The organism is Paenibacillus tyrphae, from assembly GCF_024158745.1.
Lineage (GTDB): Bacteria > Bacillota > Bacilli > Paenibacillales > NBRC-103111 > Paenibacillus_G > Paenibacillus_G tyrfis_A.
Genome location: NZ_JAMZAW010000015.1, coordinates 115,343 through 172,741 on the forward strand (window position 1 = coordinate 115,343; position 57,399 = coordinate 172,741).

Genomic DNA, 57,399 nt, shown 5'->3' on the forward strand with positions numbered 1-57,399 from the left:
CTTGGCAAGCCGCTTCGTACAGATCGCCGCTGTTCAAGAAGGTAAACCGTAAATTCCCCGCCTCCGCCCGAAACCGGGACGTATTCAGCATGGTCATCGTCTCCACTCCGTTTTCTGTTTATATATGGGTGAAAAAAACCGCCGGACACCATCGCTCCAGCGGTCCTTTTTCGAAATAAGTTTTTCTCGTCTAAAAGGAAAGATGCTTTCGGATAAATTCCACCGTGCGGCGGTTCTGGTAGCCGCTCGTCGCATGTCCCGTAAACGGATGCACTCCGATCTCCTTCGTCGACCGGATCCGGTTGTATGCCGCAAACACGGTTTCTGGCAAGCATACGGTGTCCTTCAAGCCGACCGAGACGAGCACCGGAATCCGGATGCGCTCCGCCAAATTCATGATGTCGAAATAGCTTAGCGTCTCCATGACCTTGTCCAGATGCTCCGGGAACCGGCTCACGAATTCCGCCGCTTCGGAGAGCGAGCTGACCGAATTCAGAATGCCGAAGTCCATATGACACATATTCGGAATATTCGCGATGGACAGCGCCGGCTTGTCGCTTAAGGCCGAAACCAGCAGCGACAGTCCGCCTCCCTGGCTGTCGCCGGCGACGACGATGCGGCTGCGGTCGACCTCCGGCTGCGCCGCCGCCCATTCGACGGCTTGCAGCGCGTCGACGGCGATGGCTTTGTAGTAGCAGGTCTCTTTATCCAGAATACCCTGCGTGATCCAGCCTTTCGTCATCCCATACGTATTGTCCAGCCGGTTGCCCGTCTCGCCGCCTTGTCCGCGAATATCGACGGCGAACACCGCCATCCCCATCAGCAGCCAGAAGGCATACTGCTCGGGATATCCCCGGCCTCCCGTGTACCCGTGATACAAGACGACGCACGGCAGTTTTTCCCGTACCGGAAACTTCGGAAGCAGATACCACCCTTTGATCGGCGTATCGGCGAAGCCTTGGTACGTCACATCGTAAGTGTCCATATACGGGAACGGCGTTTCCCGCCGTGTCCGCTGCGCTTGTACCGGCTTGTCGATCACATCGGCCAACGTACCGCTCCAGAATGCCTCCAGGTCGGCCGGAGCGGTTGGCTCCGGCGCATACCGGCGAAGCTCTTCGATCCGTTTTTGAACTGCATTCATGGGCTACCGCCTCGCCTTATATCCAAAATTATTTTTGCTGCTGCTTATACCATTCGTTGACTTCCTTCGTCCAAGCTTCGCCGCCCCGTTTGTTCCACTCTGCCGCGAATTTGTCAAAGTCTTGATCGGTCGCTTCGCCAATGACCATCTTCACGGAAAGCCCGCGCATCAATTGATCCAGGTCGGCGAAGTTTTTCGAAACGTTGGTCGACGGCATATATGCGACGGCCGGGCTGACGACGCCAAGCTTGGACACGACGGTCAGATTGTTCTTCACCGCTTCCTGAATGTTCTTCGGAGCGCTCAGCGGAACGGAGACGAGCGGATCGTTCGGCACGTTCCAGATCAGATAGGCGATACCGTCTTGGGCATATTTATCGCCAATCATCTCTACAGTGCCATCCGGGTTTTTCTTATGATGAACGCCTTCGACGCCCAGCTTACGAAGCATGTGGGCTTCCTGACCGGCCTGCCAATCGAGCAGCTCGATCGCTTTCTTCGCCTTTTCCTTGGAGATGTTGGCCGGCAGCACGAACTGTCCGAACATGCCTACGCCGTCCGGGAAACCGGTTTTGCCGTCCTTGCCTACCGGAGGAGCGATCATGATCAGCTCGGCCTTCGGATCGACCTTCTTCAGATTCGTCACAAAACGGCTGTAATCGCTCGTCTGGGCGCCGAAGAAGATCCCGGCTTTGCCGCTTTCCAGCGTTTCCCACATTTGGTTGTCTTTCATGACGGTGAAGTTTTTATCGATTCCGCCGTCTTTATACAGTTTCCCCAGCCACATCAGCGCTTCCTTCCGCTGCGGCGTAATGGCGGCGTTCATCAATGTGCCGTCTTCCATTTTACGCCAGCCGTTGCCGGTATCGAACGCCATGAAGACCGGGTCCAAGTGATAGCCGAGCGTTTGGTTCAGCACGATGCCGACCGTATCTTCCTTGCCGTTCTTGTCCGGATCGCCTTTGGCGAATTTAACTGCCGTCTGGTAAAACTCGTCCAGCGTCTTCGGCACCGGCAGTCCGAGACTGTCCAGCCAGTCTTTGCGGATGAGGACGGCACGCTCCATCTGCGCCGGACGCGGAATCCCGTACGTTTTACCGTCGATTTTGATGAAGTTCAATAACGACTGCGGCAAGTTTTTCAGATTTTTCGTATCTTTAATATAGTCGTCGAGCTGCAGGAAAGCCCCTTGCTTCGCATACTGCGTAAAGTTCGGGTCCGGGAAGGACATGTAATGCGTAATGTCCGGCAGGCTGTTGGCGGCAATGGAAGCTTTCAGCTTTTCCGGATATTGAGCCGAAGGAATCGCCATGGATTCGTATTCGATCCCGACCGCTTCCTCCATCTTTTTCCACACTTCCGTCTTTTGCGGAGGATTGCCGTAAAGCGGGTACATCATGCTGATCTTCTGCTTTTTCCCGGAATCCCCGGACGATGCGCCCTCTTTCCCCGTACCGCTCGATTTATCGCCGCAGCCGGTCACCGCGACCAAAGCTGTGACAAGGGCCAAAGAAGAGATTTGTTTCCAGCGTTTTCCCGATACTTTCATGTGTGAACCCCTCCGTTTTATGTGTTCATAACCGCCATAACTATATGGTCAGAACAGCGCCGCAGCGCCGCTCGTAAACCCAACCGCCGAAGCCGCTCAGCCCTTCACGGAGCCGAGAAGCACGCCTTTGGCAAAATGCTTTTGCAGAAACGGATACACCACCAGAATCGGAAGCGTCGAGACGACGATCGCCGCCATCTGAATCGTGACGGGAAGGATGTCCTGCTCCCCGGCAAAGCCCGATTGCCCCATGACATCCTGCGTCGAACCCTGGAAAATCATTTGCCTCAAGAACACCTGCACGGTCCACAGCTCCGGCTTCGTGATGTAGAGGACCGCGTTGAAAAACTGGTTCCAGTTACCGACCGCATAGAAGAGCGTAAACGTCGCCAGCGCCGGCATGGACAGCGGAAGCACGATTCGGAACAGCAGGCCGAAGGTGCGGCACCCGTCGATTTTCCCCGCTTCCTCCAGCTCGGAAGGAATGCCCTGGAAGAAGTTCTTCAGAATAATGAGATTGAATGCGCTGATCGCGCCGGGCAAAATGAGCGACCATACGCTATCGAGCAGGCCCAGCTTGTTGACGACGATATACGTCGGAATCATGCCGCCGCTGAACAGGATCGTAATCGTCACGAGCAGCAGCACTGTTTCTCTACCGGGCAGCGTCTTCTTGGAAAGCGGGTACGCCATGAAGGTCGTCAGGGCCAGATTGACAAACGTTCCACCAATCGTCGTGACCGCCGTGATGTACAGCGACCGGACAAAATTGGTATTGCCCAGAATCGTGCTGTACGCATCGAACGAAAAGCGCTCCGGCCATAAAATGATCCCGCCGCGCAGTACCTGGTCCATCGGCGATAACGACGTCGCCAAGATGTAAATGAAAGGAAATAACGAGCTGAGCGCGAGTACGATGAGCACAAGCGCGATCGCCGCGTCGACGACCCGGTCCGTCCAGGTTGCTCTACTGTTCATTGTGCAAGTCCCTCCCCTTAGAACACGCCTTCTTCGCCGAATTTTTTGGCCAATTTGTTCGCCCCAAGCACCAAAATGAGACCGACGACCGATTTAAACAGACCGACCGCGACACCGAAGCTGAACCGGCCGCCACCGAGACCTACACCGCCAATGCCTTCGCGGTAGACGAACGTCTCGAACACGTCGCCGACCGGGTACACCAGATCGTTAAGCATCAGGAAGATTTGCTCGAAGCCGACATCCAGCACGTTGCCGAGCCGCAAAATGAGCAGAATCAGAATCGTGCTGCGCAGCGCGGGCAGCGTCACATGCCACAGCTTGTGCCAGCGATTCGCGCCGTCGACAGTCGCCGCTTCGTACAGCTGCGTATCCACGCCGGAAAGCGCTGCCAAAAAGATAATGGTCCCCCATCCGACTTCCTTCCAAATGTTCTGGAGCACAATCATCGTCCGGAATGAATCGGGGTCAGCCAGAAAGTTATGCGCTTCGCCGCCGAACGAGACGATGAGCTGGTTCACCAAGCCCGTTTCGGTATTGAGCAAAATATAAGTGATCGAACCGACCACGACCCACGAAATAAAATGCGGCAGGTAGACGATCGTCTGGATCGCGCGCTTGAACCATTCCCGCATCAGCTCGTTGAGCAGCAGCGCCACAAGGATCGGAGCCGGGAAGTAAAACACGATATTATAAAAGCTGATCAGCAGCGTGTTGCGCAGCAGCCGCCAGAACTGATCGTATTGAAACAAATCGACGAAGTGCCGGAAGCCGACCCACTCGCTGCCCGTCACCCCGAGGAACGGGCTGTATTCCTGAAAGGCCATGACGATCCCGAACATCGGCACATACTTGAAAATCAGGAAATACAGCGCACCCGGGAGCAATAGCAGGTAAAGCTCCCAGTGGGACAGCATTCTTTTCGTTAGCGAAATGTTTCCGACTGACGATTTCACGTCTCCATCCCCTTCCCGCGATTCGGAGCAAGCCGAGGAGGCTGGCAGGACAAGCGCTCGATCAGCTCGATTTTTAATTTATACGACTTGTTCACGTATTCGCCGCCCATCGCTTGGAACACAAGATGCGCAGCCATGGTGCCCATTTCGTATTTGGGCTGCCGGACCGTCGTCAAAGGAGGAGATAAGTACTCCGCCACCTGAATATCGTCAAAGCCGACGATCGATACGTCCTCCGGCACGCTCAGGCCGAATTCACGAAGCGCCTTGTAGCCGCCGATCGCCATTTCGTCGTTGCCGTAGAAGATGGCGGTAGGATGCTCTTCCTGCATGAGCAGCACCTTGGTCGAATGATAGCCGCCCTCTTCCGTGAAATTGCCGACCAGCATCCATTTCGTATTGACGATTCCCTCTTCTTGCAGCGCTTTCAGATAGCCTTCTTTACGGTGCTGGCTGCCCAGCGAATTGCTCGGTCCCCCGATCCAGGCGATATCGCGGTGTCCCTTCTCCATGAGATAACGGGTCGCTTCGTATCCGCCCTGAACGTTATCCGCCGCGACATTCATAATGAAATCGCCTTCGACATAACGGTCCATCACGACGATCGGGCAGCCTTCCCGGGCCGATTCGCGCAGCAGATGCTCGCTGATGTTCGGGTCGAGCACAATCGCGCCGTCCACTCTTCGCTCCTGCAAAAATTTATAAGCCGTCGAATCGGCCCCGCCGACCGAGCTGCATGCAATCAGATCGAAGCCGTTGGATAGTGTAACTTCCTGCGTCCCGCGGATCAGTTCGGAGTAATAAGGACCCGACAGGTCGCTTAAAATGAGCAAAATCGTCTTCGTCGACTTGCGCTTGAGATCCATCGCGAAGCCGTTCTTTTGGTAATTCAGCTCCTTGGCTGCCTGCAGTACCAATTCGCGAGTTTTCGGACTTACTTTATCGCTTCCGCTGAGTGCGTAGGATGCGGTCGAAAGCGCCACTCCTGCATGCTTTGCAACGTCTTTAATCGTAACCATAATTCCCCCCGATAAAGCCATCCGAAATTTATCGAAACGTTTCGATTTGTTTTTATTATAGCTCCGAAGAAAGGTTTGGTCAATGAGGGGTGCGTTTTTTATACAGCGCTTTCTTCAAGTGCTGTCATAAAAGCGTCACAGAAGCATCTGGCGATTGGAGGCGGTCCCGGTCAAGAAAAAAAAGCACCGGCCTTCAGGCCAGTGCTCCAGTGCTCGTTGTTTCGCTTGTAAGGCTTGCTCTATCCGTGCTGCGGGTAGGCCAGAGGGGAATCGCAATAAGGGCACGCTTTATTCTCGCCGGGCTGCAGCAAAGCGGACGAACCGCAGCCGGGGCATTCCACCGTCTTGGGCGTTGGGGGCGGCGGCTGCGGCCTGTTCTGCTGCGGTACGAAGCCATCTCCGATCACGGACACGTTGACATTCACCATCGAGGCTGCCGGAGCCCATTGGTTAAACACAATGGACATCGAGTACATATCGATGAACGCATCCTGGAACACGCCAAGATAAATCATGCGCTGCAAATCGTTGACCACCACGGCCGGCCGCTGGTTCGTCGTCTCCGCCAAGGTTTGAACGGAAGTCACTCCCTGCACCAAGACGAGGTGACGGTAATGGTCATATCTGGCGAAGAGCTGCTTGCGCCGCTGCCCGCTCTTCCACAGCATGTATATGCCGGGAATCAAGTCAAGGAGGACAACCCACACCATTACCCAATACTGAATATCGCTCCCTGCGGCCAAGTGGATTAAGAACGAAATCATAAACGGGATAAAAATAATCAGAAACGTTGTGCCGGCGTTTTTCCAGTCAATGACCTTCTGGTAGCTCAAATCGCGGTGCTTCCATAGTCGGACGGCCAGCAAAATGAAGCCGATCGGAAAAAATAAAATAAGTCCCAGCGCTATCGCAACGCCGCTTATGGCTGGACGATCATAGTTCAAGAAGGCTCCCTCATCTCTTTATGGTATAACTTGAATTCATATCTTTACTTTCCTATTCGCTCTTCGAATACGTCAACGGAGAATCACAATAAGCACACGCCTTGCTTTCTCCAGGCTGCAGCAAGGTCGATGAACCGCAGCCGGGGCATTCCACCGTCTTCGGTAACGGCTTCTTGTCCGTTTTGGACGAAGAGGTCATTTTGGTGTATTCGTGCAGAATCTCTTCGTAAGCGCGTTTGAAGTCTATGTCTTTAGGCAGATCCTCCGGAAAATCCTCCTCAGTCGTGCTCTCCTGAGGCGAGTCAGAATGTACCGTCGGTTGGACTTGCCGCTGAAAAACGATCGCCATTGAATTCATATCCAAATAAGCATTGGGGAACTCACCAAGACCAATCAGGCGCTTTAAATCGTTGGCAACCACCGCCGGGCGCTGCCAGATCATCTCCGCGATGGTATGGACAGAAGTAATTCCTTCCGACATGACGATATGGCGATAATGGTCATACCTGATAAAAAGCTGTTTACGACTCTGCTTGCTCACCCATAGCATGGATACTCCGGGAGTGAATAAAAAAATGATAAGAATAAACCATATTGAAAACAACGCAAACGTATCTGCTGGAGATATGCTGTTTAGGAACAAAAATATAAATACCAGGAGTACAAACAGAACAAGAAAGGTTGCGCCGGCATTTCTCCAGTCATCTATTTTTTGATAGCTCAGATCGCGATGCTTCCACAGTCGGATAGCCGCCAAAAGGAGCCCCGCCGGAAAAAACAAGAGGAACGCCAACACGATCACGACGCCTTCGATCGCCGGTCTGTCCATGTCCAATCTAACTTCCGTCTTCTCTTCTATATTGCTCTGATGCACTGCGCCGACCTCATTTCAACGTGATCAACTGGCTGTTTCTGCGGCCCAGGTCGGCCGAGATATCGCGCAGAAGCTTGCGGGACATTTCCACTTTACCCGTCTCTCCCGCCCGATCACTGAGCCCGCGAACGCAGCGCTCCAACTCCTTGATCTGCCACAGCAAATTTTCCTCCATATGGATCATCGAAGGATGTGAAACCGGGTCGCTGTACTTCACTTTTTCGATCAACTCCCGTACCCCTGCTTTCAACGCTTCCCGTTCCTCGATTTCCTCTTCTTCCAGCGCATAGCTCACCGAGTCGAGAGCCAGCTTCATCTGCTTCATCAGCTGCATCTGTGCCCTTTGATCATCCTCTTGATTCCGCACAACATTCGTAAAATGATGGGCAACCCCCATCCCAATCGCCCAAACTGCGGCTGTGATGACTTCAATCACCACGTAAGAGGTCAAGGAAATCCGCAAGGTGAGCCAGAAGAAAGCCGTATGAAAAATAGCGGAAGCTCCATACAACACCGATATCGTAACGAAGGTCAAGGAGGCGGGAAGCCCGTCTCCGCGCCGGTTTTGCTTCACTTCACCTACTGCGCAGTAATAGCAAGCCGCTTCCGCAAGAACGATGGAGATCAAGGAAGTCCACCAGTGCCCGGTTCCCCAATCCTCCACACGGCATAAGAAAAAGGCAGCTACGGTTACCAAGACAATGAGGCCGAACATCAATTTGGCGGCCACGGCAGGCAAACGGTTCATATTCATCTCAAGCTCCTTTTCACCCTAACTTATTCCCGCATTCAAAACAAAACTTTTGCCCCGGCTGCACGACCTGCTGACACTGACTGCAAGTGAGCACCATGCTCTTGCCGCACTCCGGACAAAACTTCGCTCCCGCCTCCACCATCGTCGCGCACTGAGGACAAGGAGCGCCCAGCGACTCGCCGCATTTCGCACAATGAAGCGCTTGTTCCGGATTATCCGCTTGGCAGCGGGGACAAGGACGGTACTTATCGCCGCAGTTCGGACAAAATTTCGATCCCGCCGGAAGGGAATGCCCGCACGCTTGGCAAGCCACGGACGAGGAAGCAGCTCCCTGCTTGAGCGAATGTCCGCACCCTCTGCAGAAGCTCGAATCATGAACATTGCTCATGCCGCAATTCGAGCAAGTCTGAACGGGAGTAGACACATCCATATGTCCCGACAACCGCGAAAACGAATCGCCAATCGTCATACCAACGCCTTGACCGAGCCCCAGACCGATGCCCGCGCCCAAGAAGGCCGACGGATTCCCTTCGTTCTTCGCCGCGCTTTCCAGCGTATTGAAGGTTCTTTCCTGCTGGTAGGAGAAGCCGAGAATGTCCATTTCCGCTTTTTTCGCCAGTGCTTCCTTTAACCGCTTCGTGGCCGGATCTTCCTCGGGAAGATTGATGGAATCGATCTGGAAGCCGACCAGACGAATCCCGTACTCTTGAAAAATCGAAACGATTCGACTTTCCATATGTTTGGATATTTCGGAGATATAGGCGTTGATTTCCAGAATGCTAATTTTTTTATGTACCAGATAGGAGGAGATAAGCTCCTTGATGTTCATCATCAAGATGCTGCGAAAATATTTGCCGAGCGCCGCCTGATCGACCGCCGGAAGCGTTCCGACCAGCTTAAGCAGAAACTTGCGTGTATCTTCGATCTGGATGCCTAATTGGCCGAACGCGCGGACCGATACCATCATGTGATATTTGGGCTCCTGCAGTTGAATCGGAGTCGGCGTCCCCCATTTCAAGTCCAGCTTATGCAGCTTGTTCACAAACCAAATTTCCGCAGTAAACGGCGACTTGCCGCCAAAAGGCAAATTGACGACGGAGGAAAGGACCGGAATATTTTGCGTCGATAACGTATGCCGGCCGGGACCGAGCAGGTCAAGCGCCTCCCCGCCTTTGAACAGCAGCGCTTCCTGGGTTTCGTTGACGATCAGCTGAGTCCATGTGCCTAGTTCTTGATTCGGATATTTCCATACCAATAAATCGGGCGGCCCGTCGAATTTGACTACTTCTATAATTGCCATCTAGGTACCCCTTTCCATATGCTGGTCTCACGTGTAATCCTTTTACATTAATATACTACGAAACCAACCCTTTTTGGACTCAAAATTTTCCATTTGATGCGTTATAACAGACATTTTTGCTAGATTTCGACAAGATGCGACAGGACTTGGAGGGAGCTTGTCGAAGGGAATGTCCCTTAAGTCTTAGTGATTATTCTCCTAAAATTACATTGAGGTATAATGGTGTCAGTCATTGAGATTTTTAAAAAGGGGATGACAACAATATGGCTAAGAGGGATGGAGTGAACCCGATAGATTGGGCGCGCATCGATGACCGGGAGCAAGGCGGAAAAATCGTTATTCGAGAGGTAAACAAAATATCCGAGCTTGAAGGAATTAGTGCGGATTTTATAGATACCCTTTCACAAGCTATGAAGGAGTATGAAGAAACTCTGAAAGGGGTAAAGGATAGATAAAGACTCACGAATACAGCAAAAAATGGGCCGAGGACCACGGTCCCCAACCCATTTGTCACAGCCTCGCAAGGCAGGCTTCTTTGCAAACTTGTCTTATTTGTCTTCGTAGATTACAACGGATTTCGATTCTTCTTCCCATTTCACAACGGCTTTCAAAGCCTCGCTAACGAAACGGGCAGGCACGACGGTATTGCCTTCCACAATAGCCGCCGGCACTTCCAGCGTCACTTCTTTGCCGTTCACATAAGCCTTCGTGCTATCAACGAAAAGTTTAACGGTGATGCCGTCGCGAGTAACCGTCACGGAGCGTTCTTCCGGATTCCAGCTCACTTCCGCTTTCAGAGCTTCGGAGATGGCCCGGAAAGGTACCAGAGTGCTGCCCTCACGGATGAAGGGACGGACTTCCATCGAAGGCTCTTCACCATTGACAAACAATTGCACGCCGGATTTTCCAAGCTTCTCGTAAAGCTTACCAAGCTTCTTGTAAGCATTGAGGTTCTTCACGTTTGCTTTTACAGCTTCTTTCTGAACATAAACCGCATCGGTTACGTTACCTTGATTGTCGAGCAGATCGGCTGCCGCGGAAAGTGCAGCGTCTTTTTCGACGATAGCTTCCAATTCAGCCTTCTTCTCGGCCGTAAGCTGTGTTTCGTATTTGGTCAACAGAAGATCGGCAAGAACGGCACCGGCCGGTTTGTCTTTCACATTTTCAATGGCGTTGAGCAAGCCTTTATAGCCGTTTTTGCCGTTGTTTTCATAAGTCGTACCCGTAACGGATGCCTTCGGTTCTACCTCTACTTTAACCTTGACGTCTTTTTCTTTGCCGACAGTGATTGCTTGAGCTGCAGCTTCCGCTCTGTCGGAGCGGTTGTCATTATCGGACTTTGCCAATGCGGAACCGGCCATCAGGCTGGTTGCGACGACGCAAGATGCGGCGATCATCATAGGTTTTTTCATGTTCATCAATAACTCTCCTTTGTTGGTTAAAAATTCTTGTTTGCATGAGCTCACTAAGTTGTTCGTTCCCGTTAATTTTTTTGTGGGGAGTTCGAAAAAAAATTAAAACTTTTTTCACTGTTCTTGGTTATAGGACTCCGCTTAATTTGTTGGAAACGATGCTCCGCTCCAGCTTTACATGCAGCAGCTCTGTTCGTAAATCTTTGCCCATGTTATGTAAGGCAGACACAATCTCTTCCGCCGTAAGCACATGGATCGTGTTCGCTTTTTTCGCAATATAATCTAGTATCGTTTCGACACATTCCTCGCAGCTTCCGATTTTATCCGCGAGCAGACGTTCTTCCTCAAGTAGATTTTCATATTTGCTTTGTAAGTTGTTCATTTTATCCGGGCTCCTCTCGATTAGCTATTTTGCCAACCAACTTAGAGACCATATTAACATTTGTTAAACTTTATTTAAACAGATTCAACAATTAGTTGAATTAAACATTGAATGATTAAACTTTACGTTGAGTCACAACCGCTCCCCCTCTCCTAACCAACTCTTTACTTGGGTTCACAGGAAGATCGTGGTATACTTTGGGCACATCTACCAAGGGGGAAATCGCTTGCATGAGCTACTATTTTTCAATCTGCGCCTCCGAGAAATATCAGGAAAAGTACATCGAATTTATGCTGATGAACTATCAACAATTAAACCTCCCCTACTCGTTCCCGCTAACTCTTAGCTTCCTCGCAAGCCCGATTCTCATGAAGGAAGAAGCCATTCTATGCTTCAATGACGAAGACGAGTTGGTCGGGGCACTCGGTTATATTTACGGAACCGGCGAGAACGACTACCAAGATACGCATATCGTGCAGATTCAGGCCGTATTTTTGCTAGACGAATACCGCAGAACCCGTCTTTTTCTCCGGGGGCTCCAGTACTTGACCCAGTTCATCGCTCAGCTGAACAGACCGGTGACGGAACTTCGTTTCTGGACGCCGGTGCAGGACGATCTCCGCAAGCTGTGCGGCAAGCTGGCCGTGAGAACCGACGGCCGGGATACGGCGTTCGGCACGATGGAAGAATACCGCGCTCCGTTCTCCGATTGGCATGCTTACGCCATGAAGTTCCGTTACGAATCGTATTTTTGACCCTGGAAGGGAATCACTCTATGCTCACCGTCATTACGAACCTGTTGCGCTACATGCGTCCGTACAAGCTGCTGGCGTCTTTCTTTTTCCTAACGTTATTTCTGGATCTCGCCTTCGTATCGCTGGCTCCCTTGAGCTTTAAATTCATGATCGACAAAGCGATCACGCCGCAGGACATCGACTACTTCTTCCTCATTCTTGCCGTTCTCGGAATCGGCGGCCTGATCGGATTCAGCGCCGGTGTCATAAGCGATTATGCGCTGGCCCGGTTGATTGCGAAGGTACAGCAGGATCTCAGAATGGGGTTGTTCGACCATATGCAGCATACGAACATCGGCTTTTTCCAGAAAGCCCGCTCGGGCGAGCTGCTTTCTTATTATTCCGTCGATTTGCCTTCGATCGCGCAAGCGATGCAGGTCATCCTGACCATTGGCATCCAGTCGTTTTCCGTCGTGGTCATCAGCACGGTCGTCTTGTTCTATTTGCAGTGGAGCATGGCCCTGCTGATTTTGCTTGGGGCCGTTGTTATTTTTGCCGGTCCATATTTGCTGGGCAGACGTGCCGAAGCCGTCAATTCCGCGTACAAGGACCAGTTCGCCCGCCTAACCGGCGTCGTGCAGGAGAACATCAAAGCCCAGAAAGTGATTAAAGGCTTCAACCTGCAGGAAGCGATGACGAACAAGTTCGGCGCCATGCTGCAAGCTTTGTCCGTTACCCATTACAAGAAAAATGTCGTCAACGCCCAGCTTGAGCGCCTTCCGATGATCAGTCTGCTCCTTATTAATTTTTCGATTATCGGGTTCGGCTCGTACCTGGCGCTTCGCGGCCATCTTAGTGTGGGGGCGCTGGTCGCCTTTTTTACCATGTATACCTCCATGGGCAACTCGGTGTTCAATCTAACCATTGCGATCCCGGCTTTTACGGATGCTTCGGTGAGTATGAAGCGAATTCAAGAGCTGTTAAGCGAGCCTCGGGAAGCAACGGGAGAAACCCGTTTCACTCTCACAGAGGGACGCCCGCCGGAGATTGCGCTTGAGGACGTTTCGTTCCGCTATGCGGGACAGCAGCAGGATGTGCTGAAGCACGTCCGTCTGCACATCCCTCCGGGCACTACAACAGCCTTTGTCGGCTCCAGCGGTTCGGGAAAAAGCACGCTGCTGCAGCTGCTGCTCGGCTTCTATACTCCGCAGGAGGGGCAGATCCGCATGAACGGCAGCCCTCTGCGGGAGCTGGATCTAGGGTCTTACCGGGAGCAGATCGGCGTCGTGTTTCAGGACAATTTCTTATTTCACGGCACGATTCTGGACAATATTCGCCTCAGCAAGCCAGATGCCAGCGAGGAAGAGGTCATAGAGGCGGCGAAAAAAGCCGAAATCCACGACTTCATCATGAGCCTTCCGGAGGGCTACCATACCCAAGTGCTGGACGAAGGGAGCAACTTTTCCGGCGGTCAAAGGCAGCGGATCGCTATTGCCCGCGCCATCGTGAGGAACCCCTCAATCCTGCTGCTGGACGAAGCCACGTCAGCGCTGGACCCGATCTCGGAGGCTTCGATCAACCGGACGTTCGCCGAGCTGTCTCATAACCGGACGGTGATTACGGTGACCCACCGGCTCTCCGCGATAACTGAAGCAGACCAAATTTTCGTCTTCGACCAAGGACATCTGGTGGATAGCGGCACCCACGCGCAGATGCTCCGGGCAGGCGGCTTCTACAAAGAGCTGTGGGACAAACAGAGCGGCTTGTCCGTATCGCCGAGTGGGCAGGAAGCGGACATTGACGAGGAGCGGCTATCCCGGCTTCCTTTCTTCCAGGGGATGCATGCGGATGTGCTGAAGGAAATCAAGGGCCTGTTCCATACGGAAACGTTCACTGCCGGACAGCCTGTCATTTACCAAGGGGACCAGGGGGAGAAATTTTATCTCATCGCCCGCGGGCGGGTGGAGGTCTCCAAGCGCTCTTCCACTGTGCCCGAGAGCCGGATACGGCTGGCCGTTCTGGAGGATGGGGATCATTTCGGAGAGATGGCGCTGCTGGATAACGCCCCGCGAAATGCCGATGTAACGGCGATGACCTCTTGCGTCTTTTTGACTTTGCAAAGGAAGGCGTTCGCTTATGTGTTGTCTCAATATCCCGAGATCGATGCGCGTATACGGCAGACGCTGCTGGAACGCAGGAAGTAGGAGGAGCGAATCTCAATGTTAGCGGAATACCGCGTTTGCCGCAGTGATGAAGATTATGCGCAGTATGCTTTATTTTTTATCCGCCACCGCCAAGATTTCAGCCGTCATTTTTCCTTGGCCGATGCCCTCATGCATACGTTGGAAACGATCCAGACGTCGACTATTGTTCTGGTGATCGATAAGAAAGGACAAACGATCGGCTGGGCTCATTACCGGTATATGACACCTGACGGCGAAGCGCATCCGGAAGGCGAGATTGCCTTCGTGGATTCGGCGATCACGACCGAGGCTCATCGCAGCAGCCGTCTGTTCGTCGAAGGCTTCCGCCATCTGGTGCATCATATGGCAGCCGAGAATCGCGGCATCCGCGTTTTTCAGTTCCACGCCTTGGCCGACAACGCGTATTTAACCCGGCTTTACTCTAAGTTCGCCCGGATCATCGGCCGGCGGGAGGGCTACCACGGGACGGAAAACCTGTTTTCCGCCGACTTCGCCGCCCTGCTTCATTATGTTGCAAAGTACACAAAATCACAGGATTGACCTTCCATTGTTGGGCGTGTTATCCTACGAATACAGGACTATTTTCATGCAAAGGAGGGCTTTGTATGTTTCCCCCAAGAACCGGTTTGAACGGTAAAGGCGATCGAAAGCCGCTTAGCTTCGCGGATCTGCTTAAGCTGAATGAGCAAGTGAGAGTATCCGAAGCGAAATAATGAGTGTAGATCGAAAGACCTGCCGGGGCGATGGTTGAGGCAGGTTTTTTGCTTGAAAAATAAGAAGAGCATCGTCCACCTGGGGCGATGCTCTTCTGCGTTCTAAGGCAGCAATATACCATAATAAATCGTGGATTTAGCTCGCCTTTTCGCTTGCGAACCTATTTCCTCCGAAATGGAATAACCGACGACCGGCACACATTTTTCCGGTTCACCCGAACGATTTCGTTGATGCCGTATTTGTCGAATTTATCGGTCAAGTCATTGCAGCCGTATTTCAATTTGAACTCCATCTCTTCCTGATACAAGGGAACAATGGAGTAGAACCGGATCGTTCTTTCCGAGTCCATCTCCAGCGTCAGAAAATCGCGGTGCACCATGATAGGCGGCAGCAAAATGACTCCGTTTAATTTCGTCCGATCCGACAAAGGACGCGCGGGATCGCCGTTAGGCACCGTATGTCCGTGACCAAGCCACGTCTCGTACTCGTGAGGAAGCCTGGCCAGCATCTTGAGCCACCGGACCGGCCAATAATTGTCCTCGTCGGCGAAAGCTTCCTGCGTAATCGGCCATTCGGGCGGCAAACAAATCATCACTTCCGCATAATTGTAGCCCTCGATACCTTCGGGAACGTTCATCGGCATATAGCTCATCCCCGTCGTAAACAACGTGTGGTAATTCCGTTCCTGCGTCGGCTTAACGTGATAAACATCGATATGGACGATATCGGAAATTATTTCATGAAATACGTTGTCGATCTCGCCGATGTATGTCTCGAAATGCCGTTCGATCTTCTCGTTCCAGCCATCCTCGCCATAGTTGGGCGGCATCCAGCTGCGTTCCTTGTCCTCATGCTTATAAATCGGGTTGCCCGATTCCGAATAATCCGAAGGCTTGACCAAAGAAATGCACCTCTGCTCTCGATTCGTCCCCTTTTTTTCCAAACTGCGGCACTTCTCTTATTATCGACAGAACGATGGGGAGATTGAATAGAGGGACAGCCGATAAAATGTTTGCTGCAAACAAAAAAGGAGTCCTTCCTCTTTTTCAGAGGGTTGAACTCCTCGACGCCTAAAGTGATCGCTATGAGTTGACGATCATTGATTTTGTATCAATTATAAGACCGGCAGCTTTCATGAAATCGAAGCCAATAATTCCCTCGATTTCGATCCCGTAGTCCATGCTGCCAATCTCTACTTGAAACTGCTCAATGGTGATACCATCAAATTCAATGGCATCCAAATATTTGGTATATACATACTCTATACCACCCACTCCTCGTATGGTGTCCACGACGTCGTTTTCTTCTGGAACAACTCCGATGTCACGAACCAAATCGGCATTAAAGAGCGTGCTTGCCGAGCCCGTGTCCAGCAGAACCTTCTGCAGTTCAAGTTTCTTGCCTTTATAAACAATCGTAAGGCTTACAAAAGGCAGACCGTATTCCTCGGTTATGTTCATCTTCTAGGCCCTCGTACTCCCACATAACGTTCACGGGCTACCAACTCAGGACGAGAGGTATGAAAAAAGCAATATTCCCGCCCAGGGTCTTGCCTGTGCAATTCGCTATAGCGCCGGAGCGCTTCCGTCGAATTTTCAAATGTATCAATTACGACAACTTCCTCAATATATCGATAGCCTTCCTTGGAGTGAGCTTTCGTAGCCTCCAAAACGACCCATTCCTCCGGAAATCGTTCCTGTACTTCTTCCCAACGCATCCCGTCACCTCCGAACCCATTGTATTACATCCATTTTAACATAGTAACCTTCCAGCCGGACAGGGATTCGGTTCGGGTCAAGTACCTTCGGGTAGTGGAATATAATCTCCGTTACTCAAAACGACAAAGGAGTCCTTCCTCTTTCTCGGAGGCGAGAACTCCTTATCCCAAGACCCGGGTTTCCTATTTTTTCGAATTAAGGTACTAAACCGCTTTGTTGCGCTCGCAGGTGAAGGCTTATTTATAAGCTCCAAGAGTTGCTTCGTTTACTTTTATCCGATCTATCCGCTATGCTGAAAGTAACCGCATGACCACAGAGAGGAGAGACATCGTCGTGTTACCCGAGCATATTCACCGGATCATGGATCGATTTCGCTGTTTTGAATCCGTCGAGCCGGAAGATTGGCAGCATCCGGACATCGCCGTTATTCGTGTTCCCATGAGTCTGGCCATTCGACAAGGGGGGCTGCTGGAGCACGCAATATTTACGCTGGACGGCAGTATTCGCGTCTACAAAGTTAGCGAGACGGGGAGAGAAATTACGCTATACCGTGTTCAGGGAGGCGAATGCTGCGTCTTGATGATGGCCAGCATTATGGGCGAATTGGAATATGAGGCGGCCGCATCGGTCGAGACGCCCTCGGAGCTATTCATCCTCCCGATTGACGTGTACAAGCAGTGGGTCGAGAAATATAAGCCGCTCCGCCAATACATTTACCGAATGTTCACGCAGCGGATGTCCATCGTCACCACCCTGATCGACGACGTCGCCTTCAAGCCGATGGAATACCGAATCGCCGACTTTATCTTGCAAAAGACGCCCGAAGCCTCAACCACGCTGCGTATCACGCATGATGAAATCGCCGTCGAGCTAGGCACCGCAAGAGAAGTGATCAGCCGGAAACTGAAGGAGTTCGAAAAAGAAGGATGGCTTGTCTTAGGCCGCCGACGAATTCAAAATATTCAGCGGGCCGCGCTCGAACAAGTGAAAAACCGTTATGTGACTTAGTCACATAACGAATGGGAACCGACCGCTACAATAAGGGATGTAAACCATTCTTTTAGCGGAGGGATCACGATGAAAAATGTAGGCGGTTTTGACTTGGTATTTCGGATTGTCGCAGGACTTGCGCTGCTCTCGCTTTTATTTTTGTTGGAAGGGGGAATCAAGTATATCGGCTTGATCGGGATTCCCCTGCTCTACACGGCACTTACGCAAAAATGTCTCATGAACCGCCTGCTCGGCATCAATTCATGCAAGCTTTGACGCTTGCCCCTTGTTCCAGCTTCAGCCGCCGGCCGTCCGGAGCGATTCCATCGCTTCTGGACGGCCGTTTTGCATTCCCGTCGTGCCTCCGCGATACTATCGAATTATTGCTGTCCTATTCTTGCTCTATTATCAGAACGCGCGGCTTCGGTTTATAATGAGTGGCAGAGGGGAGGCCCCAATATGGACGACGCACTATTTCAGTCGGTGTACGAGACGATTTTGCAGCGCGACACCCGCTACGACGGGCGGTATTATATCGGAATCACATCGACGGGAATCTTTTGCCGGCCTTCGTGCCGCTCGCGCATTCCGAAGCCGGAAAACGTTAAAGTATACGGCAGTATCCAGGAAGCGCTGCAAGCGGGATTCCGGGCATGCAAAAGATGCCGTCCGGAACAGCCGGGAGAGCACGGACCGGATGCGCAAATCGCTCATGCCGTGCATGAATTGATCAAGCGGCGCTACTCCGAGCCTTTGACGCTTGGCGATATAGGAGCGGAGCTCAAAATGAGCCCCTACCACTTGCAGCGCGTGTTTAAGCGGGTGACCGGAACGACACCCTCGAAGCAACTGCTCCATATCCGTATGGAAGAGGCAAAGCGGCTGCTTGCTGCAAGCGAACAGCCGATAACCGATATCGCGGCAGAAGTCGGCTTCCGCAGCCCATCCCACTTTACATCCGTATTTCACAAGACGGTCGGCTGTACGCCGATGGAATACCGGGAAACCGCCGGCACCCGTTAAGCCGTTCAAGAAGGAGGCATACTTATGGGAAAAACAACGACCGAGGTGTATTGGACGGCCATCCATCATCCCAAGCTCGGGGACCGGCCGCTCTATCTGGCTGCTACGAAGCAGGGCTTATGCCGGATTACTTGGCCTAATGAATCATTCGACACCTTAACTACATGGGTGGTTAAACATATTCCGGGTACCACGTTGATTAACGATCAAGAGCCGTTATCCGAATACGTCGGGCAGCTGAAGGAATATTTGGAAGGGACCCGCCAAACGTTCGACCTTCCCCTCGACATGCGCGGTACGAAATTCCAAACCGCCGTCTGGCAGGCGCTAGCCCGCATTCCCTATGGCGAAACCCGCAGCTACTCGGACATTGCCGGGGAGGTGGGCAGTCCTGCGGCCGTCCGAGCCGTAGGCACGGCGAACGGAGCCAACCCGATTCCCATCGTCGTCCCGTGCCATCGCGTGATCGGCAAAAACTCCGCGCTCACGGGGTTCCGAGGCGGCCTGCAGGTGAAACAAGAGCTGCTCCGGCTGGAAGGCTTCGAAGATTTTACGCTTAAGGGACATGCCCGTTTTCAGTTTTGACTTCCTGCGAATCCGCGTAAACAAAAACTGCTCCCCACAGCTGGATAGCTTGGAGGAGCAGTTTCCGTTTCCGGTCTATGTTATTCGGCTGGCGGCGTGAAGGTACGCTGCGCCAATTGGGCATCGAGCATGTAGAACGCATTGCTATCGTTATCGATGCGGCGAAGCTTCTGAATGATGCTGTCGAACGTGGCTTCCTCTTCGACCTGTTCGTCGATGAACCACTTCAAGAAGTTGATTGTCGCGTGCTCGCGCTCGTTCCAAGCGATATCCGACAACTCGTAGATGCGTTTCGTTACGGTTTGCTCATGAGCAAACGCATGTTCAAAAGCATCCAGCAACGAGGTATACTGGTTCTGCGGGTCCTCCATTCCACTGACATGGGCGCGCTTGCCCAGCGTGTTAATGAAGTGAAAAATTTTCATGGCATGAAATTTCTCTTCCTCGGCCTGTACGATAAAAAAGTTCGCAAACCCGTCGAAGCTTTCCGACGAGCAGTATCCGGCCATAGCCAGATACACTTGGGAGGAATAAAATTCGTAGTTCATTTGTTCGTTCAGCTTGGCGAGCAGGTTCTCACTTAGCATCAGGTCACGCCCCTTGTTCGCAGTCTATCTGAGGTTCTCCCTCTATGTAGTTGAAGAAAGAAATACTTCCCACACCTGTCCTTAGTATGTTGTAACTCCTTCCAAAAGTAAAGCAATTTCTGGCACAACCTATTCCCCAAAATAGTGTCCCCAAAATAAAAAAGTTCATAACCTCTTCGGAGTCGGACTAATCAACCCTACCGATCGAACTGCGCATCAGCTATTCTCCCTCAATCTAAATGCCGCAGCTCCATGAACGCCCGTAACAATCGGCAGCAAAACCATACAATATCTTATCCTGCGCAAAGGGGAGGATATTGTGGCTACGTTTATGGCTGCACTGCGAATGAAAAGAAAAATGGCCGCACGCTTATTGAAAAAAAACGGTGTTCACGGGGTCGGAATAGGCTACAAAGATCCTGCGAATCCGAAAAAGGGCGCAGCCGTCATCATCTATACGGATAAGGTTTCTTCCGCAAGCCTGGGTCTGATTCCCGCCATGTTTGCCGCCAAAGCGAAAGGCAAAGGAGCCGCTGTCCCGATCCGCATCGTCAAAACAGGAAAAATACAAGCGCACGCAGACTATACCCGTCGGATTCGTCCCGTACCTCCAGGCTACAGTGTCGGTACTACGAAGGGCTCGGGCAGCGCAGGCCTTATCGTGACGAACGGTTCCGAGACGGCAACCCGCTATTTGCTGAGCAATAACCATGTGCTGAATCCGAACAATACGAACAGCGCTACGGAAACGATTCAGCCCGGCGGCGCCGACGGAGGCCGTTCCGGCACGGACCGTATCGGCCGTTTATACAGCTATGTAAAACTGGAGAAAAACAAAAATAATTTTATCGACGCGGCGCTCTCCGTCCCTACCAACAAGCGTCTGCTGAATCCGAACTATCCGACGGTCGGAGCCATTCCCGGCCATGTGACTTCGTATCGGGTGGGAGAGCATTTAAAAAAAGTGGGACGCACGACAGGCTTGGTGAACGGAAGGGTGGAATCGATCAACACCGATATCCAAATCGACTACGGCGGCAGGCTGGGGGTGCTTAACTTTAAGAATCAGACGGTGATCCGAGGAACTACTCCCATTTCGTTGGCCGGCGATTCCGGATCGGTCTGGCTCAGACGCTCGGACCATTACGCCGCGGCTGTCAATTTTGCGGGCTCATCGGACGGCCGTCTTTCCATTGCATTCCCTATCCGCTGGGCTATGCAGGCATTCGGAACGAAGGTAGCTCTGGCGAGCCGCGCAGGCAAAGTAAAACAGATCAAAGCCGTGAAAACCTCCCGTGCCTATGTCCGCAAGCTGCCTGCAAATGTGCTTGCCCGAATCAAGCCCACAAAAGCCGTAAGACCCTAACCACCCGCAGTTCCATAACGTAAAAAGCACTGAGCGCCATGGCCAGTGCTTTTTGCTTTAATCTTCGAACGGTTTTCCCGATAAGTTTCCATCCAAAATATCGTCAATAATACCGGCTGCCTTAGCCAGGAAAGCTTTCCACTTCAGACCCGGCAGCAGAATCAACTCGTCATGCTCGACATCGAGGCTGCCCAGACATTTTTTGTCTTTCACCCACACAATAAAGCCCGTATTGGCGTAATTTTCAATGTCTTTGACCAGGTCGATAAAGGTTCGGCCCCTCCACTCCAACACTCTGACGTCGAATATCGTTTCGAATTCAATGTATTCGGTCGTCTTGGAATCCTTTAGATCAATCCTTCTATTCTCGATCCCAAGCCATTTGATAATTTCGGCCGGCAAGCCCAATCGCTTAAGCTCCTTCGCTCGGCTGTCCATCTCATGCCAAATCGGAGGTTCGAATTGCTTGATGTACTCCATCAGCTCCGTATGGTTATTCTGCTTGGCATAAGAATACGCCCGGTCGCCGTTTTTGTCCTTAATCGTAACGTCGGCGCCGTGTTCAATCAAGTACTTTACGATTTCAAAACGGTTGATCGAAGCGGCCATTTGGACAGGGGTCGTACAATACGGAAACACCTGGCTACCACCGTTAAAGTTGACATCGGCTCCATGTTCCACGAATAACTTGACGAATTCGAATTTTCCGGACCATGCGGCTTTGCGAAGAGCGTCCCCTCCTGCGTAGGTTCTCATATCGAAGCCCAATTCAAGCAAGGCACGAACTCCCTTGTAATTATTGAAGGAAAGGGCCCTCCCCACAGCGGAACTCTTCACATGGGTAAGAGCATTTAGATCGGCGCCCGCTTGCAACAATCTTTCAAATAAATCACGCGTTCCATACCGGGCAGCGTAAGGCATCACAGGATTCTTCGCATCGTTCAAATTGTCGAATACGTACTTGTCCAACAAAAGCCGGGCCAGAGCCAGCCGCTTGTATTCCAACGCTTGGTTTAAAATATGGACGGGAAGCGTGCTTCCTTCCGGTAATCCGTGCTTTTCCAAAACGGCCATAACCTGATCCGTATCGTTGCTTTGGATGCAGCTAACAACTTCTTTTTCAAACTCCGTCATGATGTCCTCCCAATCGAATCCAAAACCTCTTGACGATATTGCCGTCGTTCTCCGTGAATTCCGATTCAAACCCGCCGCCATGCTTCAATATCGTCTTCTCCGAGCCGAGGTTGTCCTTGTCACAGACCAACAGCACTTGGTCCAATCCCATCGCTTTCGTGATTTGCAGCGTCTGGGCCAGCAATGCGCTCGCATAGCCTTTGCGCCTATAGCCGGGGCGTATGCCATAACCGATATGGCCGCCGCTGTTTAGAAGCTTTTCGTTTAAGCGATGACGAATGTTAACCGCACCTACGACAAGGTTCTCTTCGTTAAGCAGCCAATAGGTCGAATGAGGCACCCAATGAGGATTGCTTAATTTCTCCTCGCTATCTTCGGCATACAGGAACTCCAGCATCGTTTCGAAATCGCCGGGATCTCGACGGACAACCCAGGGGACCATCGGTTCTCCGCTCTTTATCCAGTCCGCATAGAACGACAAGTACGGCTCCCGGTATTCCATAGCAGGTCTGACTAACCGGACCTTGTTCATCCGAATCCCTCCTGCCTTCTGCATCGAATTGATCTTCGCGGTCTGTTCGCCTATTTTCCCGCATATGCCATTCACGATTTGGTCTATTATAGCTCCTCTCCCTCCTATTGGCAATGAGGCTGCTACGGGCATCCGCCCCGGATTTATTTCCTCGCTTGATGTTCAAGCAGCTTCTTAAGTTTCTGTAGATCCTTCTGGTTAGCTCTCCGCATCATGAAAGACATGAACGGCGCGAGCAACACGGAAAACCCGGCCGGGTTCCCTCTGTTTCGCAAGGTCATTCGGGTTGCATGGCTGCCAACCGATTCCCAGGTATACGTTGTCTCCATCGGAAAAGGCCCGTCAGCCGTGCTCATGACAAGCAACCGACCCGGCTTGTATTCGACAATTTGATAGACGTAGGCAAGCTGCTTTCCCAGAAACTGCGCTTTAAAAGCAATTTTGGAACCGACGGCAAGCGGCTTTGGGGTCTGCCATTCGGCCGATTGAATATTGACGTACCATTCCGGAGCGTTGTCCGGGTCAGCCGTATAAACCGATACTTGGTCACAGGGGCAATTGATAATGATTTCCGTATGAACGTCTACCATGATGGACTCCTTCCGGTTTATTGTTCGCTGCCGAGAGCTGACAGACAAAGATAGCTTGTCCATCTTAGAGACAATAAACATCGAGGCCCGTCACGCAAAAAAAGCACCGGCCGTTAGGGTCAGTGCTTTTGCTTTTTATGATAACCGAAAGAGCCCGCCTCGCCTATGCAGACATATTCGCCAGAAGCGCCCCAAGGCGATCCATATTTTGTTCGTTTCCCTCAATGGCATACGTCTTAACCTTCTCGAATTCGACAGCCGTCTCAAAGCGCTGACGGAAAGTAAGTCTCGTTTTGCCGGCCAGGTCCTCGAAAATAGCCGTCACTTGGAATCTAGGGCCTGATACATGCTGCAAAACAATCCGCTCCGGTTCGACGATCTCCACGAAGACGCATTTATTCCGATAATCGGTGCCATCCGGTCCATGCATGATAAACTTCCAGGTGCCGCCCGGTCTCAAGTCAAACTCCTGAAACGTATTCGTAAAGCCCTTCGGTCCCCACCACTGGGATAAGTGCTCAGGCAAGGTCCAGGCCTTAAAAACAAGCTCGCGCGGCGCATCGAACATGCGCGTGGTTACCAGCTCAAGTTCGTCTGCATTTATTGCGTTATCGCTCGCTGCATTGTTTTCGGGCATATTCATTCCTCCAAAGATCATTTGGTATCCGTCCTTTGTCCCCATTATAGCATAGAGCTTGCCAAGCGGTTTCTTATGGATTGCCATTGTAGCCGTATCCGATTGTCGCCAAAAATAGCACCTTGTAGTTATTTTATGTTTTGGGTTCTGCTTATATAATTTACCAATAAGCGCAACTGGCGAAGGCAGACCGTTGAAGGCGAGACTTGAATACCAAAACCGAGGAGGAGATTGTATGAAATCTTGGAATGTCGGTATTTTGTTGTTTGATCAGGTGGAAATTCTTGATTTTACCGGCCCGTACGAAGTGTTCGGCCTTGCTGTACACGACCGCTATAAACCGAGTGAACGCTCATTGTTCAACGTCACCACGATATCGGAATCCGGGAGTCTGATTGTTGCAGAGAATAACTTGAAAGTGACTCCTGATTACAGTCTGGCTACCGCCCCTGCCTACGATCTGCTCGTGATCCCCGGGGGACCGGGAGTGAGGAAGGGTCTCTTGAATGAAGCTCTTGTCAACTGGGTTCGCGCCCGTTCGGGCGATACGCCATGGATTACTTCCGTATGTACAGGGTCGCTGCTGCTGGCTCAAACGGGTCTTCTGAACGGGAAAAAGGCAACGACTCATATTGACAGCATCGATTGGATGCGTACACAACATCCGGCGATTGATGTCATCGACGGCGTCAAATACGTGGACGAAGACCGGATCGTCACTTCGGGAGGCGTTGCCTGCGGCATGCACATGTCGCTGCATATGGTGGACCGCCTAGCGGGAAGAGAAGTCGCCGAGGATGTGTCCCACATCATGCAATTCGAGACGGACTTCGACGAATACGCGTGCTGAAGAGGAACGCATGTAACAAGGAGCTTTGCCACCGTTTTTCCGGCGGCAAAGCTCCTTGTTCATTTGCGCGAAAATCAAGCCTCCCAGACTGCTTCCGATCCCCTCTTAAAGCCCCGCTCCTAAAGCCGTTAGCGTCCACACAACATGTACGCATCTGCAATATGATATGTTATGATCAAAAGTTGGAGTTGGTGATATCTTGATGATCTATACAGCTCTCGGAGATTCCATTACATTTGGCGAAAATGCCTCCTCTTTGGCAAAGGCCTACCCTCAATTGACCGTGTCCGCTTTAAATTCGGGCTCGCGCAAGGTTCGCGGGTTTGTTCTGGCGCGGTCCGGGTGGAGCAGCGATGATCTATTGGACGCCGTGATATGGCGGGGAGCCTCCGTCATCGCCCATTCCTCGGTCGTTTCGGTTTGGATTGGCGGAGTGGATTTAGCCAACGCGGCGCTGGCTTCCTTTACAACCAAGCAGCCGCTTGCCGTAAAACACCTTGTAGCCGGCTATAGGCGTAATGTCAGTGCCATTTTGACTCGAATCAAAAAAGGGAGCCGGGCCCGGATCGTTTGCTGCACGCAGTACAACCCGTTTCCGAGCACTCCTCTTGCGGTTGAGGCGATAGGACAATTGAATCGGATGATCAACGAGCTTGCCCATAGCTGCAACGCCACTATAGCTCCCACTCATACGTGGTTTGAAGGTAAGCAGGCCGAGCTTGTGCATGGTTATCGGAACGGAAAGGTGGAAGACGCGTTAAGCGGATCGTTGCCCATCCATCCGAACGATCGGGGGCACAGGGTGATTGCCACGGGACTGGCCCCGTATCTGATCCCTCGCAAGTAATCTCTGCTCGCCCTAGCGGTTCCTGCTGACCATATAATCCAACAAATGCTTCAGAAAAACGGTACGGCGCGGCATTCCCTGCAACGCTTCCATAGCAGTACAGTAATGCTCCCACATCTTTTTGCCGGCGCCCTCCGAACCAAGGATAGTGACGAACGTCGAATTGTTGTTTTCCGCATCCTGGCCGACGGGCTTTCCAAGCAAGCGCGCATCCCCTTCCAAATCGAGCAAATCGTCCTTGATCTGAAAAGCTATCCCGGCATGATAAGCAAATGTTTTCAGCACTTCGATTTCCTTCTCGTTCACCTGCGCGAGAATAGCGGGCATCACCAGAGCAGCCTCAAACACAATGCCGGTTTTATAAAAGCAAATCGCATCCAATTGCTCCAGAGTCAACGCTCTTCCTTTGGAGCTTAAATCCATCGCCTGTCCCACACACACGTTTTCCGCCATTTCGGCCGAATATTTCATCAGGGCAAGCACGGTTTTCGCATCGAATCGATCCAGCGAAGCTTGTTCCTGAATGGCCTTCTGAATCAGAAACAGACCGGTTAATTCCGCCGTGGCGCTATTATGCACCCGATGCAGTGTCGGACGCCCTCTACGGATCGACGCGTTATCCTGGGAAGGCAAATCATCGAAGATCAGGGATGCGGTATGCATATATTCCATGGATCTCAGTAAGGGAACGATGGACGGTGCACGGAGTCCATATTCTTGCACGCCCATGACCCAGGTCACGATCGGGCGCAGACGTTTGCCGTCCCCTTCCAAACTGTAATTTGCCGCATCAATGAGCGACTCTTTCATCGCCGGAATGCCGTCAGGCTTGGCAATCTGCAAGGTTTCGTTGATCTGCCGGCGTACCGTTTTGACAGTTTCGGCGAATTCTTCTTTTTCGTTCCGGTCTCTTTTTAACATGGCGACCAACTGGTCCCGAAGCAGTTTATCGAAAAATTCCACATCTGCCGCTTTTTCAACCATATGTTGAACAAGCCGGTTGAACGCCGGATTTCCAGAGGCAAAAATCTCCATAATACCGTTATATTTTTCGGTGCCGATGCGTGCTTTGCAGCGTTTTAGACCGTTGATGGCCCGATCCAGAATCACCTCTCGGGCCTTCGGATCGGAGCGATATACGTCATGAATGAGATGGGCAATGACCGTCCAGTATAATTCAAAGGGATTGAGCAGATCTGGCCGTTGATCACGGTACGTCAAATAATAGGTATAGGGCGTTACCGCACCGTCTCTCCTATCGTCGAACATATCCGCGAAATCGTCAGCCAGCTGGTTGAATATGCCATAAAAGAAGGTTCGATCCTCAAAGCCTTCGTCTAAGGGAGCGCGAAGGATCGAGCGGGCAATCAAGCGGGAAGAAGCGGACTTTAAGATGATGGGTACATAAAGCTCCTCATTGGTATATGTGGCATGGGTCAGATCCTTGGCACGGTCCAATTCCTGCGAGTGAAAGAAAACGTAGGCTTGCTCGAAAAACAGGTGTTGGGTTTCCTGCCGCTGACAGTGCTTAATATATTCAAACGCTTCCCGCAGCTCCGCGTGCACGTATTGAATCATGGCCTTGCGGGCTCCGGTCCACTCGCCCAAGTTCGGCACCGATCCCGTGAGAAGCGCGGTCCGTATCATATCGGAATAATGTGCTTTCTCTTGAGCGGTTAACACCTGCGCATCCAAAAGATCGTCGATGAACGGATAGGTGAGACCATAGGAATAACCGAGCCGGATCGCTTCATCTAGTCTCCGGGCACGCTCCTCGGGCGATGACTCATCTCCCATCTCTTCGATCGCATGCATGACTACCCCGACAATGATCTTGATCAGCTTGCGCTGGGCATGCTCGGCATTCATTTCCTCCGGAATATGGGCCGCTACACTCTTCAGCTTGTCTATCACCCATATCGCAGCCGTTTCAATGCCTTCTTTCTGAGCCCATCGATACAGCCCCGCAAAACTGACAAACGCCGGACGGTCTTCCCGGTTAGTTGCGGCGGGGAGAAGCAAGCGATGCTTGACGTCGTCAGCTGTACGCCGTATTTTGACCTGTGCTTCAGGAGAATCGATGGCTTTGCCCAGATCCCGCATGTAAATATAGGATACGCTTCGATCCAAGTAAGCATCCAATTTGCCTGTATGCTTCAGCCATTGGATATAGCGGTGATAGTCCCCGTCATTGGACTTTCGCTTGCTTCGGGCAAACATGGACAGCCATGATTGGCCACGAACATGATCTCGTTTCCACCATTCGAAATCTTGCGTAAGGATAGACACATACGTCTTGTTCATGACCTGCTGATAAAGCGACGCAAAGTAGCCGGCAGCTTTCTGCTCAGCCAGCCGATAACAGGTATCGGCATGAATTATATATTCCTCATTCATAGGTGTATGACCTCAACTTCTATTGTTGGTATAAGGATAAATACGGGAGAGGATTTTTTAGGTTGCGGATCATGCTAAAGGGGATGGGCGCCGACACCCTAGGAGGGAAATTTTCAACGTCTTGAACCGCCCGAACAATTCTCGTATTACAATATGCGGAAGCTGCTTGCCAAATTCGGGCCATCTTCTTTTTCGTACTAAACGGTCTAATATTCTCAAAAAAGAATGAAGCGTCCCGCCATGCAGCCTAGGACCGCTCCGTTCAGGAATCCAGCGCAGAAAGCGTCACTTTTACAATATCGTCCAAAACTTTCGGCTCAGGAGTCAATTTAGCGGCTTGCGTCAGCGAATATCTGGAATGATTCAAATAGCGGGCTAGCGCCCTCAGATCGCCATGACGATCGCTTAATTCACCTTGCTCGTAAGCACGCACCAATGCTTGGTAGAACGCCTCTTCCAATCGGGAGGCATCCTTCTCGAAGAAGGCGGCGATTTCGGGAACGTGAGGGACCTGGTCGATGGCGCTGTGCATGATGAAGCATTCCTTGCGCCGAGCCTCGTCTTTCAACGCCGCCGCGATCTCGCGAAAAATATCCGTAATGGCCGCCTTAACAGAGCCGGGACGATCAAGCCTTGTGAGTACGACTGTGCTTTTCTCGTTCGTATAATGCTTGACTGCGGAGATGAAAAGGTCTTTCTTCGTACCGTAAGTGTCATACAAGCTTTGCCGGGCAATCCCTAAGCCATCAAGCAAAATTTGCAGCGAAGTGCCTTCATATCCGTAATGTCCGAATACCTCCATGGCCTTGCGAAGCACGACGGTCGTATCGAATTCCTTATTTCTTCCCATCGGTTGCATTCCTCCTTGCAAAACCATCTTACTCTTTTTCGGACCATTTAATCAAGAAATGAAATAGAGCTGTTTCCGAGAGCTGAGCGAGCCAAGTCTGCCTATGCTCAACGGTTGAAGAGAGGATCGAATCGAATACGAAATGACGATTTACTTCGAAACCGCAGTACGCGAGTATTCCTTCATCTATCGTAAGACGCAGCGCATTCCCCATACCGCTTGCTTCATATTGTTCGCTCGACTTGTTTTGCGTATGGATGAGTGTCGCTTTCTTGCCCGCCAGCAGTCCGATTTGAACCCCATCGTCACGTGGTTAAAGCTTCTTTTTCTTGGATACGTATAGATAATGAGATGATTCATTCCCTTTCCCTCCAATCTTAATAGTGATTAATCAATTACTTCGAGCTAAAATGAAAGTTATTTTTTCTTGTTCAACGCGCGCACCGTATTCATGATTCCTTCTTCAAAGGACGTCGCCCGCACCGGTCCGATCAACCGCTTGTATTTGTCGCCGCTCAGCACAAGCGGTTCTTCGGTCAAATAGAGCATCTCCACGACCTCCTTCATGACCGGTACCGCCATGCCGAGCAAGGATAGCCCGCCTCTTCCGAGCGGAATGACCGGTTTGCTGCTCCCGCTTGCTTGTCGGGCAATTCGCACGATGTCCCTACCCGAGATCAAGCCTGCGCCCGGAATATGCCAGTTCTCCCCATAAGCCTCGTCCCTGGCAGCGAGCTCCGCAATCATGAACGCAGCGTCCGGCAAGTAGACATACTCCCGCGGGACACGCATATTGCCGATGAAAAAAGCCATTTTGCCCGCCGCGATAGCTTCGAGCGTAGAGCCCAGATAGGAGGCCTCGTTCGCCGTGGGACCGTAATAGTCCGGCAAGCGGACGATCATTACCTTAGCCCGGTTCCATCGGTCTTCGAACAGCATATGCTCGTAAGCGAGTCTAATCTTGCCTTTCCTCGTATGCGGCTGCTTCGGATGATCCTCGGTCGCCCGCTCCATCTGTCTTCTTCCATAGGGATAGATGCCGTCGATCACAACTACCTTTAGGCTAAGCCGGTTGGCGGCTTCCATCACGGATTCGCCCAGCGGAATCAGCTTGCTCACCATCTCGTGATACGGCACGTTTGCGCAATGAAATAGAACGTCCGCGCCTTCCGAAGCCGAGACAATATCATTCGGACGGAAAGCGTCGCCTACGGCAATCGTTAAATGATGCGGATTACCCAGATTAGCCTTGAGCTGCTCAAGCTTCCCACGGGATCGCCCGAAGGCCACCGTTCGAATCCCTCGTCTAACCATTTCCTCCGTAACCGAAGCGCCAGTACCGCCAGTTGCTCCTACCACAATTGCTTTTTTCAATGGTCTCACCCCATCAATAGTTATTGATCAATTACTAACTTAATGACAATGTATCATTTTGTTAGTGATTAGTCAATCACAAATTTGAGGTATTTCCCTTTACGCTCGTTTCCTTCCGCTCGAATAAAGCCAAGGCAGCAGCAGTACTACATAGCACCCCGCAGGCCTGGAGCAGGAAAAACAACAGATACCTTGGCGGTTGCTTTTTAATAGCGAGCATTCACCATACGAATTTCGCATCCCAATAGCTGTTCAACCATTCTCAATTGCTCTGTCGTCACTTCTTCCTCGGGGTTCTCGATTTCAAAAATGAGACGCGAAAATCCTGCCGGGAAATCATAGTGAAGACCGTGAAGAGTATTATGCGCCGAACAGCAAGGGAGCTGCACATCCAAGTCCTTGAATGCACTTTGCCATGCGGTATCCATCGCTTGGTGCCACCATTTTAATTCTATTACTGTCTCGCAGTTCGGACAGGTAATTTGAACGAAATTTTCACCCTGATCGACGAATTGAATCTCTTCCGATTGCTCGACCGATATCGTAGCGGTCGGGAATATAGAGGCCAGATAGGACCGAACTTGCTCAACGTTTCCTTTTTCAGGCACAAAATGTACATCCTCAGGTATCAATTTATAGATGGTGGATGACATGAATTTAACCTCCTGTATTTCAATTGCAAAATATAGCCCAGATTAACTATAATGAGAATTTGCCACTTTCTATTATATCAAAGCAAGCCAAAGTGGCTATGAGAGAGTTGATTAGTCGAGGCTATAACACTGAAGACGCGGGGAGAGAAGCAATCTATTACCCGATTTGCTCCACCGTCTGGTAATATATACAATGGATAGAGTGCATACTTCGACTAGGAGAGGATACAATGACAGCCCAACAACAAGCGGCCATGCAGTCCATGATTGACTGGCTATCCGATGAACGCGAGCTCGGCCGCAAACCCAGCAAAATCGAAATCGCGGGAGAATTTGATTTGCATGACATGCATTACTACATATTCAAGTATAAAAAAACATTGCTCGGCAAATGGCTCCTTGCCGTCTGCGGCGGCTATGAAGATCCATCCGATACGGAGCATTGCGGCCACATATTCAGTGAGATGCAGCCCTATGACCCGGCTACTGCGAAGCAGGAAGCCATTGCTATGGTAGAGATGATCCGTGAGTATTGGATGAAGCAGGCGGCCGCTATTGAGGCTGCACAAACGCAAGAAGGTGACGCGGAATCTCAGGACGATTCATCCGGTTCCGGCATTTTTAACGGGTTCGTTCTGCTGAATTCTTCGGAGTGCGATCTTGATCAGGTGAAGGAGAACCTCCTGCAGGATTGGAATATCTCCTGCTCATCGGCAGAGGGAGAAAGCCACCCCGAGGAAGAAAAAGAAGGTATCCTTGTTTTTGAAGTGGACGGCTTCACTGCAGCCTTAAGCTTTATCGATGCTCCTGTACCGGACGGAGAGGCAGAGCATTATGCACAGGGCAACTACCTCTGGCGAGAAGCTGCGGACATTACCAAAACCCATGTCGCCCAAATTATTGTGGCCGTATTTACCCGATCCGGCTCTCCGCTCGACAGCGGCAGGCTTTACACTAAGCTGGCGGCCAGCTGCTTGAAGCTTCCTAATGCTATCGGGCTTTACTCATCCGGAACCGTGTTTCAACCGGGTCTTTTTCTGGAAATGGCCGACATGATGAAATCGGATGACGCTTTTCCATTGTTGAATTTGGTTCACTTTGGTCTGGTCGGAACCGAAACAGGGATGAATGGCTACACCCACGGGCTGAAGTCCTTTGGCAAAGATGAAATCGAAGTGTTGGACAGTCAGGCCTCTCCTGCCGAGCTGCGCGATTTTCTGATTGACATTTCCGGTTATGTTATAGAATATAACGTAACTTTAAAGGACGGAGAAACGATCGGCTTTAGCGCAGAACAAAAGCTGCCGATTACCCGCTCGGAAGGCGTCTATGTTAACGGAGAGAGTCTCAAAATCAAGTATTAGTCCTCTCTTTGGGGAGGGAAAGGATCGGCCTATTCCCGATGACATTCTTAGCGCGGATTCTTCCCTCTACGCTTCTCTACAAAACAAAAGCACCGACCATGGGGTCGATGCTTTTGTACTTTATGAAGACGAACCTTGGCTTAGCCAATCCACAATCCGCCGCTGCGTGATCCCAAGAATGAGTGACAGGCTGCTTGGCCCAAAATCAGTGCAGCTGCATTAGATTGGCATCGTTAATATCGTACAGGGTGCCATGATTACTTTGAACAAGCTTGATAATTTGTTCATGGGCCAATCCGCTTTGCGGTGCGATGGCATCAAGAGTAACTTGATTCGCTTGCAGGTTAGCGTTAATTTCTTCAAGAGAGAACCCGGCCATTTCTGGCGAGGTGCCTTTATCGTGAACAGGGGCATCGGTTATAAAGATGATTCGTTTGGAGTTCTTGCTGCCCGATAATTTTTGGACCGCCTTATTAATAGCCTCCAGTCCGGATTCCTCCACATCTTCTCCGCCGGAAGCCACCAAGTTCTCCAATTGAGCCTTTAACAAATCTTTATTATTCGTGAAATCAAAAATCTCGAAATCAGGGTTATAAAGGTCCACATAATTAATATCCCGATACCCAACGATAGCAAAATTAGAACCGGACGGGACGGAATCCACGAAGCTTTTGACCGTTTCTTTCACATAGTCGATGACTTCCCCCATACTGCCTGTAACGTCAATTACAAAAACGATATCGGAAGAATTCGTAATCCCTTTCGATATGTTTTGTAAAATAGGCGAGGAGGCCGACGGTTCGGACGGTTCTTGCACTCCTGCCTCGATTGGAGTTTTCTCGCTTTCAACAGATGTAAGGATGTCAGGCTTGTTTTGAAAAACAACAACCGACTTGGAAGCCTCGTTCCACTCTACAACGCCGCCAAGAGCCTCGCTTACGAATCGAACGGGAACCATGGTAATTCCATTGATTAATTGTGCAGGTGCACTCAAAGTTACAGGAACGCCATTCACGTAAGCTATATTGGAACCAATCGTTAATACGATGGTTTTGCCTTCTCTTGTTGCTCTGACCGTCTGGGTGGAACTATCCCATTCTACTGCTGCGCCAAGCGATTCGAAAATGGCCCGAAACGGAACAAGTGCACTTCCATTCCAATTTACAGGCGCCTGTGCATAACCTTGCAGTTGTCCGCCAATAAAGACTTGAATTTTTTGCGGCTCATTGTTAATCGGAACGAATTGAGGGATCGATGCCGCCAACCCTCCCGATTGATTGACTGTTTTCAAATAAAAGTAATATCCACCCGACGGCAGCCCAAGCTTGCTCAATGAATAGGTTGAAGGTCTATTGGGGGTAACTCGGATTTGCTTAACGAGTTTCCCCTTTGCATTTTTGACCATTAAATAGGAAAAATAGGCCGGTCGCGAAGTTGCAGCTGTGGTATTCACAGTGAATGTATGATCCGGGTTTAGCGTAATCGCGCCGGGAAAGCTTGCTCCGCTAGGTACTTGGAACTCCGGTTTAACGGTTGTATTAGGGAATGGATCTACAGCTGGGCCTGATGGAGGAATCGCTGCAGGTTCCCCGTGGGATGGTTGTGTACCGGAAATAGAAGTCTTGGGAAAATAGAAGTAAATTTTCGACTTGGCGCCCAGTGCCCGGCGTTTTTCTGTTATTGTTACTGTATTATTCTCATGGTTAAAGGTGAATTCCGAAGGGCGAACCTTAGATCCATCGATGTATAAACTGACATTTTTACTAGAGTTGATGGTGTAACGGGAAGTTACTTTAAAAACTCGCGTTGAACCATCCCCTTCGGAAAGGGCATTTCCAATTTTGTCTGTGCCCGACTCCCCTTCCCCCCATTCAAAGGTAGGGCTGATGGAGTATTTGATATGCAGTTCAGCTCCTAAGTCGGGAGCATGACGCATCGTTATGGTGCAGTTCTCATAATCAACCGTATACTCTGTGGGCTCGATTTCACGCGCATAGATAAACAAGCGAAATTTCGTATTGGTAGCCGTAATTCGATTACCCGGCGTGAATTTAAAAACGCGATTGTATCCATCCCCTTCTTGAAGGAGACTTACCAGGTAATCGCCTTCCCTAAAATCAAGCCGGTCATTCGCACTTGCAATTCCTGCCCGAAAATCCAGCCCCCCGAAAAGTAAGACGAAAACAATAAGCAAACTAATCATTTTTCTACTATTCATCTACTTCACCCCGTTACGAAAGACATAGTTGAATTGATTTATTTGCAGCTTCTTCCACGGTGTGGCAGCACGACCGTTACCTCACTTTACCATACCGAATGATATTTTTCTAATAAAAACCATTCTGACTTAGAAGCAAATATGTTCGTAAAAGAAAACTATGCAAGTTGTCGGAAAAGAGAAAATCAAAAAGGGACTTACCGTTCGTCCGCCCACGTAAACGGGCTTTCTTGATAGGGCTTGGTAAAAATTTACAATAATTTCAAAGACACGATTAATTCCTCATCTCGAGATCACTTCATTTATACTGAATACTTAAATTAAAATCTGTCCTAGACGTGCAAAAATCCAAAACCTCATGCGGTTGTGGATTTAACATATGGAGACGAGGGGAGTATTGAAATCTCGATTTTACCTGCTCTCGAAGCCTAGTCGATGATGACGATCTTAGCGGTAAATTTCAATGCCGTGCTCGTTCCGCTTCCGCTCCACTGCGCGCGGTCTGAACCCCATCAGGGGCTTCGCCTCCCGCCTCGCGTCTCCACAAAACAAAAGCACCGACCATTTGGTCGATGCTTTTGTACTTTTATGGAGACGAGGGGAGTCGAACCCCTGTCCGAAGATAACGCCACACAGGCTTCTACGGGTGTAGTCACAGTTTTGATGTCACCCGAGCGTCGCCCCGTAACCGGCTACGCGTTGGGTCAGCCTGATTGTCTTCTTCAGCTAGCCGCAGGCGGAGACTAGACAGCGTATCCCACTAAGGTTGAGCCCCTATCCCGGCACATGGGCGATGCAGGGTAGAAGCCGCGTCACAGGTTATTAAGCTGCGAAAGCGAGTTGTTGTTGTTGTTTGCCATTTAATTGGCTTTAGCGTTGATAAAGCGGACGCGTCCCCACTACCCGCAACCCATGCTCGAACTATCCCCGTCGAATCCAAGAACGTCCCCGCATAGGTGGGCCTCCCATCGAATGGGAGACCCTAATTAAAAAGGTTATGAAAAAAACTTACCTACAACTTCTGCTGACTTCTGCTATAAAAGCTGTGCACTTCCCCAAGTGCTCTTTCATTATAACATATCCCTGAGCAAAATGAAGGGGAGAGTTGTTGGGAGCGATGCCAAAACCTAAACATACTGGCGGATTTCCGCCAAAACGTTACCTTGCGACCTTCTGCTTCTCGCGCAGCGCCCGCTGAATATCCCGCTGAGCATCGCGTTTCGCCGCCGTATCGCGTTTGTCGTATTGTTTCTTCCCTTTACCCAAGCCGAGCAGCAGCTTCGCGTAGCCGTTGCGCACATATACCTTGAGCGGTACCAGCGTATAGCCTTCCTGCTTCGATTGGCCCAGCAGTTTGTTAATCTCGACTTTCTTGAGAAGAAGCTTGCGGGCCCGCGTCGGATCGCTGGGGTTAAACCGGTTGCCTTGCTCGAATGGGCTGATATGCATATTGTGCACGAATGCTTCGCCGTTCCGGATCGTCGCGAACGCGTCGCCGATATTGGCTCGTCCGAGCCGCAGCGATTTGATCTCCGTACCGGTCAGCACCAGGCCGCATTCGTAAGTATCCTCGATAAAATAATCGTGAGACGCTTTTTTGTTTTGCGCCAGCACTTTTCCATCGCTTTTTTTGCTCATGCCCCCGTAGCCGCTCCTTCCCATACCGATTTCCAAACAGAGGGATGGAGTCCATTGTACCAACTCCATCCCCGGAAATCAAGGGGAATTAGCGCTTGACGGTCTTTTTGCGCTTCTTCTTGGCGAAGCCGATGCCCACGCCGCCGCCTTTGGCCGCCTTGCCCACGGCTTTGGCGCTTTTGCGCCCTGCGGCACGGCCGGTTGCCGTGGCGCCCTCGCCGGTGCGCACCGCCTCCAGTGCGCGCGTCTTCGCGGCTGCCGGGCCCTTCCCGCGGCCGTTGCCGCCCGTACCGCGCTTCCCGGCGCGTTCTGTGCGTCCAGTGCGTGCTCCGCCTGCGGCGGCTTTGCCTGCCCGGCCGGGACGGCCGTCGCGCTTGGTCTTGCGCACAGCATTCAGCGCGTCAACCAGACTCATCTTCTGCGGCCGCGGCTTCATATCGACCATCTCGAAATCGATGGTATGCTCCTCCATGTTCACCCGCGAGACGCGCACCTTCACTTCATCGCCAAGGCGATAAATTTTGGACGTGCGCTCGCCGATGAGCGCGTGCTGAGCGTCGTGGAAGTGGTAGTAATCGTCCGTCAGATCGGATAGACGGATCAACCCTTCCACAGTGTTATCCAGCTCCACGAACATCCCGAAGCTTGTGACGCTGCTTATGATGCCGTCGAACTCCTCGCCGACTTTGTCGAGCATGAATTCGGACTTCTTCAGCGCCTCCGTCTCCCGCTCCGCATCGACGGCCACCCGCTCCCGCTCGGACGATTGCTTCGCAATATCGTCCATCCGCGAAGCCAAGTACTCGTGCCGCGCTTCACTGAGCGTGCCGCTTTCCAGCACCTCACGAATGACGCGGTGAATCACGAGGTCCGGGTAACGCCGGATCGGCGACGTGAAGTGCGAGTAAAATTCTGCAGCCAGACCATAGTGGCCCAGGCTCTGCGAATCGTACTTCGCTTGCTTCATCGAACGCAGCATCACCGTGCTGATGACCGTCTCTTCCTTCGTACCCTTGATTTCCTCCAGCAGCGTTTGCAGCGCCCGCGGATGCACCGAATTGCCTTTGCCCCGGACAACATAACCGAAGTTCGTGATGAACTCCATAAAATGCTGCAGCTTCTCCGCGTCCGGGTCCTCGTGAATCCGGTACAGGAACGGCACTTTGAGCCAATGAAAATGCTCCGCCACCGTCTCGTTCGCCGCCAGCATGAACTCTTCGATGATCATTTCCGCGATCGTCCGATCCCGCTTCACGATATCTGTCGGCTTGCCGTCCGCATCGACCAGGATTTTCGATTCCTGAAAATCGAAATCGATCGCACCGCGGCGCATCCGCTTCGACCGCAGCTTCATCGCCAGCTCTTCCATTAAACGGAAGTCATCCATCAGATAAGCGTATTTCTCCAGCAGCTCCGGCTCCGGTGCTTCCTCGCTCAGCAGCTTGCGGACGTTCGAATACGTCATCCGCTCGCTTGTCTTGATCACGCTTGTAAAAATATCATGACGCACCACGTTCGCATCCGCGTCGAATTCCATCTCACAGGACATCGTAAGCCGGTCCACCTGCGGATTCAGCGAGCAAATCCCGTTGGACAGCCGGTGCGGCAGCATCGGAATGACCCGATCCACCAAATACACGCTGCACCCGCGGTTGTACGCTTCATTGTCAAGCGGCGAGCCCTCACGCACATAATAGCTGACGTCAGCGATATGCACGCCGAGCACATAATTGCCGTTCGGCAGCCGCTCCACGTTGACGGCATCGTCCAAGTCTTTGGCATCTTCCCCGTCAATCGTGACGATACGCTTGCCGCGCAGGTCGCGGCGGCCCTTTAGATCCTCTTCCGCGATCACATCCGGGACAGCCGACGCTTCTTCCATCACCTCGTCTGGGAACGCTTCGGGCAGCTGGTGCTTGCGGATAATCGAGAGAATATCGACGCCCGGATCGTTTTTATGACCCAGAATCTCCACCACTTCACCTTGCGCCGCTGCTCGTCCTTCCGGATACGATACGATTTTCACCACGACCTTGTGCCCGTCCATGGCGCCGCCGAACGATTCCTTCGGAATAAAAATATCCCGCACTACCCGCTTGTCGTCCGGAATGACAAATGCATACTCCTCATGGGACTGAAACAGTCCGACGATCTGCGTATTGCCCCGACTGACCACCCGTACCACTTCGCCCTCCATCCGGCCGCCGGACGGACTCTTGGACGTAATCCGCACGAGCACGATATCCCCGTTCATGGCCGTCCCCATGTCGTTGGCATGGATGTACACGTCCGGATGGTCCCGGTCGTCGGGAATGAGAAAGCCGAAGCCTTTGGCATGCGCCTGCAGCTTGCCGCGCAGCAGATTCATCCGCTCCGGCACCCCGTACCGTTCGTTGCGCGTACGAAGAATAAGTCCTTCATTCTCGAGCTCATTGAGCAGCTTGAGAAACGCTTTGAACTCCTCTGCGCTCTCCAGCACGAAGTGCTGCTCCAGCTCATGATACGTCATCGGCTTATAAGCCGTCTCTTTCATAAAATCTAGTAAAACTTCACGCGTTATCAATGTTCTCACCTGCCTTTTCTTTCTATAACCTATGTCTGAATTTCCACGACCGCCTGTTTCCATGTCCCGACCTGGTCAAGCCTCGCCAAAAAACGGGATATATCTTCGTATACCCGTTCCCGCCACTCGTCAAGCAGCAAGCCATGGGAGGAATGGGGGTAATACTCGATTTGACGGACGAGCGAGGATACATGCCGGTAAATGTACTCTGCGCTTTTCGGAAGGACCATCCCGTCCTTAATGCCCTGCCCGACAAATAACGGCGCCGATACTTTGCCCAAGTCCGCTTTTACGAGCTTCATCAGCCTCCGAAGATCGACCACGCACCGGACCGGCGTCTTGTCATATGTACAGGCTTCCTCCATCAGTTGCGCCGCCGCCGTCGGCCGCCGTTCGATGTATTTGATAAAATACTGCAGCAGCAGGGCCAGCGAGGTTTTGCGGCTGGACAAAAACATCGGCGCCGCCAGCGAAACCACGCCGTCAAGCCTTCGCTTCATCGCCAGCTCCAAAGCCAGCAGCCCTCCCATGGAATGGCCGATCGCTACAATTTTGCCCTCACGGGCCCGCCTGGCAGCCATCGCATCATAGCTGCGCAGCACGTGACCGGACCAATCGTCCCGGCCGGTTCGGATCATATCCTCCGGCGTCGTGCCATGCCCCGGCAGCAGGACGGCATTAACAGTATAGCCAAGATCGTTCAAATAATAGCCTAACCGCCGAAGCTCCGATGGGGACCCCGTAAAGCCGTGAATGAGCAGCAACTGCGTCGAAGCCCGTTCACCGGTGCCTTCCAGCCGAAAAGGCTCCGTTGTTTTGTATACTCGTTTCAAGCGTCCCGCCTCCGTCTCACATCCTTCGGGATGTTCCAGGCCGTTCCTACCTTCCTGAAGCATGCGGCCCCGCGAGATCTATCCATGTGAAAAGCTACAAAAAAACAGCAGGAGTAATATTCCCCTGCTGCCGCCTTTTTATGTTTACGCGCCTTTTACAAAGTACGCCACAATCAAAGATAAGACGAAGAATACAACGGCGAGACCCATAGTCAAACGGGACAAAAACAGCTCCAGCCCCCGCGCCTTCTTCTTTCCGAACAGATGCTCCGCCCCTCCGGAGATGGCACCGGACAAACCTGCGCTTTTTCCCGGCTGCAGCAATACGGCCGCAATCAAGCCAAGCGAAGCGATTACCAGGATGATCTTCAATGCTAATTCCATGATTCCACCTCCTGCAAAAATAAACGGACTTGTCCGAAAATAGACAGCATGCTTAGTATACCACAAAAAATACGCACTGACAAATCCTGTTGGATCGTCCTATGCGTATTTTACAAAATCTTTACTCTTCAAACTGCTGCCGGTACGCGGATCGCGAGGCTCGCGACGATTTGCGTCCGCTAAGAAACCACTTCAGCGCCCGTACCGCGCACCATAAGGAAAACAGCGTCAACAACACCGCCCACCCAATAGCCGGGATCGGGGTCACCAGACTGAGGTTTGTCGCATCGCCCGCCTTCGCCGGATCGTTCCAGGCATACAGGATCAACGAGAACGGCCCGAAAACCGACTCCTCCAGCGTCAGGAAGGCCAAAAGCAGGTAATACAGATCACTGAGCCAGCGCGGCATAAACGCCAGCATGATCGTATTCAAGATAATGAAGCCAAGCAGCCAGAAGATTCCGAATTCGTTGCGCACGAACAGGATAAGAGCCACGATGGCGATCGCCGTCATCACCTGCAATCCGAGCCGCTGCTTGTCACTGGCCCGCATCCGAAACATGAAAAGCGCGAACAGCGAAGCCGTCGTGTACCCTGCCAGCGCAATCGGAAGGAGACTCCACCGGTTCGTCACCTGCGAATACGTCACGCCGCTATGGTTCGCGAACAGCTCAATATACATCACTTTGCCGGAGAGCGCCAACGTCACGATCGCATGGCCGAACTCGTGAATCATCGTATCGAGATTGCGGAAAAAATCACTGAAGGGAATCAGATGCGTAAGAAAGGCCGATAAAATCAAGAAAAATACGGTCTTTATCAGATTACTCATGTGATCCCCTCCGGGTGAGTGTCAGTCGTCGTTGTAGGTTTGATGCTCGTACGGTTACGGGTATTGCTGTCCCCCTGCGGCTGCTCTTAAAAACGGGTTCTATTGAACTTACCTGTCGGTAATAACCCGTTTTTAAAGGCAGCACGTAGACTCTACGGAGGACACAATACCCTTCACCTTCGTGCCGTCAAAAAAACAATACCGTCTGACGATATTTTATTATTAAACCCCTGTACTTTACAACTGCAAACTTATTTGAAGTTTTTCAGGTTGTAAAATGCGGATTTGCCTGCGTATTGAGCGACGCTTGCCAGTTGGTCCTCAATGCGGAGCAATTGGTTGTACTTCGCTACGCGGTCGGTACGGGAAGGCGCACCGGTTTTGATTTGGCCTGCGTTCGTAGCTACTGCGATATCGGCGATCGTGCTGTCTTCGCTTTCGCCGGAACGGTGGGAAATAACCGCCGTGTAGCCTGCGCGTTTTGCCATTTCGATTGCGTCGAACGTCTCGGTCAAGGAACCGATTTGGTTCACTTTCACGAGGATGGAGTTGCCGATATTTTGCTCGATACCTTGGGACAGGCGGTTTGTGTTCGTTACGAACAAGTCGTCGCCGACGAGCTGTACTTTGCCGCCAAGCTTCTCGGTGAGCAGCTTCCAGCCTTCCCAGTCGTCTTCGGAGCAGCCGTCTTCGATCGTGATGATCGGGTATTTGTCTACCCAGGAAGCGAGGAAGTCCACGAACTCGGCGGAAGTGAACGATTTGCCTTCGCCTTCAAGATGGTATTTGCCGTCTTTGAAGAACTCGGTGGAAGCTACGTCCATACCCAGGAATACGTCGACACCCGGCTTGTAGCCTGCGCGCTCGATTGCCGTGATGATCGTTTGAATCGCCGCTTCGTTGGAGCTCAAGTTCGGAGCAAAACCGCCCTCGTCACCAACAGCCGTGTTCAGGCCTTGCTCTTTCAATACGTTTTTCAAGCTGTGGAAAATTTCCGCGCCTGTACGCAGCGCTTCTTTGAAGGTCGGAGCGCCTACCGGCAATACCATAAACTCCTGCACGTCCACGTTGTTGTCCGCGTGTGCGCCACCGTTGATGATGTTCATCATCGGAACCGGAAGCGTCTTGGCGTTGAATCCGCCGAGGTATACGTACAGCGGAATGTCCAGCGCTTCAGCCGCTGCGCGAGCTACGGCCATAGATACAGCCAGAATCGCGTTGGCGCCAAGCTTCGCTTTGTTCGGCGTGCCGTCCAGCTCGATCATGCGCTTGTCGATGCCGACTTGGTCAAGGGCGTTCATGCCGATGATTTCCGGTGCGATTAAGTCGTTCACGTTCTCAACGGCTTTCAGTACGCCTTTGCCAAGGTAACGGCCTTTGTCGCCGTCACGAAGCTCTACAGCTTCGTAAGCGCCTGTCGATGCGCCGGATGGAACGATAGCGCGGCCGCGCGCTCCGGATTCCAGATATACTTCCACTTCTACCGTCGGGTTACCGCGGGAGTCAAGCACTTCGCGTGCGTATACATTGGAGATTACAGTCATTGCTAGAACACTCCTTCTCGTTTTTTTATTCCGTTTGCACAAGGGTTAACCGCGTGTTGCAACGATCGATTTCCCGGTCATTTCCGCCGGCTGCGTCACGCCCAGAAACTCGAGCATCGTCGGGGCGATATCCGCCAAAATGCCATCGTTTCTTAGTGTAACATGACTATCGGTGAGAATGAAAGGGACCGGATTCGTCGTATGCGCGGTATTGCGCGAACCGTCCGGATTCGTCACAATATCGGCGTTGCCGTGATCGGCCGTAATCAGCGCGACCCCGCCCTTCGCCAGAATGGCGTCCACGACTTTGCCGAGGCACTCGTCCGTCGCTTCGATCGCTTTGATCGTCGGCTCCAGCAATCCGGAGTGTCCGACCATGTCAGGGTTGGCAAAGTTCAGGATGATCACGTCCTGACGCTCGGCCTCGATCTCCTTCACCGCCGCTTCCGCTACCTCGTACGCACTCATCTCCGGCTTCAGGTCATACGTCGCAACCTTCGGGGAGTTGATAAGGATACGCGTTTCACCCGGAAGCTCGACGTCGCGACCACCGCTGAAGAAGAACGTGACGTGCGGGTACTTTTCCGTCTCGGCAATGCGGAGCTGCTTCAGGTTGTTCTGCACCAGTACCTCGCCGAGCGTATTGTCCAGATTCTTCGGTTTATACGCAACGTAGCCACCCACGGTTTCGCTGAACAGGGTCAGGCATACATAGTACAAATCTTTCGGACACTTGTCCCCGCGGTCGAAACCTCGGAAATCGCTGTTCGTGAATACTTGCGACAGCTGGATCGCCCGGTCCGGGCGGAAGTTGAAGAACACGACCGAATCGCCGGACTCCACCAGACCGACAGGCGTACCGTCCTTCTTCACGATGACCGTCGGCATGACGAACTCGTCGAATACGGAACGGACGTACGATTCCTTGATGGCGTTCATCGGGTCCTCGTAGGACGGTCCTTCGCCGTATACCATCGCGCGATACGACTTCTCCGTACGCTCCCAGCGCTTGTCGCGGTCCATCGCATAGTACCGTCCTTGCACCGTGGCGATGCGGCCGACGCCGAGCTCTGCAATTTTGTTTTGCAACTGCTCCATATAGTTCACGGCGCTGTCCGGCGCGACATCGCGGCCGTCCAGGAACGCATGAATGTAGATTTCGTGGAAGTCTTCCTTCTTGCACACTTCCAGCAACGCAAACAGGTGAGCGATATGGCTATGTACGCCGCCGTCGGACAGCAGACCGTACAGATGAAGCTTCTTGCCGTGCTCGCGGGCATGACGTACGGCGCCGAGTATCGTTTCGTTCTCGAAAAACTCGCCTTCGCGAATCGACTTGGAAATCCGCGTCAAGTCCTGATACACGATTCGTCCGGCACCGATGTTGAGATGACCCACTTCTGAGTTGCCCATTTGCCCTTCCGGCAGCCCGACGGCCTCGCCGCAAGCGGTCAGCGTCGTATGGGGAAACTGGTTCCAATACCGGTCGTAATTCGGCTTGTTCGCCTGCGCTACCGCATTGCCCTGCGTTTCGCCGCGAAGGCCGAAGCCGTCCAAAATAATCAGTGCTACCGGTTTCGGTCTGGCCATGTTACTCGGCCCCCTTGATCAAATCGATGTAGGATGCCGGCTCCAGACTCGCGCCCCCTACCAGTGCGCCGTCGATGTCCGGCTGCTGCATGTACTCGGCGATGTTGTTCGGCTTCACGCTGCCGCCGTATTGAATCCGTACCGCTGCTGCCGTCTCGGCTCCATACAAGCCGGTAACCAGCTCGCGGATGTAGCCGATCACGTCCTGAGCGTCCGCCGCGGTCGACGATTTGCCCGTTCCGATCGCCCAGATCGGCTCGTAAGCGATGACGACTTTCGCCGCCTGCTCCGCGCTCAAGCCGGCAAACGCCGCTTCGGTCTGCACTTTGCATACGTTTTTCGTTTGGCCCGCTTCGCGCTCTTCCAGCTTCTCGCCGACGCATACGATCGGGGTCAAGCCGTGCTTAAACGCCGCGTGCACTTTTTTGTTGACCGTTTCGTCGGTTTCCGCAAAATAAGCCCGGCGCTCGGAGTGCCCGATGATCACGTACTCTACGCCCAGATCTTTCAGCATCACGCCGCTGATCTCGCCAGTAAACGCGCCGTTGTCTTCAAAATGCAGGTTTTGAGCGCCGACCTTCAGCGTCGTGCCCTTCACCGCTTCTACCAAGGCCGGAAGGTTCGTAAACGGCGCGCAAATGACGCTCTCGACGCCCGCCGCTTCCGCCTTGCCCTTAACCTCGCTGACGAAGGCCAGCGATTCTCCTACCGTTTTGAACATTTTCCAGTTGCCTGCAATGATCGGTTTGCGCATTTGCCCCGCCTCCTATTTATCGTTTAAAGCCACGACGCCTGGAAGCGCCTTGCCTTCCATAAATTCAAGAGAAGCTCCGCCGCCGGTGGAGATGTGATCCATTTTGTCGCCGAGATGGAATTTCTCCACAGCCGCCGCCGAGTCGCCGCCGCCGATGACCGTATAGCCGGCCGTCGCCGCGCAAGCTTCCGCTACCGCTTTCGTTCCGTCCTCGAACGGCTTCAATTCGAATACGCCCATCGGTCCGTTCCATACGACCAGCTTGGACTCCGCAATCGTTTTGGCAAACAGCTCGCGGGTTTTCGGTCCGATGTCGAAGCCTTCCCAATCCGCCGGAATTTGGTCGACGTCTACAATTTTCGCGTTCGCCGAAGCGCTGAAATCGTCGCCGACGACAACGTCAACCGGCAGCAGGAAGTTCACGCCTTTTTCCTTGGCTTTACGCTCGAATTCCTGCACCAGCTCCAGACGGTCGTTGTCTACGAGGGACTTGCCGATCTCGTAGCCTTTCGCTTTGAAGAAGGTGTAGGACAGCCCGCCGCCGATGATGATGTTGTCTGCAATCTCGATCAGCTTCTCGATGACAGCGATTTTGTCTTTCACCTTCGCTCCGCCGACAATCGCGGTGAACGGACGATCCGGATTGTTCAGCGCTTTGCCGAGAACGTCGAGTTCTTTTTCCATCAGCAATCCGGATACGGCCGGCAGATGATGCGCGATACCTTCTGTGGAAGCATGAGCCCGATGCGCAGCGCCGAACGCGTCATTGACGTACAGATCCGCCAGTTCGGCAAAAGCTTTCGCCAGCTCCGGATCGTTCTTCTCTTCGCCCGCATAGAAACGCACGTTCTCAAGCAGCAGCACGTCGCCGTCGTTCAGCTTGGCAATTTGCGCTTTGACTGCGTCGCCAATCGCTTCGTCCGCCTTCGCAACCGGCTTGCCGAGCAGCTCGGCCAAGCGTGCCGCAGCCGGAGTCAGCCGCATGTCTTCCACGACTTGTCCCTTCGGACGGCCCAAATGGCTGGCCAGAATGACTTTCGCTCCGCGATCCGTCAAGTACTTGATCGTCGGCAGCGTTTCGCGAATCCGCGTATCGTCGGTAATTTTTCCGTTCTCCAGCGGCACGTTGAAATCGACCCGGACAAATACGCGCTTACCGCTAACTTCTACGTCACGAACGCTTTTCTTATTCATCTTCCATGCCTCCCAGCGGTTTTGTCTCTTCCTACCCACACACAAAAAATTGTGGGGACGGTCCCTCGGGCTAAGAAAAATATCTCGCGCGGCAGCAAATGGGATGTGCCGTAGAGCGTTAGCGCGGCTCCTTTGAACTCTCGTTTCCTCAACTACCCTTTAAATCAAGAAACGAGAGTTCAACAGAGCCCGGAGGTACATCCCATTTGCCCCGTCATAGCGAGATCTTTTTCAAATGCTTCTCAGAACATCACCACAATTTTACCATTACAGACCTTTTTTCGCGATAAAGCTTACGAGATCGACGACACGGTTGGAATAGCCCCACTCGTTGTCGTACCAGGATACCACTTTCACCATGTTGTCGCCGACAACCATCGTGGACAGTGCGTCGATCGTGGAGGAAGCCGGGTCGCCGTTGTAGTCGCTGGATACGAGCGGCTCTTCGGAGTAGTTCAAGATGCCTTTCAGCGGACCATTAGCCGCTTCTTTAAGAGCGCCGTTGACTTCGTCTACCGTTACGTTTTTGCTCAGTTCAACAACGAGGTCCGTAACCGATACGTTCGGCGTAGGAACGCGCATCGCCATACCATTCAGCTTGCCTTTCAGCTCCGGCAGTACGAGGGATACGGCTTTCGCAGCGCCAGTCGTCGAAGGAATGATGTTTTCAGCAGCTGCACGAGCGCGGCGCAGGTCTTTATGCGGCAGGTCGAGCACTTGCTGGTCGTTCGTGTAGGAGTGAACCGTCGTCATCATGCCTTTAACGATACCGAATTTGTCGTTAATAACTTTGGCGAAAGGAGCCAAGCAGTTCGTTGTGCAGGATGCGTTGGAGATGATCGTATGTTGAGCCGGATCGTATTTATCTTCGTTAACACCCATAACGACCGTGATATCTTCGTTCGTTGCAGGTGCAGAGATGATAACTTTCTTCGCTCCGCCTTTCAGGTGAAGCTCGGCTTTCTCTTTTGCGGTAAAGATCCCTGTGGATTCAACGACGATTTCAACGCCATTTGCAGCCCAAGGCAGGTTTTCCGGATTGCGCTCGGCGAACACTTTAATCGTTTTGCCGTTTACGATGAGCGCGCCTTCGGTAGCTTCCACCGTAGCGTTCAGACGACCATGCGTCGTGTCGTACTTAAGCAGGTGAGCCAACGTTTTTACGTCCGTCAAGTCGTTGATAGCGACGATCTCCACCTCAGGATTGCCAAGTGCTGCGCGGAATACGTTACGACCGATACGTCCAAAACCGTTAATACCAACTTTTACCATGTTGAAAGCCTCCTAGAAATGATTTGGTGTCCGCTGCTCCCGGCAAGGTTTCGTAGAATTACGACCGCGGCAGCGATATGTCAAGACAGGCAGAGCCCGTCAAGATAGCAAGCGATTGACAACTTCCCAGGCAGCCGCCTCGTCGGTGACCAGCACGTCCTCGTGACCGTGCTTCAATACCGAAGTGATCGACTCGCCCTTGCTTTTGCCTCCGGCAATTCCGATCACATGGTCCATGCGGTGAATGTCTTCGATACGCAGCCCGATGGTCGGCATTTTGTGCAAAATGTTTCCGTCCCGGTCAAAATAGTACCCGAACGCTTCTGCAAGCGCTCCGTCGCGCCGCAGGCTTTCGGTCGTCTCCGGGTCCACCTTGCGCCGTCTGGCCATTACCATAGCTTCTCCGATGCCGTGAACGACAATCCGCGCGCCGCGGATGAAGGCGATGATCTCGGCGATGTGGTTGTCCTGCATCAGCGATTGATAGGCTTCCTCTCCGAGATGGTCCGGCACGTGCAGCAGCCGGTAACGGCCGCCGGCCTTCTTCGCCATCGTCGAGGCGATCGTGTTCGCCTGAAGCTCGACGCTTTCCCCGAGTCCGCCGCGGGCTGGTACGAACCAGCAGCCCTTCATCGGAGTCGCCGGCGTCAAATGATAGGCCACTTCAGCCATCGTGGAGCCGCCGGTTACGGCAATGGTCTCGTCCTCGCCGACCAGCTTCCGCAAGACGGAGGCGCCGGCACGGCCAAGCTCTTTCTTCGTATGAGGGGAAACGTCCGAATCGCCAGGGACGATGATCACCTGCTTCAAGCCGAAGTGCGAACGTATGCGTTCTTCCAGCTCGGTCAGACCGAACAAGTCTTTGACGAGCGGTTCGAGCCGCTCCAGCAGTTCTCTGCCCGACACGCTGATCCGCATGCCGGAAGCTTCGACTTCGATCAAGCCCTGCTCCTTCAGAAAATCCACTTCTGCGCGGAGCACCCGCTCCGTCGCTCCCACCGACAGCGCCAGCGTCCGACGGCCCACCAAACCGGATACCATGATGTGATGCAGGATCGTATATCGCTTCTTCATGGTGTCGACCAGATCGGGCAAAAGCTGCTTTTGAATGTCGAGGATTTCTCTCATGGATTCACACCCGCTTAAGATTGCAGCTTAGTTGGACGTTTTTTGTCCCGGTGCTGCATTTTAAGTCCCACATACTCTAAAAAAAGTACTAAGTTGTTTCACTTAGTGTCCCCATTATAACCCATTCTTCCCTTCGCATCAAGTGCCTTCGTCACCATTCGACATTCCGTTACCCTCCGAAGCCGCTATTCTTGCGGCAATCGAGGTTGGAAAATTTTTTTGTCGCCAAAAGGTTGCTTTTCTTGGGCTTATGGCTTATAATAATTTTTGCTGTCACTTATGAAACACAGCACACGAATTGAATATGCGCCCGTGGTCCAATGGATATGACGTAGGCCTCCGGAGCCTGAGATCAAGGTTCGATTCCTTGCGGGCGCGCCATTTACACACCAATCAGTTTGTGCAAAACTGGTTTTTTTATTTTCTTGGTTTGACCTTTCTTGACCTTTGTTTGTTTTTCGTATATGATGGTTATAGTTTGAATATAAGGAGGCTGCAGCCGATGAGTTTTATTCCAATGGTCGTCGAACCGGATGCAAGAGGAGAACGCGCTTATGACATCTATTCGCGTCTGCTCAAGGACCGGATTATTTTTCTCGGAAGTCCGATCAACGATGTTGTAGCCAATTCGATTATCGCGCAAATGCTGTTCCTGGCCGCAACCGATCCGGATAAAGACATCAGCTTGTATATCAATAGCCCTGGCGGCTCCATTACGTCGGGGATGGCGATCTATGACACGATGCAGTTTATCAAGCCGGACGTGTCCACGATTTGCGTCGGCATGGCGGCATCGATGGGCGCCTTCCTGCTGGCTGCGGGAGCGAAAGGCAAACGCTTCGCGCTGCCGAATAGCGAGGTTATGATTCACCAGCCGCTCGGCGGAGCCGAAGGCCAAGCCAGCGATATCGAGATTCGCGCGAAGCGCATCCTGAAAATGCGCGACAAGCTGAACACGATTCTCGCTGAGCGAACGGGCCAATCGTTCGAACGCATCGAGAAAGATACCGACCGCGACAACTTCATGTCCGCAGAGGAAGCTCAAAACTACGGCTTGATCGACAAAGTTATCGAACGCGTATAACCCGATCAAGTTAGCACGAAAAGCCCGGCCGTTCCACAGCGCATCTTTGGATGCCTCGTGCGAATGGCCGGGCTTTTTTTACATAGAAAAAAGGCCTTGCTCCGAAACCGCATTGGCGGCTGAAGAGCAAGGCCTTGTTATTTACCTTTATTCCGCCGCACGTTCGTCGAGCGGATAGAAGATCAGTTCGATCGGCAGCGCCGAGCCGGCCGGCGGACTGAATTCGATATCGAGCGAATCTTCTTTGCCCGTCGTTTTGGCCAGAATCTGCATACCGTCGAATGCGGTCATCACGCCGGATGGGGGAGCCAGACGGATATCGCCGTTAATTTTGAACGGTCCTTTGTATACGCCGCCTTTCGGCAAAATCATGACGGCCATCTTCCGGGGCTTATCGGCATGAATCTTATAAACGACGCCGTAGTTGCCGTCGTTCTTCACTTCCATCTTGCGCATCGGATCGTATCCCGGCTGGAACGGATCGGTAATTCCGTCGCCAATCAAGAGTCGGGACGGCTTCGTAAAGGAAGAAGCATCGATCTTCCACGTCATCTCGGACACCGGGAAGGAGCCTCTTACATGCCCCTCAAAAGGAAGCAGCGGCAGAGTCAGCGAATTTTGGGAAATTTCGCGGTCGGCCACGAACGAGAACTGCACTTTTCCGTCGGTCTCGACATCATAGAACAAGTTAACGCCTTGATCCGGATAGAAGTCCGGCATTTGCTTGTAAATGAACGTTTGGTGAGCCGGAATCGTCATCGTCTCGTTGATCTGGTCGTTCATCAGAAAATCGACCGTCGCTTCGCTGCCGATCAAATTCGCATACACCGAAGGCCACACTTCGCCTTTGTTCGTCGTTTTGATCGTAATCGGCTTGTCTGTCAAGTTTTTGGCAAGAATCGCCATGCTGAGCTTTTCCTTCGTCCCGTTGATGTGGTCGGCGTACAGACGGCCTTTGCCTTCCACTTCATCCTGGTACAGAACGCCCCGCTCCGTGAACGTCTCCGGGCTGTCGCTGACAAGCAGCTTACGCGAACGATCTTCACTCACCGTCTTCGGCAGCTGCGGCAGCTCCCAGAACGTGCCCCAGAGCATGCTCCAGTCGGTCTTGATAAACGAGTCGACCGGCTTCATGAAGATCGGATATTCAAGCGCACTCAGATAAGTATCGTTGCTGATCACCAGATTGCGGGTATAGGTCTCACTTTTGTTGCCGTGAATATCCCATACGGTCAGCGTGATCGGATACGTCCCCGGAGTGAAGAAAGCTTCCTGCTTTCCGGTCCACTCATACCGCGCAATGCCTTCCGCATCCGGATCATAGCTCAGATCCACGTATTTGACCGGTTCCCCGATCTTGTAGCTCGGCTGGGCGAACGTAAATTTCGCTACCGGATTCGAGTTGCCCCGATTCGGATCGAAAATCCCCGTTGGTGCCTTCACATGCAGCACTTCTACGCGGCGCAGCTCGTTGTTGTACGTATACTTCGCTCCCATGTAATCGGCCAGCCAAGTCAGCTTAATCATCAAGCGGCCGTTTACGATCGCAGCTACGTCATCGAACTTCATCCAATAGCCGTTAATCCACACCGACTTATTGTCGATGTCGATCATAATGTTGTGGCTCGGCGTCACCATTTCGATTTGGCGCGTCTTATCGTTCCATTCGACCTTCATCCCGAACGCATCGCCCAAAAACTTGGCAGGCACGAACGTCTTGTCCTTCAGAATCGTCGCAGGCGCATCCAGCTTCACCTGCTTGCCATTCAAGAAGGCATCGGGCTTATCGATATACAGCAGCACATAGGTGGTTCCAGACGACATCGGCGCCTCTTTCTCTGTGGCGGACGACATCGGCGCCTCTTTCTCTGCGGCGGATGCCAGCGGCGCAATGCCAAACGACAGCAGCATGGCCATAACCAGCAGAACGACCCATTCTTTCTTCAACGGCTTCATTCCCTCTACTCCTCTTTCTGCGCTTCTAGTGGTGCCCGATACAGAAAAAAACCTTTTCCGGTTCAAAGACACGTCAAATTAGACGCATCAGCCCAAAAAAGGTTGCGCTTTATTTCCAAGTATCCTATGTGACAAAATAAGGAACGCCGCAAAGAAAAAAGCTTCCGGATCGGAAGCCCTGTGGCGGTTTATTGGTTTTCCAGCTCTTCCTTGCTGACCAATGTGACTAAAGCGTTTACAGCCTGTTCGGCGTCCGAACCTTCTGCACTTATGTGAACTTCGGTTCCTGTGCTGATGGCCAAACTCATAATGCCCATAATACTTTTCGCGTTGACCTTCTTCTCGTCCTTCTCCACAAAAATCTCCGAAGAAAACTTATTCGCTTCCTGCACGAAAAGTGCTGCCGGTCTGGCGTGAAGGCCTGTTTTCAACTTGACGACTACTGGGCGTCTCGACATGCAACCAATACCCCCTACAATCTTTAAATTCCTAAAATAAGGAAGGGCATAACGCCCTTAACGTAAACGAATACATCGTCCTGCAGGACATAGACAAACGGTCTACCAACGATTTCGGCATTGAAGCGCAATCTGGAAGTCAGTCTACCCGAAACCGATTTAAAAAAGCGATTTTTCAAACATTATATCATTTTTCGGCAGTTTGCACTAGAATTATTGCAAATTTACACAAAAAATCTATAATTGGCCGAATCTACTCACGATTTCCGCAGCTTTTCAGCCAATTCATCGATCTTACGCAGCCGATGGTTAACCCCGGATTTGCTGACTTTGCCTTTCAGCAGATCGCCGACCTCTTTGAGGTTCATATCCGGATGCTTGAGCCGGATTTCCGCCACTTCCCGAAGCTTGTCGGGCAGGTTATCGAGCCCTACTTCCTTCTGCAGCAGCCGGATATTGTCGATCTGCCGGACGGCGGCGCCGATCGTCTTGTTCAGATTGGCGGTTTCACAGTTGACTAAGCGGTTCACGGAATTGCGCATATCCTTCATTATCCGAACGTCCTCGAACCGGAGAAGCGCTTGGTGAGCGCCGATCAGGCTTAGAAACTCGATGATCCTCTCGCCTTCTTTGATGTAGAGGACGAAGCCCTTTTTCCGCTCGATGCATCTGGCGTTCAGATCAAACTCGTTGGCCAGCCGCACCAGCGCCTGACAGTGCTCCTCGTACATTGAATAAATCTCCAGATGGTACGACGACCCCTCCGGATTGTTCACGGAGCCGCCAGCAAGGAATGCTCCGCGCAAGTAAGCGCGCTTGCAGCAGCTGCGTTTAATGATATCCGGCTCGATGCCGGGAGTGAACAAAAACCCTTCGGAGACGATATGCAGCTCCGACAACAGGTTCTGCACTTGATTCGGCACGCGTACGATATACACGTTGTTTTTTTTCAACCGCATTTTTTTGCGGACGAGCAGCTCGGTATGCACCTTGAACGATTTTTTGAGCAGCGAATAAATGCGTCTGGCAATCGCGGCGTTTTCCGTCGAAATGTCGAGGACGATCTTCTGGCTGGTCAACTGCACAGCCCCGTTCATGCGGATGAGAGCGGACAGCTCGGCTTTCTCGCAGCAGCGCTCCGACTCCGTCATGGTCAGTTCTTTTTTCGTCTGGGCGGCGAAGGACATGGGAATCACCTCTTCTTGAACATCCAGCTCTCCACCAGTTGATAAATATGTTGACTCAGCTTCTCGGCGTCATGACGCAGATAGGTCCGGAACAGAACGAGCTGATCGGCAATGACCTTATAGCCCTGCTTGGTCACTTCATCCAAATCGAGCGGAACGATCTTGGCCCCTTGCTCGGCATACTTGCTCTGCACCTGCTCCGGGATGTCCCCGTTGTTCACGATCACGTAATCGAACAGCTCGCTGCCGACGTGGTCGCGCACCGCTTTGAGATGGTCGCTGACCTTGTAATCGTCGGTTTCGCCCGGCTGAGTCATCACGTTGCAAATAAAAATTTTGAGCGCATTCGAATCGACGATCGTTTTCGCGATTTCCGGCACCAGCAGATTGGGCAAAATGCTCGTATACAAGCTTCCCGGACCGACCAGAATCGCGTCCGCCTCCCGCAGCGCCTCCAGCGCCTCCGGGAGCGCCCGAACGTCCTTCGGCTCGATGTACAGCTGACGTATAACGCCTCTTGCCTTCGGGATATTGGATTCTCCCTCAACAATCGAACCGTCCTCCATCAACGCCCGCAGCACGATCGAATGATCGGAAGCCGGAAGAACGCGCCCGCGCACGGCCAGCACCCGGCTTAACTCGCGCACGCCGGTGACGAAATCGCCGGTGATGTCGCACATGGCTGCCAGCATTAGGTTACCCAAACTGTGCCCTGCCAATCCGTTGCCTTTATCAAAACGGTAATCGAGCAGCTGACCGAGCAGCGGCTCCACGTCCGCTAGAGCAGACAAAACGTTGCGGATGTCGCCCGGCGGGATCATCTCCAGCTCCGACCGCAAAATGCCCGAGCTTCCCCCATCATCGGCTACGGTGACAATCGCCGTAATGTCCACGGGCTTATGCTTTAGCCCCCGGAGCATGACCGACAGCCCGGTTCCCCCGCCGATCACGACGATGCGCGGAATGTACGTTTCCCTCTCCCGGTCAAACGTCATTTCCTCACCTCAACCCGGTCGCGTTCGGAATCGCGGTGGCTGACCCGAACGACTTCCGTTTCGCTATTGCCCATCATTTTACCGAGATATTCGGCAATCGCCACCGAACGGTGCTTACCGCCCGTACAGCCGATGCCGATGACGATCTGGCTTTTGCCTTCTTTCTTGTACTGGGGAACGAGAAAGTGGAGCATGTCGAGCAGCTTCGCGAGAAACTCCTGGGTTTCGGTCCACTTCATGACATAGTCATACACATCCGGGTCCTGCCCGGTGTTGGGGCGCAGATTGTCCACATAATGCGGATTCGGCAAAAAGCGGACGTCAAAAATAAGATCGGCGTCGATCGGAATGCCGTACTTGAAGCCGAACGAGATGACGTTGATCGAAATGCCGCTGTTTTCGAGGTTGGTGAACCGGGATATGATTTTTTCCTTCAGCTGCGCCGGCTTCAGGTTGGATGTATCGATCACCTGCGTAGCATGGCCTTTGAGCTCCTCCAACAGCTTGCGCTCCTGATGAATCCCTTCCAGCGGGGCTCCCGTCGGGGCCAGCGGATGCTTGCGCCGGCTTTCTTTATACCGCTGCACCAACGTGGAATCCATGGCGTCGAGGAACAAAATCTCGTGCGTCAGCGTGTAGTTCTCGCTCAAGTAGCGCAGCGATTCGGACAACGAAGTGAAAAACTCTCTCCCCCGCAGGTCGATGACCAGCGCAACTTTGCCGATCCGGCCTTTGGACTGCTCGATCAGCTCGGCAAATTTGGGAATCAACACCGGAGGAAGGTTATCCACGCAAAAAAAGCCCAAGTCTTCCAAGCTCTGCACCGCAATCGTCTTGCCGGCTCCGGACATGCCCGTAATGATGACCAGCTTTCCGAGAGTTTGCATTTCTTCCATGGCTGCTCCTCCTGAGGACGCTCGGAGATCCGGTGTATGGCTAGCGCGTCGGTAAAGGCCCTTCGGGTCCTGTTTAAATCGCGTTCCTATCAATTACTCACTAAGGCGGGAACGCGATTTAAAAGAGACCACGTAAACTCTACGGCCTCTTCACCGCCGCTTTCGCCTACGGGATTCCTCGCTATATATCTGTTGGCGCTTTGAAATTAGTCGCGCCGGTTGTTTATACGTAAAAATGCGGCCCGGGTTCCGGGCTTCAGCGGTTTCCAGACCAATGCGCAGGCTTCATGAGCCGTGCAGTTCTGTCAGCCTGCCTTTATTAGCTGTGCAGGTTGAGGCCCGCTGCGCCGACGACGCCGGCATCGTTGCCGAGAACGGCCGGGACGATGTCCACGCCTTCTTTTGCCGTCTCTTGGGCATGCTCGTTGTAATACTTGCGGATCGCGTCGAACAGGATGTCGCCTGCTTTGGATACGCCGCCGCCCACGATAAAGCGCTGCGGGTTCAGAACGACGGAAATCGCCGCCATCGATTTGCCGAGATACAGCGCAGCGCGGTTAATGATCCGCAGCGCCGTTTCGTCGCCCGTTTTGGCCGCGTCGAACACGTCTTTCGCCATAATGTTCTCGACAAGCGCCAGAGACGTATGCTCGCCCCGCTCCACCGCTTCTTTAGCCATGCGGATGATGCCTGTTGCCGACGATACGGTCTCCAGACAGCCTTTCTTGCCGCAGCCGCATTCGATTGCTTCGAGATCCGGCACAACAACCATGTGGCCGAGCTCGCCGGCCATGCCGTTATAGCCCTGGTAGATGCGGCCGTGGATAATGACCCCGCCGCCTACTCCGGTGCCCAGCGTATAGCAGACGACATTCGGAATGCCCGCGCCTGCGCCGCTCCATGCTTCTCCAAGCGCAGCGACGTTGGCGTCGTTGTCGATTTTGACCGTTTTGCCAAGCTTCTCTTCCAGAATCTTCTTGACCGGCACGTTGCGCCAGCCCAGGTTGGGCGACAGCTTGATGAAGCCTTCGGGAATATCCATGAACCCGGCGATTCCCGCACCGATGCCAGCGACCTGCTCCCATTCGTATGGAGATTCGTCAACCAGCTTACGCACATACTGCGCGATATTTTCCAGCACTACCTCTGCGCCATGTTCGGTACCGGTCGGACCTTCGTACGTTTGCAGCAGCTTGCCCTGCTCGTCGCACAATCCGACTTTAATCGCGGTTCCTCCCAAATCGACTCCTACATAAACACGTTCTCCCATACCTGTCGAATCACCTCGTACCCTATCCGTTATCTATAAGCTCCTGTTCCAACTATAAGCCAACCTACCTAGAAGGTCAAGATTAGCCAAAGGGAAGCCGGAGACTCCTCCGAGAGTGTGTCGAGAAAGTGTCAATGACCGCTTTCCAGCCGCTTAATCGCCGGAGAACCGCCCCGCGAAGCTTTAATACGGAAGGTAATTTTTTTAGATATAGAATTTATAAGTTATCAGCGGAGCTGATTGAATTCTATATCGCAAGAAAAGCTTCCACTAAAACACGAATGTATCTTCCTCGAAAAGGCTTCGATAAGAAGCTTTTCTTAACGATATAGAATTTATAAATTTTCAGCGAAGCTGAACAAATTCTATATCACAAGAAAAACTTCCGCTAAACCGCGGTCGCTCATCCATGAATAGACTTCGATAGAAGCTTTTCTTATAAGCATGAAAAAGGCGCAGAACGCAGGGTTCCACGCCTAAATGGCGTTGTTACTGGGACTTGCTCCAGTCATGCACCATATGCCCTTCCAGGAACTTCTCGCAGTCGAGCGCCGCCATACAGCCGCTGCCGGCTGCCGTAATCGCTTGGCGGTACTTGCTGTCCTGCACGTCGCCGCAGGCAAAGACGCCTTCGACGTTGGTCAGGGACGTACCCGGCTTGACCAGAATGTAACCGACTTCGTCCGTAACGATTTGCCCGCCGAGGAAGTCCGTGTTCGGCTTGTGGCCGATCGCCACAAAGATACCGTCGGTTTCGATAATTTCCTCTTCGCCGGTCTCGTTGTTTTTCACCTTCAGGCCGGTTACGCCTTTTTCTCCGGAAATGACTTCCAGAGGCGTGCGATTCAGGCTCCATGTAATTTTTTCGTTTTGGCGCGCGCGGTCCTGCATGATTTTGGAGGCGCGGAGCTCGTCTCTGCGGTGCACCAGGCGCACTTCCGTCGCAAAACGGGTCAGGAAGTTCGCTTCCTCCATCGCCGAGTCGCCGCCGCCCACGACGATGATCTTCTTGCCGCGGAAGAAGAAGCCGTCGCATGTTGCACAGGTGCTGACGCCGCGGCCGATGCTTTCCTTCTCGTTCGTAATGCCGAGCAGCTTCGCCGAAGCGCCGGTCGAGATGATGAGCGATTCGGCTTCGATAT

At 52.4% G+C, this 57,399-nt stretch carries 56 protein-coding genes, 1 tRNA gene and 1 other RNA gene (2 of these 58 only partly in view); 14 read left to right on the top strand and 44 right to left on the bottom strand.

What is annotated here, in order from left to right; all coding sequences use genetic code 11:
- The 10 genes from NI000_RS22285 to NI000_RS22330 form a co-directional block, all read right to left on the bottom strand.
- Nucleotides 1–97, bottom strand: partial view of a GH36-type glycosyl hydrolase domain-containing protein gene (locus tag NI000_RS22285; protein ID WP_253413610.1) — the beginning only. 3,278 nt of this gene lie to the left of the window's left edge; the window shows 97 of its 3,375 coding nt (coding positions 1–97); it begins with the start codon at nucleotides 95–97; its stop codon lies beyond the left edge, outside the window.
- A gap of 93 nt (nucleotides 98–190) precedes the next feature.
- A complete protein-coding gene (locus tag NI000_RS22290) occupies nucleotides 191–1,144 on the bottom strand; it encodes an acetylxylan esterase (protein WP_253413611.1) in 954 nt (317 codons plus the stop codon).
- A gap of 28 nt (nucleotides 1,145–1,172) precedes the next feature.
- Complete coding sequence (locus NI000_RS22295) at nucleotides 1,173–2,693, bottom strand: extracellular solute-binding protein (RefSeq protein ID WP_253413612.1); 1,521 nt, start codon at nucleotides 2,691–2,693, stop codon at nucleotides 1,173–1,175.
- A 96-nt stretch (nucleotides 2,694–2,789) separates the two neighbouring features.
- The gene (locus tag NI000_RS22300; RefSeq protein WP_253413613.1) at nucleotides 2,790–3,671 is read right to left on the bottom strand and encodes a carbohydrate ABC transporter permease; all 882 of its coding nucleotides are present in this window, start codon (nucleotides 3,669–3,671) and stop codon (nucleotides 2,790–2,792) included.
- A 17-nt stretch (nucleotides 3,672–3,688) separates the two neighbouring features.
- Nucleotides 3,689–4,588, bottom strand: coding sequence for an ABC transporter permease (locus NI000_RS22305; protein ID WP_253413677.1), 900 nt, complete (start codon nucleotides 4,586–4,588; stop codon nucleotides 3,689–3,691).
- Between the two features lie 35 nt (nucleotides 4,589–4,623).
- Nucleotides 4,624–5,646, bottom strand: a complete 1,023-nt coding sequence (locus tag NI000_RS22310; RefSeq protein ID WP_253413678.1) for a LacI family DNA-binding transcriptional regulator — start codon at nucleotides 5,644–5,646, stop codon at nucleotides 4,624–4,626.
- Nucleotides 5,647–5,885: 239 nt separating this feature from the next.
- The gene (locus NI000_RS22315; protein ID WP_253413614.1) at nucleotides 5,886–6,590 is read right to left on the bottom strand and encodes a zinc ribbon domain-containing protein; all 705 of its coding nucleotides are present in this window, start codon (nucleotides 6,588–6,590) and stop codon (nucleotides 5,886–5,888) included.
- 52 nt (nucleotides 6,591–6,642) lie between these two features.
- Nucleotides 6,643–7,419, bottom strand: a complete 777-nt coding sequence (locus NI000_RS22320; protein ID WP_253413615.1) for a YgzB family protein — start codon at nucleotides 7,417–7,419, stop codon at nucleotides 6,643–6,645.
- 55 nt (nucleotides 7,420–7,474) lie between these two features.
- Nucleotides 7,475–8,218: a hypothetical protein gene (locus NI000_RS22325; RefSeq protein WP_253413616.1), complete on the bottom strand. Its 744-nt coding sequence runs from the start codon at nucleotides 8,216–8,218 to the stop codon at nucleotides 7,475–7,477.
- A gap of 13 nt (nucleotides 8,219–8,231) precedes the next feature.
- Nucleotides 8,232–9,518: an SPFH domain-containing protein gene (locus NI000_RS22330; RefSeq protein ID WP_253413617.1), complete on the bottom strand. Its 1,287-nt coding sequence runs from the start codon at nucleotides 9,516–9,518 to the stop codon at nucleotides 8,232–8,234.
- 263 nt (nucleotides 9,519–9,781) lie between these two features.
- Between NI000_RS22330 and NI000_RS22335 the strand changes: the two genes are divergently transcribed.
- Nucleotides 9,782–9,973, top strand: a complete 192-nt coding sequence (locus NI000_RS22335) for an AbrB family transcriptional regulator (RefSeq protein ID WP_253413618.1) — start codon at nucleotides 9,782–9,784, stop codon at nucleotides 9,971–9,973.
- 93 nt (nucleotides 9,974–10,066) lie between these two features.
- Here the strand turns inward: NI000_RS22335 and NI000_RS22340 are convergent, their stop codons facing one another.
- Together NI000_RS22340 and NI000_RS22345 are read right to left on the bottom strand one after the other, a co-directional pair.
- On the bottom strand, nucleotides 10,067–10,930 hold the full coding sequence (locus tag NI000_RS22340; RefSeq protein WP_375540994.1) for a copper amine oxidase N-terminal domain-containing protein: 864 nt from the start codon (nucleotides 10,928–10,930) through the stop codon (nucleotides 10,067–10,069).
- 127 nt (nucleotides 10,931–11,057) lie between these two features.
- Entirely contained in the window at nucleotides 11,058–11,312 is a 255-nt protein-coding gene (locus NI000_RS22345) for a hypothetical protein (protein WP_253413620.1), read from the bottom strand.
- A gap of 230 nt (nucleotides 11,313–11,542) precedes the next feature.
- On the opposite strand from NI000_RS22345, the gene NI000_RS22350 reads away from it, so the two are divergent.
- The 3 genes from NI000_RS22350 to NI000_RS22360 are packed head-to-tail and all read left to right on the top strand — an operon-like array spanning nucleotide 11,543 to nucleotide 14,790.
- The gene (locus tag NI000_RS22350) at nucleotides 11,543–12,067 is read left to right on the top strand and encodes a hypothetical protein (protein ID WP_253413621.1); all 525 of its coding nucleotides are present in this window, start codon (nucleotides 11,543–11,545) and stop codon (nucleotides 12,065–12,067) included.
- 20 nt (nucleotides 12,068–12,087) lie between these two features.
- A complete protein-coding gene (locus NI000_RS22355) occupies nucleotides 12,088–14,250 on the top strand; it encodes an ATP-binding cassette domain-containing protein (RefSeq protein WP_253413622.1) in 2,163 nt (720 codons plus the stop codon).
- A gap of 15 nt (nucleotides 14,251–14,265) precedes the next feature.
- A complete protein-coding gene (locus NI000_RS22360; protein ID WP_253413623.1) occupies nucleotides 14,266–14,790 on the top strand; it encodes a GNAT family N-acetyltransferase in 525 nt (174 codons plus the stop codon).
- Between the two features lie 334 nt (nucleotides 14,791–15,124).
- Here NI000_RS22360 and NI000_RS22365 read toward each other — a convergent pair whose 3' ends face one another.
- The gene (locus NI000_RS22365) at nucleotides 15,125–15,865 is read right to left on the bottom strand and encodes a suppressor of fused domain protein (RefSeq protein ID WP_253413624.1); all 741 of its coding nucleotides are present in this window, start codon (nucleotides 15,863–15,865) and stop codon (nucleotides 15,125–15,127) included.
- Nucleotides 15,866–16,046: 181 nt separating this feature from the next.
- Nucleotides 16,047–16,424, bottom strand: coding sequence for a retropepsin-like aspartic protease (locus tag NI000_RS22370; protein ID WP_253413625.1), 378 nt, complete (start codon nucleotides 16,422–16,424; stop codon nucleotides 16,047–16,049).
- A 591-nt stretch (nucleotides 16,425–17,015) separates the two neighbouring features.
- Here NI000_RS22370 and NI000_RS22375 point away from each other — a divergent pair.
- The 4 genes from NI000_RS22375 (at nucleotide 17,016) to NI000_RS22390 (ending at nucleotide 19,280) form a co-directional block, all read left to right on the top strand.
- Complete coding sequence (locus NI000_RS22375; RefSeq protein ID WP_253413626.1) at nucleotides 17,016–17,690, top strand: Crp/Fnr family transcriptional regulator; 675 nt, start codon at nucleotides 17,016–17,018, stop codon at nucleotides 17,688–17,690.
- Nucleotides 17,691–17,759: 69 nt separating this feature from the next.
- Entirely contained in the window at nucleotides 17,760–17,948 is a 189-nt protein-coding gene (locus NI000_RS22380) for a YgaP family membrane protein (protein ID WP_216794359.1), read from the top strand.
- 183 nt (nucleotides 17,949–18,131) lie between these two features.
- A complete protein-coding gene (locus tag NI000_RS22385) occupies nucleotides 18,132–18,695 on the top strand; it encodes a bifunctional transcriptional activator/DNA repair enzyme AdaA (protein ID WP_253413627.1) in 564 nt (187 codons plus the stop codon).
- 24 nt (nucleotides 18,696–18,719) lie between these two features.
- Nucleotides 18,720–19,280, top strand: coding sequence for a methylated-DNA--[protein]-cysteine S-methyltransferase (locus NI000_RS22390; protein ID WP_253413628.1), 561 nt, complete (start codon nucleotides 18,720–18,722; stop codon nucleotides 19,278–19,280).
- 80 nt (nucleotides 19,281–19,360) lie between these two features.
- Here NI000_RS22390 and NI000_RS22395 read toward each other — a convergent pair whose 3' ends face one another.
- Entirely contained in the window at nucleotides 19,361–19,867 is a 507-nt protein-coding gene (locus NI000_RS22395; RefSeq protein WP_216794357.1) for a ferritin, read from the bottom strand.
- A 316-nt stretch (nucleotides 19,868–20,183) separates the two neighbouring features.
- On the opposite strand from NI000_RS22395, the gene NI000_RS22400 reads away from it, so the two are divergent.
- On the top strand, nucleotides 20,184–21,233 hold the full coding sequence (locus NI000_RS22400; protein WP_253413679.1) for a S1 family peptidase: 1,050 nt from the start codon (nucleotides 20,184–20,186) through the stop codon (nucleotides 21,231–21,233).
- Nucleotides 21,234–21,290: 57 nt separating this feature from the next.
- Here the strand turns inward: NI000_RS22400 and NI000_RS22405 are convergent, their stop codons facing one another.
- The 4 genes from NI000_RS22405 to NI000_RS22420 all read right to left on the bottom strand — a co-directional run bounded on the left by NI000_RS22405 (nucleotide 21,291) and on the right by NI000_RS22420 (nucleotide 24,126).
- Nucleotides 21,291–22,367: an ankyrin repeat domain-containing protein gene (locus NI000_RS22405; protein ID WP_253413629.1), complete on the bottom strand. Its 1,077-nt coding sequence runs from the start codon at nucleotides 22,365–22,367 to the stop codon at nucleotides 21,291–21,293.
- A complete protein-coding gene (locus NI000_RS22410) occupies nucleotides 22,354–22,899 on the bottom strand; it encodes a GNAT family N-acetyltransferase (protein WP_253413630.1) in 546 nt (181 codons plus the stop codon). The genes NI000_RS22405 and NI000_RS22410 overlap by 14 nt, the downstream gene beginning before the upstream one ends.
- 143 nt (nucleotides 22,900–23,042) lie before the next feature.
- Nucleotides 23,043–23,489: an SRPBCC family protein gene (locus tag NI000_RS22415; RefSeq protein ID WP_253413631.1), complete on the bottom strand. Its 447-nt coding sequence runs from the start codon at nucleotides 23,487–23,489 to the stop codon at nucleotides 23,043–23,045.
- A gap of 163 nt (nucleotides 23,490–23,652) precedes the next feature.
- Entirely contained in the window at nucleotides 23,653–24,126 is a 474-nt protein-coding gene (locus NI000_RS22420; protein ID WP_253413680.1) for an SRPBCC family protein, read from the bottom strand.
- 235 nt (nucleotides 24,127–24,361) lie between these two features.
- Between NI000_RS22420 and NI000_RS22425 the strand changes: the two genes are divergently transcribed.
- The gene (locus NI000_RS22425; RefSeq protein ID WP_253413632.1) at nucleotides 24,362–24,976 is read left to right on the top strand and encodes a DJ-1/PfpI family protein; all 615 of its coding nucleotides are present in this window, start codon (nucleotides 24,362–24,364) and stop codon (nucleotides 24,974–24,976) included.
- Between the two features lie 202 nt (nucleotides 24,977–25,178).
- A complete protein-coding gene (locus NI000_RS22430) occupies nucleotides 25,179–25,823 on the top strand; it encodes an SGNH/GDSL hydrolase family protein (protein ID WP_253413681.1) in 645 nt (214 codons plus the stop codon).
- Between the two features lie 12 nt (nucleotides 25,824–25,835).
- Here the strand turns inward: NI000_RS22430 and NI000_RS22435 are convergent, their stop codons facing one another.
- The 5 genes from NI000_RS22435 to NI000_RS22450 form a co-directional block, all read right to left on the bottom strand.
- The gene (locus NI000_RS22435; protein ID WP_253413633.1) at nucleotides 25,836–28,220 is read right to left on the bottom strand and encodes a polyprenyl synthetase family protein; all 2,385 of its coding nucleotides are present in this window, start codon (nucleotides 28,218–28,220) and stop codon (nucleotides 25,836–25,838) included.
- Between the two features lie 262 nt (nucleotides 28,221–28,482).
- Nucleotides 28,483–29,070: a TetR/AcrR family transcriptional regulator gene (locus NI000_RS22440; RefSeq protein ID WP_253413634.1), complete on the bottom strand. Its 588-nt coding sequence runs from the start codon at nucleotides 29,068–29,070 to the stop codon at nucleotides 28,483–28,485.
- 28 nt (nucleotides 29,071–29,098) lie between these two features.
- On the bottom strand, nucleotides 29,099–29,362 hold the full coding sequence (locus NI000_RS37185; protein ID WP_375540995.1) for an NAD(P)H-dependent oxidoreductase: 264 nt from the start codon (nucleotides 29,360–29,362) through the stop codon (nucleotides 29,099–29,101).
- A gap of 125 nt (nucleotides 29,363–29,487) precedes the next feature.
- Nucleotides 29,488–30,444, bottom strand: coding sequence for an NAD-dependent epimerase/dehydratase family protein (locus tag NI000_RS22445; protein WP_253413635.1), 957 nt, complete (start codon nucleotides 30,442–30,444; stop codon nucleotides 29,488–29,490).
- Between the two features lie 206 nt (nucleotides 30,445–30,650).
- Entirely contained in the window at nucleotides 30,651–31,097 is a 447-nt protein-coding gene (locus NI000_RS22450) for a hypothetical protein (protein ID WP_253413636.1), read from the bottom strand.
- A 230-nt stretch (nucleotides 31,098–31,327) separates the two neighbouring features.
- On the opposite strand from NI000_RS22450, the gene NI000_RS22455 reads away from it, so the two are divergent.
- Nucleotides 31,328–32,461: a DUF4261 domain-containing protein gene (locus NI000_RS22455; protein ID WP_253413637.1), complete on the top strand. Its 1,134-nt coding sequence runs from the start codon at nucleotides 31,328–31,330 to the stop codon at nucleotides 32,459–32,461.
- A gap of 205 nt (nucleotides 32,462–32,666) precedes the next feature.
- On the opposite strand, the gene NI000_RS22460 is transcribed toward NI000_RS22455, so the two are convergent.
- From NI000_RS22460 to NI000_RS22520, 13 genes are all read right to left on the bottom strand, one after another.
- Complete coding sequence (locus NI000_RS22460; protein ID WP_253413638.1) at nucleotides 32,667–34,679, bottom strand: stalk domain-containing protein; 2,013 nt, start codon at nucleotides 34,677–34,679, stop codon at nucleotides 32,667–32,669.
- Nucleotides 34,680–35,265: 586 nt separating this feature from the next.
- Nucleotides 35,266–35,629, bottom strand: a transfer-messenger RNA (tmRNA) gene (gene ssrA / locus NI000_RS22465).
- 208 nt (nucleotides 35,630–35,837) lie between these two features.
- Nucleotides 35,838–36,317: an SsrA-binding protein SmpB gene (smpB, locus tag NI000_RS22470; protein ID WP_025845132.1), complete on the bottom strand. Its 480-nt coding sequence runs from the start codon at nucleotides 36,315–36,317 to the stop codon at nucleotides 35,838–35,840.
- A gap of 88 nt (nucleotides 36,318–36,405) precedes the next feature.
- Nucleotides 36,406–38,880: a ribonuclease R gene (gene rnr, locus NI000_RS22475; RefSeq protein WP_253413682.1), complete on the bottom strand. Its 2,475-nt coding sequence runs from the start codon at nucleotides 38,878–38,880 to the stop codon at nucleotides 36,406–36,408.
- A 29-nt stretch (nucleotides 38,881–38,909) separates the two neighbouring features.
- Nucleotides 38,910–39,713 (bottom strand): alpha/beta hydrolase, encoded by an 804-nt coding sequence (locus NI000_RS22480; protein WP_253413639.1) that lies wholly within the window; start codon nucleotides 39,711–39,713, stop codon nucleotides 38,910–38,912.
- Between the two features lie 144 nt (nucleotides 39,714–39,857).
- On the bottom strand, nucleotides 39,858–40,097 hold the full coding sequence (secG, locus tag NI000_RS22485; RefSeq protein ID WP_025845137.1) for a preprotein translocase subunit SecG: 240 nt from the start codon (nucleotides 40,095–40,097) through the stop codon (nucleotides 39,858–39,860).
- Nucleotides 40,098–40,218: 121 nt separating this feature from the next.
- Complete coding sequence (locus NI000_RS22490) at nucleotides 40,219–40,929, bottom strand: M50 family metallopeptidase (protein ID WP_253413640.1); 711 nt, start codon at nucleotides 40,927–40,929, stop codon at nucleotides 40,219–40,221.
- 251 nt (nucleotides 40,930–41,180) lie between these two features.
- Nucleotides 41,181–42,473 (bottom strand): phosphopyruvate hydratase, encoded by a 1,293-nt coding sequence (gene eno / locus NI000_RS22495; protein WP_127462795.1) that lies wholly within the window; start codon nucleotides 42,471–42,473, stop codon nucleotides 41,181–41,183.
- A gap of 45 nt (nucleotides 42,474–42,518) precedes the next feature.
- Nucleotides 42,519–44,063: a 2,3-bisphosphoglycerate-independent phosphoglycerate mutase gene (gene gpmI, locus NI000_RS22500; protein WP_253413641.1), complete on the bottom strand. Its 1,545-nt coding sequence runs from the start codon at nucleotides 44,061–44,063 to the stop codon at nucleotides 42,519–42,521.
- Between the two features lies 1 nt (nucleotide 44,064).
- Nucleotides 44,065–44,817, bottom strand: coding sequence for a triose-phosphate isomerase (gene tpiA / locus NI000_RS22505; protein ID WP_253413642.1), 753 nt, complete (start codon nucleotides 44,815–44,817; stop codon nucleotides 44,065–44,067).
- A 12-nt stretch (nucleotides 44,818–44,829) separates the two neighbouring features.
- The gene (locus NI000_RS22510) at nucleotides 44,830–46,011 is read right to left on the bottom strand and encodes a phosphoglycerate kinase (RefSeq protein ID WP_253413643.1); all 1,182 of its coding nucleotides are present in this window, start codon (nucleotides 46,009–46,011) and stop codon (nucleotides 44,830–44,832) included.
- Between the two features lie 267 nt (nucleotides 46,012–46,278).
- Nucleotides 46,279–47,283, bottom strand: coding sequence for a type I glyceraldehyde-3-phosphate dehydrogenase (gap, locus tag NI000_RS22515; RefSeq protein ID WP_253413644.1), 1,005 nt, complete (start codon nucleotides 47,281–47,283; stop codon nucleotides 46,279–46,281).
- 99 nt (nucleotides 47,284–47,382) lie between these two features.
- Nucleotides 47,383–48,411: a sugar-binding transcriptional regulator gene (locus NI000_RS22520; RefSeq protein WP_253413645.1), complete on the bottom strand. Its 1,029-nt coding sequence runs from the start codon at nucleotides 48,409–48,411 to the stop codon at nucleotides 47,383–47,385.
- A 306-nt stretch (nucleotides 48,412–48,717) separates the two neighbouring features.
- On the opposite strand from NI000_RS22520, the gene NI000_RS22525 reads away from it, so the two are divergent.
- Nucleotides 48,718–48,792, top strand: a tRNA-Arg gene (locus tag NI000_RS22525).
- 121 nt (nucleotides 48,793–48,913) lie between these two features.
- Complete coding sequence (gene clpP, locus NI000_RS22530) at nucleotides 48,914–49,495, top strand: ATP-dependent Clp endopeptidase proteolytic subunit ClpP (protein ID WP_054974995.1); 582 nt, start codon at nucleotides 48,914–48,916, stop codon at nucleotides 49,493–49,495.
- Between the two features lie 147 nt (nucleotides 49,496–49,642).
- On the opposite strand, the gene NI000_RS22535 is transcribed toward clpP, so the two are convergent.
- From NI000_RS22535 to trxB, 7 genes are all read right to left on the bottom strand, one after another.
- Nucleotides 49,643–51,451: a stalk domain-containing protein gene (locus NI000_RS22535; RefSeq protein WP_253413646.1), complete on the bottom strand. Its 1,809-nt coding sequence runs from the start codon at nucleotides 51,449–51,451 to the stop codon at nucleotides 49,643–49,645.
- A gap of 188 nt (nucleotides 51,452–51,639) precedes the next feature.
- Complete coding sequence (locus tag NI000_RS22540) at nucleotides 51,640–51,909, bottom strand: HPr family phosphocarrier protein (protein ID WP_010500412.1); 270 nt, start codon at nucleotides 51,907–51,909, stop codon at nucleotides 51,640–51,642.
- Nucleotides 51,910–52,166: 257 nt separating this feature from the next.
- Nucleotides 52,167–53,096, bottom strand: coding sequence for a DNA-binding protein WhiA (whiA, locus tag NI000_RS22545; protein ID WP_253413647.1), 930 nt, complete (start codon nucleotides 53,094–53,096; stop codon nucleotides 52,167–52,169).
- A 5-nt stretch (nucleotides 53,097–53,101) separates the two neighbouring features.
- Nucleotides 53,102–54,091, bottom strand: a complete 990-nt coding sequence (locus NI000_RS22550) for a gluconeogenesis factor YvcK family protein (protein ID WP_253413648.1) — start codon at nucleotides 54,089–54,091, stop codon at nucleotides 53,102–53,104.
- A complete protein-coding gene (gene rapZ / locus NI000_RS22555; protein WP_253413649.1) occupies nucleotides 54,088–54,987 on the bottom strand; it encodes an RNase adapter RapZ in 900 nt (299 codons plus the stop codon). Before rapZ ends, NI000_RS22550 begins: the two co-directional genes overlap by 4 nt.
- 319 nt (nucleotides 54,988–55,306) lie before the next feature.
- A complete protein-coding gene (locus NI000_RS22560; RefSeq protein ID WP_253413650.1) occupies nucleotides 55,307–56,257 on the bottom strand; it encodes an ROK family glucokinase in 951 nt (316 codons plus the stop codon).
- Nucleotides 56,258–56,746: 489 nt separating this feature from the next.
- Nucleotides 56,747–57,399 carry the 3' portion of a thioredoxin-disulfide reductase gene (gene trxB, locus NI000_RS22565; RefSeq protein WP_253413651.1) on the bottom strand. The gene runs 295 nt beyond the window's last position, so the window shows 653 of its 948 coding nt (coding positions 296–948); its start codon lies beyond the right edge, outside the window — the gene reads right to left on this strand; its stop codon occupies nucleotides 56,747–56,749.

Bases quoted from the DNA above. Each gene is read 5' to 3' on its own strand.
- gpmI (WP_253413641.1), bottom strand. From the start codon at position 44,063: ATGGCCAGACCGAAACCGGTAGCACTGATTATTTTGGACGGCTTCGGC.
- NI000_RS22295 (WP_253413612.1), bottom strand. From the start codon at position 2,693: ATGAAAGTATCGGGAAAACGCTGGAAACAAATCTCTTCTTTGGCCCTT.
- NI000_RS22330 (WP_253413617.1), bottom strand. From the start codon at position 9,518: ATGGCAATTATAGAAGTAGTCAAATTCGACGGGCCGCCCGATTTATTG.
- NI000_RS22535 (WP_253413646.1), bottom strand. From the start codon at position 51,451: ATGAAGCCGTTGAAGAAAGAATGGGTCGTTCTGCTGGTTATGGCCATG.
- whiA (WP_253413647.1), bottom strand. From the start codon at position 53,096: ATGTCCTTCGCCGCCCAGACGAAAAAAGAACTGACCATGACGGAGTCG.
- NI000_RS22560 (WP_253413650.1), bottom strand. From the start codon at position 56,257: ATGGGAGAACGTGTTTATGTAGGAGTCGATTTGGGAGGAACCGCGATT.
- NI000_RS22325 (WP_253413616.1), bottom strand. From the start codon at position 8,218: ATGAATATGAACCGTTTGCCTGCCGTGGCCGCCAAATTGATGTTCGGC.
- NI000_RS22350 (WP_253413621.1), top strand. From the start codon at position 11,543: ATGAGCTACTATTTTTCAATCTGCGCCTCCGAGAAATATCAGGAAAAG.
- NI000_RS22355 (WP_253413622.1), top strand. From the start codon at position 12,088: ATGCTCACCGTCATTACGAACCTGTTGCGCTACATGCGTCCGTACAAG.
- NI000_RS22520 (WP_253413645.1), bottom strand. From the start codon at position 48,411: ATGAGAGAAATCCTCGACATTCAAAAGCAGCTTTTGCCCGATCTGGTC.
- NI000_RS22405 (WP_253413629.1), bottom strand. From the start codon at position 22,367: ATGACGGAGTTTGAAAAAGAAGTTGTTAGCTGCATCCAAAGCAACGAT.
- NI000_RS22435 (WP_253413633.1), bottom strand. From the start codon at position 28,220: ATGAATGAGGAATATATAATTCATGCCGATACCTGTTATCGGCTGGCT.
- NI000_RS22335 (WP_253413618.1), top strand. From the start codon at position 9,782: ATGGCTAAGAGGGATGGAGTGAACCCGATAGATTGGGCGCGCATCGAT.
- NI000_RS22310 (WP_253413678.1), bottom strand. From the start codon at position 5,646: ATGGTTACGATTAAAGACGTTGCAAAGCATGCAGGAGTGGCGCTTTCG.
- NI000_RS22380 (WP_216794359.1), top strand. From the start codon at position 17,760: ATGAAAAATGTAGGCGGTTTTGACTTGGTATTTCGGATTGTCGCAGGA.
- NI000_RS22410 (WP_253413630.1), bottom strand. From the start codon at position 22,899: ATGAACAAGGTCCGGTTAGTCAGACCTGCTATGGAATACCGGGAGCCG.
- NI000_RS22345 (WP_253413620.1), bottom strand. From the start codon at position 11,312: ATGAACAACTTACAAAGCAAATATGAAAATCTACTTGAGGAAGAACGT.
- gap (WP_253413644.1), bottom strand. From the start codon at position 47,283: ATGGTAAAAGTTGGTATTAACGGTTTTGGACGTATCGGTCGTAACGTA.
- NI000_RS22430 (WP_253413681.1), top strand. From the start codon at position 25,179: ATGATCTATACAGCTCTCGGAGATTCCATTACATTTGGCGAAAATGCC.
- secG (WP_025845137.1), bottom strand. From the start codon at position 40,097: ATGGAATTAGCATTGAAGATCATCCTGGTAATCGCTTCGCTTGGCTTG.
- NI000_RS22340 (WP_375540994.1), bottom strand. From the start codon at position 10,930: ATGAAAAAACCTATGATGATCGCCGCATCTTGCGTCGTCGCAACCAGC.
- NI000_RS22385 (WP_253413627.1), top strand. From the start codon at position 18,132: ATGGACGACGCACTATTTCAGTCGGTGTACGAGACGATTTTGCAGCGC.
- NI000_RS22395 (WP_216794357.1), bottom strand. From the start codon at position 19,867: ATGCTAAGTGAGAACCTGCTCGCCAAGCTGAACGAACAAATGAACTAC.
- NI000_RS22455 (WP_253413637.1), top strand. From the start codon at position 31,328: ATGACAGCCCAACAACAAGCGGCCATGCAGTCCATGATTGACTGGCTA.
- NI000_RS22540 (WP_010500412.1), bottom strand. From the start codon at position 51,909: ATGTCGAGACGCCCAGTAGTCGTCAAGTTGAAAACAGGCCTTCACGCC.
- NI000_RS22460 (WP_253413638.1), bottom strand. From the start codon at position 34,679: ATGAATAGTAGAAAAATGATTAGTTTGCTTATTGTTTTCGTCTTACTT.
- NI000_RS22320 (WP_253413615.1), bottom strand. From the start codon at position 7,419: ATGGACAGACCGGCGATCGAAGGCGTCGTGATCGTGTTGGCGTTCCTC.
- NI000_RS22290 (WP_253413611.1), bottom strand. From the start codon at position 1,144: ATGAATGCAGTTCAAAAACGGATCGAAGAGCTTCGCCGGTATGCGCCG.
- NI000_RS22550 (WP_253413648.1), bottom strand. From the start codon at position 54,091: ATGACGTTTGACCGGGAGAGGGAAACGTACATTCCGCGCATCGTCGTG.
- smpB (WP_025845132.1), bottom strand. From the start codon at position 36,317: ATGAGCAAAAAAAGCGATGGAAAAGTGCTGGCGCAAAACAAAAAAGCG.
- eno (WP_127462795.1), bottom strand. From the start codon at position 42,473: ATGACTGTAATCTCCAATGTATACGCACGCGAAGTGCTTGACTCCCGC.
- NI000_RS22305 (WP_253413677.1), bottom strand. From the start codon at position 4,588: ATGCTGTCCCACTGGGAGCTTTACCTGCTATTGCTCCCGGGTGCGCTG.
- NI000_RS22390 (WP_253413628.1), top strand. From the start codon at position 18,720: ATGGGAAAAACAACGACCGAGGTGTATTGGACGGCCATCCATCATCCC.
- NI000_RS22300 (WP_253413613.1), bottom strand. From the start codon at position 3,671: ATGAACAGTAGAGCAACCTGGACGGACCGGGTCGTCGACGCGGCGATC.
- rapZ (WP_253413649.1), bottom strand. From the start codon at position 54,987: ATGGAAGAAATGCAAACTCTCGGAAAGCTGGTCATCATTACGGGCATG.
- NI000_RS22425 (WP_253413632.1), top strand. From the start codon at position 24,362: ATGAAATCTTGGAATGTCGGTATTTTGTTGTTTGATCAGGTGGAAATT.
- NI000_RS22490 (WP_253413640.1), bottom strand. From the start codon at position 40,929: ATGAGTAATCTGATAAAGACCGTATTTTTCTTGATTTTATCGGCCTTT.
- clpP (WP_054974995.1), top strand. From the start codon at position 48,914: ATGAGTTTTATTCCAATGGTCGTCGAACCGGATGCAAGAGGAGAACGC.
- NI000_RS22360 (WP_253413623.1), top strand. From the start codon at position 14,266: ATGTTAGCGGAATACCGCGTTTGCCGCAGTGATGAAGATTATGCGCAG.
- NI000_RS22420 (WP_253413680.1), bottom strand. From the start codon at position 24,126: ATGCCCGAAAACAATGCAGCGAGCGATAACGCAATAAATGCAGACGAA.
- NI000_RS22370 (WP_253413625.1), bottom strand. From the start codon at position 16,424: ATGAACATAACCGAGGAATACGGTCTGCCTTTTGTAAGCCTTACGATT.
- NI000_RS22440 (WP_253413634.1), bottom strand. From the start codon at position 29,070: ATGGGAAGAAATAAGGAATTCGATACGACCGTCGTGCTTCGCAAGGCC.
- NI000_RS22450 (WP_253413636.1), bottom strand. From the start codon at position 31,097: ATGTCATCCACCATCTATAAATTGATACCTGAGGATGTACATTTTGTG.
- tpiA (WP_253413642.1), bottom strand. From the start codon at position 44,817: ATGCGCAAACCGATCATTGCAGGCAACTGGAAAATGTTCAAAACGGTA.
- NI000_RS22415 (WP_253413631.1), bottom strand. From the start codon at position 23,489: ATGGTAGACGTTCATACGGAAATCATTATCAATTGCCCCTGTGACCAA.
- NI000_RS22510 (WP_253413643.1), bottom strand. From the start codon at position 46,011: ATGAATAAGAAAAGCGTTCGTGACGTAGAAGTTAGCGGTAAGCGCGTA.